Origin of the sequence: Limnohabitans sp. (genome assembly GCF_046052825.1) — a bacterium.
Taxonomy (GTDB): Bacteria; Pseudomonadota; Gammaproteobacteria; order Burkholderiales; family Burkholderiaceae_C; genus Limnohabitans.
Genome location: NZ_JAVLFP010000007.1, coordinates 1 through 55,323, shown reverse-complemented (window position 1 = coordinate 55,323; position 55,323 = coordinate 1). Strand labels below are relative to the sequence as shown.

The following is a 55,323-nucleotide window of genomic DNA, read 5'->3' as shown; positions in this document are numbered from 1 at the left end:
TGGACCGCCGACTACCGCAAGCTGGAGTCGCATTACGCGGACATCAAGTTCAAAGTGGGTCTGATGTACATCCCCTTGCCCGAGTTGTTGACCTTGTTGATTTCGGTCGCACTGGCGCTGGCTACGTGGGCGGTGCTGCGCTACACGTCTGTGGGCAAAGCCATGCGCGCCATGTCGGAGAACCCCAAGATGGCAGCGGCGTTTGGTGTCAACGAACCCATGCTCGCACTCTTGCTGTCTGGCGCTGCCTCGGCCTTTGCCGGCGTGGCAGGCGCTTGCTTGGCACTGAGCTTCACCTTGGCTCCCTCGCAAATTTATGCCTGGGTTGGCGTGGTGTTTTCTGCCGTGATGATTGGCGGCTTGGGCAACCCCTTGGGGCCCTTGGTAGCTGGCATTGTGATTGGCATGTCTGAGGCGGCCACCATGGCCATCACCGCGCCCGCCTGGGCGCCGTTGGTGTCCTTCTCTTTGTTGATCTTGGTGCTCTTGTTGCGTCCCGGAAAGATTTGAATGAACAAGCGGCTGATCTGGACTTTTGTGCTGGTGGGTTTGGGGTTGGCGGCCTTGCCGTTGCTCAAACTGCCGGCTTTTTATGAATCGTTTTTGTACCTGATTTTTCACTGGGTGATCTTGGCCACCTCGTGGAATATTTTGTCGGGCTACTCGGGCTATTTTTCGTTTGGCCACGGCGCCTTCTTTGGCTTGGGCATCTACACCACGGCGGTGTTGAGCGGCAAATTTGACTGGCCGTTCCTTTACACCTTGCCGTTTGCGGCGCTGGTGCCTGCACTGTTTGGTGTGGGCTTGGGCGCGGTGGTGTTTCGGTTGCGGCGCTTGCGCGGCGAGCTGTTTGGCTTGCTCACTCTGGCCGTGACTTTTGTGTTGGCGACCATCATCTTGAACACCCCCATCGACGGCGGTCCCGGTGTGTACTTGTCGGCTGTGCCAGTGCCAGAGATTGGCCCTTCGCCGTCTGCCACCTTCTACCTGCTGGCGTTGGCCTTGATGATGGCCACGCTGTGGATCGCTTGCTATGTGTACTACGCCCGGTTGGGCTCGGGCCTGTTTGCCATCCACGACGACGAAGACGTGGCGGAAGTGCAAGGCATTCCCACCCTGCGCTACAAGTTGTTGGCCCTCGGTCTGTCGTGCTCGTTGGCGGGTGTGGCTGGCGGCATCCACGCCATCTTCTTGTCTTACGTGACCGCGGGTGAAGTGTTCAACATCTTGGTGCCCCTCAACGTGGTGCTGATGAGCGTGTTGGGCGGTTCTCGCCACTGGTTTGGTCCGGCCGTGGGTGCTGCGGTGATCACGGCGCTGCTGTATGCCTTCACGGCGGGCGACTACGCCATCTTGGGTCGTGGTGCCATTGGTGTGATTTTGATCGCGGTGATTTTGTTCATGCCCGATGGCATCTTGGGCCAAATCTTGAAGCGTTTCAAACGTGACCGCAAACCTGAAGCTTTGCCTGTGCCCGTGGCCCCCTCCGTGATTGAGGTGCGCGGCGCGGCCGGCGATGACTTGTTGCGCATCGAAGGCGTGTGCAAATCGTTCAGCGGTGTGCACGCCCTGTCAGACGTCAGCTTGACCGTCAAGCGTGGTGAAATTCTGGGTCTGGTAGGCCCCAATGGTTCGGGCAAGTCCACCATGGTCAACGTGATCAGTGGCCTGTTCAAACCCGAGGCAGGCCGCGTGGTGTTTCAAGGCGAAGACCTGATCCCCCTGCCCTCTTACCGTGCCGCCCATGCCGGCATTGCACGCACCTACCAAATTCCGCGCCCCTTCGCCAACCTCACGGTGCTTGAGAACGCGACCTTGGCAGGCATGTTTGGCGGACCCCAGCTGCCACGCAAAGCGGCCGCCGCGCAAGCCATGTATTGGTTGGAGTTTGTCGGCCTGGCTGACCGTGCCAATGCCCTGCCATCTGCGCTCAATTTGCATCAACGCAAATTTTTGGAGCTGGCGCGTGCTTTGTCGTCATCGCCGCGCTTGGTGTTGCTTGACGAGGTGTTGGCGGGCTTGACACCCTCTGAAATCAACCACGCCATCAGCCTGGTGCGTGAAATTCGCGCGCGCGGCTCCACCATCATCTTCATTGAACACAACATGCGTGCGGTGGTCGAGCTGTGCGATCGGCTGATCGTGCTCAACCAAGGCCAGGTGATTGGCAGCGGCCTGCCGCGTGAAGTGATGGAGCAGCCTGCCGTGGTGAACGCTTACCTGGGAACCGCCCATGCTTGAGACACAACCCATCCTCCAAGCCGAGGCACTGCATGTGTCGTATGGCGATGCGCCCGCTCTGTGGGGCGTGGATTTTCATGTCAACGAGGGCGAGTTGGTCTCCATCGTCGGCCCCAACGGGGCGGGCAAAACCACGCTGATGAACACCGTCATGCGCCTGCAACCCGTGCGCTCGGGCAAGCTGGTGTTTCGCGGCGAAGACGTCACCGGTTTGACGGCCAGCCAAATGTGCAACCGCGATGTGTCGATCGTGCCCGAGGGCCGTTTGCTGTTTGGCGGCATGACAGTTGAAGAAAACCTCGACATGGGCTGCTACCGCGCGTTTGCCCGTCCCTTGCGCGCAGATACCTTGGCGCGGGTGTACGACATGTTCCCCATCCTCAAAGAACGTCGCACCCAACTGGCGGGCACTTTGTCGGGCGGACAACAACAGATGGTGGCCTTTGGCCGTGCGCTGATGGCGCATCCGAAGTTGCTGCTGATCGATGAGCCCTCGCTGGGCTTGTCGCCGCTGGTGGTGCAACAGGTGTTTGCAGCGATTGCAGAAATTCATCGCAGCGGTGTGTCGATTTTGTTGATCGAACAAAACGCGGTGCTGGCCTTGAACGTTGCGCAACGGGCCTATGTGCTTGAAGGCGGACGCATTGTCAGCACCGGAGATCCCAAGGTGCTGATGACCCAGCCCCACATTCGTCAAGCTTATTTGGGTGAGAGCGCATAAACCACGAAGGAGAGTTCTATGTCGTACGGCAAAGTGAGTGATCTGGCCTTTGGCCGATTGCAGTCCCCCAGCCTGGATGAGGCTGAAGAATTTTTGACCCGCTTTGGCATGCATCGCGCCGAGCGCACCAAAGACGCGTTGTACATGCGCGGGACAGACACCAACCACCATCTGCATGTGACGCACTTGGGGCCCTCCAAATTCATTGGCTTGTCGTTTTTGGTCGACAACCTCGATGAGCTGAAGCGGTTCACCAAGATTGAGGGCGCCACCGGCATTGAGCATGTGGACGAACCCGGTGGTGGCCAACGCGTGCGCTTGACCGATCCCTTGGGCTATCAGATCGAGCTGATTTGCGGCATGCAGCAACTCGATGCGCTGCCGGTGCGCAAAGCCATCCTCAACACGGGTGACAACAAATACAACCGGGCCGGCCAACTGATGCGCTTGCCAGCTGGCCCCTCGCATGTCAAACGTGCGGCCCACGCGGTGCTGATGACGCCGAACGCCAATTCAAAAATCCAGTGGTACCGCGACGTGCTGGGTTTGGTCTGCTCCGACGAGGTCTATGCAGGCAGCAAAGACAACATCATTGCCTCGTTCAACCGCATTGACAAAGGCGAAACCTATGTCGACCACCACATCTTTTTGTTGATCGATGGCCCCACCACCGGCCTCAACCATCTGTCGTTTGAAGCGCAAGACATCGACGACATCATGCTGGGCCACCAGCACCTGGTCAAAGCCGAGAAATACGAACACGTGTGGGGCATTGGCCGCCACGTGCTGGGCAGCCAGGTGTATGACTACTGGAAAGACCCCTGGGGTCGGGTCCACGAGCACTGGACCGACAGCGATGTGCTCAACAACAGCCACCCCACCCAAATCCATGCCGCCGAGGATGGTTTGAACTCGCAATGGGGCGAGGCCGTGCCACACGCCTTCATCACCCACGCGATTCCCTGAGTTTTTTGGATTTCCCTACGCAAAGGATTGCCCATGTTCAAGCCACAGACTTCTTGCACGCACGCCGCTTGGTCGTGCCTGAGCTGCCAGCCAACCCGCGCTGACGCGCCTGCGGCTGACCGTCGCCAACTGCTCAAAGGCCTGGGAGGCTTGGGGCTGTTTGGCTCCTTGGGCTTGTCCGGCGCGCCAGTGGCGGCGCAAAGTGGCGTGGGCTTGATCGACACCCACCACCACTTCTATCCACCGGCCTATCAAAAAGCTTGGTTTGACTGGGAAGACAAACGCAACATCCCCCATTTTTCGCAGCAAGAGAAGTGGACCCGCGAAGGTGCCGTAGCCGACATGGACAAAGCGGGCGTGAAAAAAGCCATGCTCTCCATGGCCTCTACACCCGGTGTGTGGTTTGACTTGCCCGTGCCTGAAATCAACCAGATGGTGCGCACCGTCAATGACTACGGCGCACAAATGGTGAAAGACTTCCCAGGTCGCTTTGGCTTGTTTGCCGCCCTCACCATGGTGGACGTGGAGAGCACGCTGAAAGAAATTGCCTATGTGTTTGACGTGCTCAAAGCCGATGGCGTGGGCATTCAAACCAACTACGGCGACAAATGGCCAGGCCACCCCGACTTTGCGCCCATCTTCCAAGAACTCAACCGCCGCAAAGCCTTGGTGTATTTCCACCCCTTGGCCGCCAATTGCTGCGCACGCTTGAACACCGGCACCTACCCCGCGGTGATTGAGGTGCCCCACGACACCACACGCGCCGTGGTCAACCTGCTGCTCAGCGGCAGCTTTGTGAAGTTCCGTGACATTCAGTGGTTGTTCTCGCACGGCGGCGGCACCATCCCGATGTTGGCGGGGCGCATCAACTTCTTCCACCGCAATGCCAAGAACATTGCCGATGTGGCCCCCAACGGCATCGAGGCCGAACTCAAGCGCTTGTACTACGACACGGCCAACGCCACCCACCCATCGTCGATGGCGAGTTTGCTCAAACTCGTGCCCTCGTCCCAAGTGGTGTACGGCAGCGACTACCCCTATGTGCCGATGGATACCCAGGCCACTGCGCTGACACAACTGGGCTTAGAGCCCAAAGTGCTGCAAGAGATTCAGCACCTCAACGCCGAGCGCTTGCTCAAGCGGCCTTGAAGCTGCTGTGAATCGGTTGGCGTGTCATCGGTCAGCTTCAAGCGTCAGGCCGGTGAACAGCGCCAACTAGAATGGGGGAACCCACACACAGCCCATCGGCTGTGACTGGCGAGCACCCACGCAAGCAGCACGCCTTGCGTGCCAGGTGTGGTCTATCAAGAAGTCCCCATGAAAAAAACATTCCAACTCCATGTGGAAGGCAAGCACCCTGAGCGCTTGCTGGAAGCCATCAAGCACGAGATTCGCAAATACATCAAACGCGAGCGTCGCCGTGACTTGCCCGAGGGTGTGGATTTTTGGGACTTTGATTGCAAATTTGGCACGGCCCTAGAAACGGCTGAAGTGGTGCACCTTAACGACATCACCGTGCGCATGGACGAAATGGCCCTGGCCCAAGGCGCGCAATGCTATGTGGAAATCTTGGCCAAACACGGGGTGCGCAAGCCGCGCGCAGTGGGCGATGAAGCGCCCCCCCACACGCCCCACGAAGAAGACAACGACTGAGGCTTGGTTGCAAGCCTTGGGGCTTGGCACGCGGCCCTGCTGTGAAGCTTGTGCCGTGCCCAACAGCTCAGCCGTTGTACTTACGCCTGCGAAGCACCGGCCTGCTTGGCTGCTGCTGCCCTGAGCTTGTCTTTCTTGCTCGGACGTTTGCCTTTGATGCCCCCGTTGCCATCGATCAACACAGGCACGGGCACAGGTGCATCGGTAGGTTCAAAGCCTTCGATGCGTTCGAGCGGCAATTGAATGCGCTCTCGTTTTTGAATCAGCTGCCAATGCGCCAACGATGACGCAGTGACAAAACTCACCGCCTCGCCACGGGCCCCGGCACGGCCGGTGCGGCCAATGCGGTGGGTGTAGTCGGTGGCGGAGCGCGGCAAGTCGTAGTTCAGCACCACAGGCATGTTGGCAATGTCGATCCCGCGAGATGCGAGGTCGGTGGTGACCAGCACCTCCCAACGTTCTTCTTTGAATTCAGCCAACACCTCTTGGCGTGCGCCTTGGCTCATCTCGCCATGCAAGGCCGTGGCAAACACGCTCGATTGGTAAAGCTTGTTGGCCACGTGCTCACACGCATAGCGTGTGGCCACAAACACCAGCACGCGTTTCCAGCTGTGCTGCTTGATGAGATGACGCAGCAAGGGCGTGCGTTTGTTGTCGTCCACCGCGATGGCACGTTGCGCGATGTCGGGCGCGTGTTCTTCGGTGCTGGCGATGGTGATGCGCGCAGGCTGCTGCAACAAAGCCTCCGCCAAGCGTTGCACCTCGGGCGCAAAGGTGGCCGAGAACAACAGGTTTTGTCGCTGGGAAGGCAGCAGTGCCAACACGCGGTTGAGTTCTTCTGCAAAGCCCAGATCGAGCAAGCGGTCGGCTTCGTCCAAAACCAGGTGCTGCACTTGCCCCAAGTGCAACGCGTTGTGGTCCACCAGGTCGAGCAAACGCCCGGGGGTGGCCACCACCACATCGGCACCGCTGCGCAAGCTCATCATTTGCGGATTGATCGAGACGCCCCCAAACACCGTGCCCACTTTGATGGACTGCGTGAGGGGCCGCGCCACATCACGCAGCACCTCGCTGACTTGCGTGGCCAACTCGCGTGTGGGCACCAGGACCAACACTTGGGTGATGCGTTTTTTGGGGGCTTCATCACGCGACGCAGCCGTGGACATCAACAGTTGCAAAACGGGCAGCACATAGGCCAATGTTTTGCCAGAGCCTGTTTGGGCTTGGGCCAACACATCGCGGCCTTGCAGCACCATTGGAATGGCTTCGGCTTGGATGGGGGTGGGCTGGTCAAAGCCCTGTGTCGCTGCGACTTGGCACAACGCAGCATTCAGACCGAGTGGTTCAAAGTTCACTTGCTGCGATCAATGGCGGAAGTGCCGCACGCCGCTGAACACCATGGTCACGCCACGTTCGTTGGCCGCGTCGATCACCTCTTGGTCGCGCATGGAGCCACCGGGCTGGATGACGCAGGTGGCACCTGCATCCACCACCACATCAAGGCCATCGCGGAACGGGAAGAAAGCGTCACTCGCCACGGCCGTGCCCTTGAGCGACAAGCCGGCATGCTCTGCCTTGATGCTGGCAATGCGGGCTGAATCGAGGCGGCTCATTTGGCCTGCACCCACGCCCATGGTCATGCCATTGGCACAGAACACGATGGCGTTGCTCTTGACGTATTTGCCCACCTTCCAGGCAAACAACAAGTCTTGCAGCTGCTGGGGGGTGGGCTGAAGTTTTGTCACCACTCTCAGGTCACTCAAGGCCAACTCGTGGTTGTCGGCGCTTTGGATCAGCAAGCCTGAGCCCACGCGTTTGATGTCTTGCGTGTTGCGGCCTGCATCGGTGCCTGTCAAGGCGATTTCCAACACGCGCACATTGGCCTTGGTTTTGAAAATCTCCAAGGCTTCCGGGCTGTAGCCCGGCGCCATCAGCACTTCAACAAACTGTTTACTCACGGCTTCAGCCGCTGCTTTGTCCACCGGACGGTTGAAGGCGATGATGCCGCCAAACGCAGACGTGGGGTCGGTTTGGAAGGCTTTGCTGTAAGCCTCCAAGGCATCTTTGCCCACAGCCACGCCGCAGGGATTGGCGTGCTTGACGATCACGCAGGCTGCGCTTTGTGAAGGGTCGGCGTGGGCGCCCGTGTCGAAGCTCTTCACACATTCCCAAGCCGCATCGGCATCGGCAATGTTGTTGTAGCTCAGCTCTTTGCCTTGCAGCTGTTTGGCTGTGACCAAGGAGCCCGCTGCAGGATGCAAGTCACGGTAGAAGGCTGCGGTTTGGTGTGGGTTCTCGCCGTAGCGCAGGTCTTGCAGTTTGACGAATTGGCTGTTGCTTTGAGCGGGGAACGCATTGCGCTCGGGGACGCTGGCACCCTCTTGGAAATTGATGCTGGAGAGGTAGTTGCTGATGGCCCCGTCGTAGTTGCTGATGCGGTTGAACGCGGCCACCGACAAGGCAAAGCGTGTGGCGTCTGACAACTTCTTCGAGGCTTTCAGCTCGGCCAACACCGCCGGGTATTGCGATGCGTCGGTCAACACCGCCACGTCTTTCCAGTTTTTGGCGGCAGAACGCACCATGGCGGGCCCACCGATGTCGATGTTTTCAATCGCATCTTCCAAGGTGCAACCGGGTTGGGCCACGGTGGCTTCAAACGGGTAGAGGTTGACCACCAACAAGTCGATGGTGTCGATGTGGTGTGCCTTCAAAGCCGCCATGTGCTCGGGCGTGTCGCGGCGCGCCAGCAAACCACCGTGTACTTTGGGGTGCAGGGTTTTGACACGACCGTCCAGCATCTCTGGAAAGCCGGTGACTTCGGCCACTTCGGTGACTGGCAAGCCTTGTTCAGCCAACAGCTTGGCGGTGCCCCCAGTGGAGATCAGGCCAATGCCCAAATCGTGCAAGGCACGTGCGAGGTCGACGATGCCGGTTTTGTCTGAAACGGAGATGAGTGCTTGCATGAAAGGGCTTATTTGAGAAGTTTGTGATCGAGGAGTTTTTTACGCAGCGTGTTGCGGTTCAGGCCCAGCCATTCGGCGGCACGCGATTGGTTGTGCTCGGCGTGGTGCATCACCACCTCTAGCAAGGGCTTTTCCATCACCCGCACCATCATGTCGTGCAGGTTGTCGGGCTCGGTGCCACGCAAGTCGGCGAAGTAGGTTTCGAGGCTGGTACGCACCACCTCTTCGATGTGTTTTTTGCTCATGCAATGCTTTCTAACAAGGGCAAAGTGTCAGCCTCGACTTGAGGCAAACGCTCATGTCGCTCGGCCAAATCATCCAAAAAATGGGCCACAGCGCGCTGCTGGGACGCGCTGTCTTCCAAGCTGTTCATGTGGTCGCGAAACGCCTCGCCACCGGGCAAGCTGCGCAGGTACCACGCGATGTGTTTGCGTGCGGTGCGCACGCCGGTGTACTCGCCATACAAGGCGTAATGTTCATCCAGATGCGCCAACAACAAGCGACGCACTTCGGCCACCAAGGGCGACGCCAAGTGCTCACCCGTCGCCAAGTAGTGCGCAATTTCGCGAAATATCCAAGGGCGCCCTTGGGCGGCGCGGCCCACCATCAAGGCATCCGCACCCGTGAGTCGCAGCACCTCTTGCGCCTTCTCGGGCGAGTCGATGTCACCATTGGCCACCACCGGCACTTTCACCGCTTGCTTGACTGCGGCAATGGTGTCGTACTCGGCCAACCCCTTGTAGCCTTGCTCGCGGGTGCGCCCGTGCACGGTGAGCATCTGCACGCCCGCACGTTCTGCGGCGCGCGCCAGGTTGACGGCGTTCTTGTGTTGTTGGCACCACCCGGTGCGCATCTTCAAGGTCACGGGCACGCCATGGGGAAGTGCCGCAGCCACCACCGCCTCGACGATGGACAGCGCCAACGGCTCGTCTTGCATCAAGGCCGAGCCCGCCCACTTGTTGCACACCTTCTTGGCCGGGCAACCCATGTTGATGTCAATGATTTGTGCCCCGCGCTCGATGTTATAGATGGCAGCCTCGGCCATCATGGCGGCATCGGTGCCTGCAATTTGCACGGCAATCGGACCGCTCTCTCCGGTGTGGTCAGCACGGCGAGAGGTTTTGAGGGTCTTCCACAGGTCTTTGCGCGAGGTGACCATCTCACTGACGGCATAACCCGCCCCCAACTGTTTGCACAACATGCGAAAAGGCCGATCGGTGACGCCCGCCATCGGCGCGACAAACAAATTGTTTGCCAAGTGGTATGGGCCGATGTGCATGTGAGGAGAGGGGGAAGAAAGGGGGGATTGCCGAAAAAGGAGGCACGATTGTAGCTGCCCGAAATTTCAGCAACTGAAAGCTTAGCGTCAATTTTCATCAGGGTTTATCAGGCTTGCAGGGCTCTATACACTCGAAGCGATGGAAGTTTGGATGCACTCTTTGTTGGCCGCCTTGGCCCTGCCCGAATTCGGCTTGAGCACCGTCTTTGTGGTTTGCTTGGTATCGGCCACCTTGTTGCCCTTGGGTTCAGAACCCGTGGTGTTTGGCTTGGTCAAGCTCAACCCCGATTTGTTTTGGCCCGCCGTGCTGGTGGCCACCGCAGGCAACACGATAGGTGGCTGCATCAGTTGGTGGATGGGGCATGGCGCGCACCAAGTACGCAACAAGCTCAAGCATGACAGCACTTCCAGCAACGACGCACGCGCCTTGCGTTGGCTACACAAGCTGGGCCCCAAAGCCTGCTTGCTGAGTTGGCTGCCCGGCGTGGGCGACCCGCTGTGTGCCGTGGCCGGCTGGTTGCGCCTGCCGTTTTGGCCATGCGTGGGCTACATGGCCATCGGCAAGTTTGTGCGTTACTTGGTGATGACCGGTGGGCTGCTGTGGGTGTTTCCGCAGCATTGGGCGCTAGGCTAAAAACACGCCTCCGGCATATACTTTGGTATCTACCATTTCCAATGGAGGTCCACCATGTCCCAAACCGCCAAACTTTTTGTCAATGGCCGCAGTCAAGCGGTGAGGCTGCCAGCCGCCTATAGGTTTGACACCCCCGAAGTCTTCATTCGCAAAGACCCAGTGACGGGGGATGTCATCCTCTCGCGCCGCCCTGAGAATTGGAGCGGCTTTTTGGCAGCCACAAAAAACGTCCAAGTGCCAAAGGATTTTCTAAGCAAAGCTGAGCGGCTGACACAAGGCCACAGCGGTACACCAGAGCGCGACCCATTTGAATCTATGTCAGAAAACCTAGGTCATTGAGCCAACGTATGACAGCGCTTTATTTGTTAGACACCAACACGGTCAGTCACCTCATCAAACGCCACCCGCAAGTCACGCAACGCTTGTTGGCCGTCCCCATGCACATGATTTGCATATCAGCCATCACGGCGGGTGAGCTGGCGTTTGGTCTGGCAAAACACCCTCAAGCTTTGGCACTGAAGGCGGCCGTGGACGAGTTTTTACTTCGTGTGGAAGTACTGCCATGGGACGAAGCCGTGTCACAAACCTACGGCACGCTGCGCGCGCAATTGCAAAGTCAAGGCAAGCCCCTGGCTGCGCTGGATATGCAAATTGCGGCGCATGCCTTGCATCTCAAAGCAACATTGGTGAGCAGTGACAGGGCTTTTGCTCAAGTCACTGATCTGTTGATGGAAGACTGGACGAGTCACAAATAACCTTTCCCTTATTTGCTCTTTAACAATCATTTGCACCTATCAGGGAGTCTTCTTGACCACGTCACCAACCAAACTATCGCGTGCCTTTTATGGGGCAAGCATTGCCGACTTCATTCATTCGGAACGCAACTCGGTGCTTGGTCGCATTGCTGAAAATAGTGGCTTCTCCATCGAAACAACGCAACGAGATGCGTGGCGCTCGCAAATCACCATTCTTCAACACGAGCTTTTGTCATTCACTGGCAGAGGTTGGGTGTTCTTTGAGTTTTCTGTTCCCCGACTTGGCAAACGCATTGACGTTTTAGCTTTGATCGATCACGTCATTTTTGTGATCGAGTTCAAAGTCGGTGAGAGTATTTTCAATCGCTCTGCAATTGATCAAGTGTGGGACTATGCACTCGATCTGAAGAACTTTCATGAAACGAGCCACCACTGCATGATCGCGCCGCTGTTGGTTGCGACAAATACCCTGAACGTGAATGGCGTTGTGTCTACAAGCCACCACAACGATGGCGTTCTTGAGCCAATCAACACATCGCCTGAGTTTTTAAAAGACACGATCAACACAGTTTTACAACTTAGCACAGGAGTTGGAATTGACGCATCGGTATGGGAGAGTGGACGCTACCGCCCTACACCCACAATCATCGAAGCCGCTTCAGCGCTCTACGGCAACCATTCGGTGGCCGAGCTGTCACGCAGCGAAGCTGGGGAAAAGAATTTGGCCAAAACGTCTGTGGCAATTGGTCATCTCATTACTGAAGCTCAAGCCAATCGTAAAAAAGCCATTTGTTTTGTAACAGGCGTTCCCGGCGCGGGAAAAACATTGGTTGGGTTAGATGTCGCTACCAAGCACATGGACGCTGAAAGTGATTTGCACAGTGTTTACCTGTCCGGCAATGGGCCACTGGTTTCTATTTTGAGAGAAGCTTTGACCCGAGACGAGGTGGCTCGCAAGAAAGTGATTGGTCAAAAGCTTCGCAAAGGGGAAGCGCGCAAAGCAGTAGATGCATTTATCCAAAACGTGCATCATTTTCGCGATGCCTACCTCTCCGATGAACAACCGCCAGTAGACCATGTGGTTATTTTTGACGAAGCACAACGCGCATGGACCTTGGAACAAACCACACAATTCATGGCTAGGAAAAAGGGACAACCGGACTTCAACCGTTCTGAGCCTGATTTTTTGATTTCATGCTTAGATCGTCACCCAGACTGGTCAGTCGTGGTGTGCCTTGTGGGCGGCGGTCAAGAAATCAACACGGGGGAGGCCGGCATAGGTGAATGGCTGCGCGCGATCAATGATCATTATCCCGACTGGGAAGTTCATATTTCTCCACATCTGCAAGACTCTGAATATGGCGCCGAGGACACACTTGAGATATTGAAAGACAGGGAGAACATCCACTTCAATGAAGATCTGCACCTTGCTGTTTCCATGCGCTCATTTCGGGCTGAGCATGTTTCAACTTTTGTGAAGCATCTCCTGGATCGTCAGCATGAAAATGCACGCGCTGTTTTCCAACAAGTGCAGCCGCGTTATCCAATCGTTATCACACGAGACTTAAACAAAGCAAAACGTTGGCTAAGAGAGAAAGCGCGAGGTACAGAGCGGTTTGGCATGGTGGTGTCTTCACAAGCGCAACGTTTGAAACCACATGCCATCGATGTCAGGTCTCCGATGGACCCCATTCATTGGTTCTTGGACGACAAAGACGATATCCGCTCGTCCTACTACCTTGAAGATGTTGCTACCGAATTTCACGTTCAAGGACTAGAACTTGACTGGGCTTGTGTTGTTTGGGATGCCGACTTGCGCTTTGGTGAAGAGGACTGGGAGTACCGCTCATTCGTCGGAAGCAAATGGCAAAAGATTCACCTCGCACACAGACAGATGTATTTAAAGAATGCTTATCGCGTATTGCTTACGCGTGCACGACAGGGAATGGTGATCGTCGTCCCTCATGGGGATCTAGACGATTCAACCCGTCATCCTTCTTATTACGATCCTATTTATTCGTATCTGGCAGATCTTGGCATCAAAGAAATTTAATACCTGTCATTCAATAGGTTGCTAAACCGCCGCCAAGCGTTCAACCATATCTGGATATTTTTCGACAAGGCGAATACGCAAAGCCGCATGCGGATTAGGTTTAGCCCGCCCCTGTTGCCAGTTTTCTAGTGCTCGCAGATTGATTCGCAAGTACCTCGCAACAACAAACTGGCTAGCCAGACCTAGCATCAGCCCGAAACTCCCAGCACCTCGATTTTGTAACTAAACGTAAGTTACAAAATCGACTTTTCGGACTAAGATGTATGTCACGGCACGAAAAACTGATTCTCAAGCTCAAAGCCAAGCCCACGCCATCGGATGTGAAGTGGGACGAACTCAAAGCGGTGCTGAAACACCTCGGATACGAGATGTTGAGCAACAAGGGTTCAAGACGAAAGTTTGTTCACTCAGAGACCCAAGAGATCATCAGCTTGCACGAGCCACATCCACAACCCGAGGTGAAAACCTACGTGATCAAACAAGTGGTGGAGCAACTGCAAATGAGCAACAGGATTTAAGGAGTCATCATGGAAATGCTTGCCCATAAGGGATACAACGGGTCAATCGAAACATCCGTGGATGACAACGTGCTGCACGGCAAGGTTCTGTGCATCAACGATTTGGTGACTTACGAAGCCACCACGTTGGCTGAATTGAAAAAAGAGTTCATCGCCGCAGTGGATGACTATTTAGAAACCTGCAAACTCGCAAAGAAAACTCCCGACAAACCATTCAGTGGTTTGTTCAATGTACGCACGGGCAGCGAGCTACACAGAAAAGCCTATTTGCGCGCCATGAAAGACGATGCAACGATCAATCGCGTGGTGGTGGCTGCACTTGACAAATACTTGGCTACTTAAACAAACCAACGCCAAACAAGAAAGCCGCTCACTGAGCGGCTTTCTCTTTGCTCCAACGCAGTGACTTATGACGAGAACAAGAAGTTCATCACGTCGCCATCTTTGACCACGTATTCCTTGCCTTCGGCGCGCATCTTGCCCGCGTCTTTGGCGCCTTGCTCGCCTTTGAAGGCGATGAAGTCATCAAACGCGATGGTCTGGGCACGGATGTAGCCCTTCTCGAAGTCGGTGTGAATCACGCCCGCCGCTTGCGGGCCGGTGTCGCCCACATGGATCGTCCAGGCGCGCACTTCTTTGACACCCGCCGTGAAGTAGGTTTGCAAGCCCAACAAGGTGTAGGCCGAGCGAATCAAGCGGTTCAAGCCGGGCTCATCCTGGCCCAGCTCTTCCAGAAACATTTGACGGTCTTCGTCACTCATCTCGCTCATCTCGGCTTCGAGCTTGGCGCAAATCGCCACCACTGGCGCGTTTTGCGCGGCCGCGTATTCTTTCAAGCGGTCGAGCAAGGGGTTGTTTTCAAAGCCGTCTTCGGACACGTTGGCCACAAACATGGCCGGCTTGGCAGTGATCAAGAAAAACTGTTTCAGCAAAGGCAGTTCTTCTTTGCTGAAGTCGATGGTGCGCACAGGCTTGGTGTCGTTGAGTGCAACTTGGCACTTCTCCAAAATCGCCACCAGCTTGATCGACTCTTTGTCACCCGAACGTGCGGTTTTGGTCACACGGTGCAGGGCTTTTTCAACGGCAGACAAGTCGGCCAAACACAGCTCGGTTTGGATGACTTCGATGTCTGAAATCGGGTCTACCTTGCCCGCCACGTGAATCACGTTGTCGTCTTCAAAGCAACGCACCACATTGATGGTGGCATCGGTCTCGCGGATGTGCGCCAAAAACTTGTTACCCAAGCCTTCGCCCGTGCTGGCACCGGCCACCAGGCCCGCGATGTCCACAAACTCCACGATGGCCGGCACGATGCGCTCGGGCGTGATGATCTGGGCCAACTGCTGCAAGCGGGGATCGGGCACTTCGACCACGCCCACATTGGGCTCGATGGTGCAAAACGGATAGTTCTCGGCTGCAATGCCCGCTTTGGTCAGGGCGTTGAACAGGGTGGATTTGCCAACGTTGGGCAAGCCCACGATGCCGCATTTCAAACTCATGGAAATTCCTCAAACGTGCCAGAGGGGCACGGGGTCAATGGATGTCAGGGGATGGCGGGCATTGTACTGAGCCACCCGAGCCGCCTTGGCGCTGAACTGCGCAATAGGTTCAGAACAACCAATCTGCACGCACCCGCTGCCCCACCCGCAGCACCTCGCCCAAACCACTCAGAGGAATGGCGTTCATGCCAAAGGTGACGGCTCCGTTGACCCGAGGGTCTTGGCGGTAGGCCTGCAAGGTGTCTCCCACAGCGGGGCTGACCTCGGCGGTGTCGGGGTTGACATTGGGCATGGGGCAACGCGGGCAGGGCTTGACGGGTTGGAGTTGCACCGCCTCACCGTCGGTGGTCACGGTCATCACACCCACACGGTCTTCGTCGTGAGCTTGCCAGGCATCGGGGGTCTCACCCTGCAACACCACGTTGGCGCGAAAGCGTCGCATGTCGACCGGGGCCTGCCCTTGTTGGACCAAGCGCGCATTGAGTTCATCCAAAGAGGCGGTGCTGGTCACCAAGATTGGAAAGCCATCGCTGAATTGGTTGAACGCATCCACGTCTTTGGTCCACTCGCGGCTGGCGAGCCGAAAGTGCTCTGGGTCAAAGCGCACCAAGCGCAACGGACCTTGCCCCAAGAAGTCGGTGAACCACTGCGCCGCCAAAGCGCCCATTTCGAACGCGGGCACCGTGTCTTTCCAGACCTGCACTTGGGTGGGTGCTTCGGCCCGCTCGATGGACAGGTGCAAGGCCAGCATGCCGGGGGCGCGCAACACCAACTCGGTGTGGCGCAACTCGGGTTGAACCAAGGCCATGCGCGGCACAGCACGTTGGGTCAGCATCTGGCCTTGGGCATCGACCACCATCCAGGCACGGTCCAAGTCCAGGCCGGTGTCGGTCAGGGTGGCGTGTTGCACCGAAATGCCAGCACACGACTTGATGGGAAAGACCCAGAGTTGGTCAATCAAAGCCAGGCGCTGCTCGCTGTGTGGGGTTGCTGGTGTCGAGGTCATGCGCCATTGTGCCGCCCTCCTACAATCCTCACATGGCTCAAAAACTGGATGTGTGTATTCGTGGTGACGGCATGGTCGGGCGCTCCTTGGCGCTGCTGCTGGCGCGCCAACGCTTGCATGTCGGACTGGTCACCTCGACCCCCAAAACCAACCAAGATGTGAGGGCCTACTCACTCAATAAAGCTTCTCGTGACTTGCTCACTGAGTTGCGTTGCTGGCCTGACGACCAACACGCCACCGCCGTGCAAGACATGCGCGTGTGGGGGGACGACGGCGGCTTTGTGCACTTTGGCAGCCCCACATCTGAGGGCCTGAGCTGGATCGTGGATGTGCCCGTGCTCGAAGACCAATTGGCCCAAGCCGTGCGCTACCAATCCGACATTGCCAGCTTGACGGCGCCTGAACCTGCGGCCCTGACGGTGGTGTGCGAAGGCCGCCACAGCAGCACCCGCGACGAGTTGGGTGTGCGCTTTGACACCCTGCCGTATCAGCAACACGCCGTGGCCGCTCGGGTGCGGTGCAGCGTGGCCCACCGCCAACAGGCCTTGCAGTGGTTCCACCAAGGCAGCCACGGTTTAGAAATTTTGGCGCTGCTGCCCTTGGGCGGCGCGCAAGGCGACAGCGCCGCGCTGGTGTGGTCGCTGCCACCCGAACGGGCCAGCGCCATGCTGGCTTTAGACACGCTGGCGTTTGCCAGCGCGCTGCAAAACGCCAGCCACGGCGTGCTGGGGCAGCTCGAACTCACCAGCGAGCGCGCCATGTGGCCGCTGCAACTGGCGCGCGCCGAGCACTGGATTGGCACTTTCGCAGACGGCAGCGCGTGGGCCTTGGCAGGCGACGCCGCACACAACATCCACCCGCTGGCCGGCCTGGGGCTCAATCTGGGACTGGCCGATGTGGCTGAGTTGGCCCAGGTGCTCAAGCGCCGGGAGGGAACAGACTATTGGCGCAGCGCGGGAGACCGCCACTTGCTGCGCCGCTACGAACGGGCCCGCAAAGCCAATATGCTGCCCACTTGGCTGGCGTGCGACAGCTTGCAACGTTTGTTCGCCCATCCAAACGCCAGCGTGCAGGCCTTGCGCAATTGGGGCATGTCTGGCTTTGACAGCCTGGCCCCTTTGAAGCGCTGGACCATGCAGCAAGCCATGCAATGACACCTTACCCCGGGACACCGATGACACGCACACGCCAACTCTTTGCCTATGCCTTTGCCTTCACCGCAGCCTTGTGCTGTGTGGCGAGCACCGCCTGGGCCCAAGGCCATGAGGCCAACATCCGCAAAAACTTGAGCGAGCGTATTCCGCAGTTGCCCAAGATCGAAGAAATCAGCCGCACGCCCATGGCCGGTTTGTATGAGGTGCGCTTGAACGGCAACGAGATTTACTACAGCGACGCCGACGGCAACTTCCTCATCCAGGGCAATCTGATCGACACCAAAAGTCGGCGCAACTTGACCGAAGAACGCGAGGCCAAACTGGGCGCGATCGACTTTGCCAGCCTGCCCATCAAAGACGCGATCCAAATCGTGCGTGGCAATGGCAAACGCAAACTGGCGGTGTTTGAAGACCCGAACTGCGGGTTTTGCAAACGCTTCGAACGCGATTTGGCCAAAGTGGAGAACGTGACCATCTACCTGTTCCTCTACCCGATCTTGGGACAAGACTCCTCTGACAAATCACGCAACGTCTGGTGCGCCAAAGACCCCGCCGCGGCCTGGGCCCAGGTCATGGGCGAAGGCCGCATCGCCAACGCTCCGGCCTGTGACACCTCGGCCATTGCCCGCAACGTCGAGTTTGGACGCAAGTTCAAGATCACGGGCACACCCACCTTGGTGGCACAAGACGGCGCACGCGTGCCCGGTGCCATCAACACCCAGCAAATTGAAAAACTCTTGGCCGACGCCAGCAAGTAAATCTTCATGGCACACACTCCCATCACCCCAGACAGCGCCGCGGGCGTCTTGATTCAACGTTTGGGCTACGCCGGATTGATTCCGTTTGCCACCCTCGCCTTGCTGATGTGGATCGTCACGCCAGAGGCACACCCTTTGGTGGCCATCGCTTTGACGTCTTACGCCGCCACCATCTGCGCCTTCTTGGGTGGCATCCATTGGGGCATTGGCCTGAGGCACAACGCCCCCTCACGCAAGCTGCACATGGTGTGGGGCGTGGTGCCTTCGCTGGTCGCCTGGATCGGCGTGATGATGCCCGCCTATGCTGGACTGCCCGTGCTGGCCGTGTTGCTGGTGGCCTGCTATTTGGTCGACCGCAAAACCTGGGCCGAGGCTGGCCTGCGCGACTGGATGACCTTGCGTTTTCGCTTGACCGTGGTGTCCACACTGGCCTGCCTGTTGGGCGCAGCGTCCACCTGAGCCCCCTGCGACCGCTATGACGCGCACCCCCACACACAAAGCGCTTCGCACTCAGGCGACCGCACGTGTGACCCACACCACCTCGCCTGTCAACACACCCCAAGTGCATCACCGGGTCGAGTTGGCCGATCTACATGCCCACCTGTATGGCGTGACCCTCACCCTCGGCCAACCTTCGGCCCAACAGCGTGTGTCACTGCCTGTGTGGATTGCAGGCAGCTACATGGTGCGCGAGTTTTCCAAACAGCTCATCTCCTTGACGGCACGCCAAGGCCACCGCGTGGTGGCGGTGCAGCAACTCGACAAATGCAGCTGGCAGGTCGACTGCACCGCAGACGCCCCCCTCACCTTGCACTACCAAGTGCATGCGCACGACAACTCGGTGCGCACCGCATGGCTGGACACACAACGCGGCTTCTTCAACGCCACCAGCCTGTGCCTGAGCGTGGCAGGCTGTGAAAACTGGCCCCATGACTTGGAGCTGGTGCCGCACGCCGAGGTGCCCACCTGGGCCGTGGCCACCGGCCTGACACCCCTGAAGGTCAACCCACGTGGCTTTGGCATTTACAGGGCCGCCAACTACGACGAGCTGGCCGACTGCCCGGTGGAGATGGGCAACTTTTGGTCTGGCCACTTCACGGCCTGCGGCGTCCCACACCGCTTTGTGGTGGCGGGTGCCGCCCCTGCGTTCGATGGCGAGCGGTTGCTGCGCGACACGCAAAAAATATGCGAAGCCGCCATGCGCTTTTGGCACGGCAACCAGCGCGCGCACATTCCGCACACGCACTATGTGTTCATGCTCAACGCCGTGGGCGAGGGCTATGGGGGCTTGGAGCACCGCAACTCCACCGCCTTGATTTGCCAACGCGCCGATCTGCCACGCCTGAGCGACACCCCTGTGCTCGCCGAAGCACTCAAAACCAAAGTCGACAAGCCCAGCGACGGTTACACCACCTTGCTGGGGCTGATCAGCCACGAGTACTTTCACACCTGGAACGTCAAGCGCTTGCGCCCGGCAGAGTTTGCACGCTACGACTACACCCAAGAAAACTACACCGAGCTGCTGTGGTTTTTTGAAGGCTTCACCAGCTATTACGACGACAAACTGCTGCGCCGCGCCGGCTTGATCGACGACGCGCACTACCTGCGCCTGCTCAACAAAACCATCAACCAAGTGCTGCAAACGCCGGGGCGTGCCGTGCACAGCGTGGCGCAGTCGAGCTTTGAAGCCTGGACCAAGTACTACCGTGCCGACGCCTACACACCCAACCTGACGGTGAGCTACTACACCAAGGGCGCGTTGATCGCCCTGTGCTTGGACTTGGCCCTGCGCCAGCACGGCGTGAGAAACCACAGCGTGTCATTGGACGATGTGATGCGTGGCCTGTGGGCACGCTGCCAGGGCGGCCCCATGCAAGAAGCCGATCTGTTGGCGGTGCTGCAACACCTCACGGGTCGCGCGTGGGCGCGCGAGATCAAAGCCTGGGTGCACGGCACCCGCGACTTGCCACTGCAAGACGCCCTCACCGCACACGGTGTGGCCGTTCACCATGACCCAGCGCAATTGGCGCAACGCTTGGGGTTGCGGGTGAGCGAAGACCACAGCATCCAGATCAAGCAAGTCCTCAGCGGCAGTGCGGCGCATGCCGCTGGTTTTGCACCGGGCGATGAGTGGTTGGGCGTAGAGCTGGGTGGCAAAACTGCCAGCGCCTGGCGCTTGAAAAAGCTCGACGAGCTGCCGCTGTATGCGGGCCGCGCCAAGAAGGTCACCGCGTTAGTCAGCCGTGACCGCCAATTGCTGCGCTTGGCCCTGAGCTTGCCATCGGCCAAAGCACAAAGCAGCTGGCGCTTGTCGGTACTCGACGCCGCCAAAGTGAAAGCCTGGTTGGACTGAGGCACACGGCCTCAGATCACCCCACGCAAATCCACCACGCGCTTGGCCTTGCCCTGGCTGCGCTCCACGCCGCCCTCGGCCTTCAAGTCCACCGCGATGCTGGTGCCCACAAAGGTCTTCACATCGTGCTGCAACTGCTGTGCAGCCGCACGGGCTGCATGGCCTTGTGGGTCTACGCCGGGGCGTGTTTCCACCACTACTTTCAGGCTGTCCATCGGACCCTCGCGGGTCAGCACGCACTGGTAATGCGGGGCCAACTCGGGACGCTTCAAAATGAATTCTTCGATTTGTGAGGGAAACACATTCACGCCACGCACGATCATCATGTCGTCACTGCGGCCGGTGATTTTTTCCATGCGGCGCATGCTGCGCGCAGTGCCTGGCAACAAGCGCGTCAGATCACGGGTGCGGTAACGGATGATGGGCAGCGCTTCTTTGGTCAGGCTGGTGAACACCAACTCGCCCATCTCGCCATCGGCCACCGGCTCACCGGTTTCAGGATGGATGATCTCGGGGTAGAAATGGTCTTCCCAAATCGTGGGGCCGTCTTTGGTCTCCACACACTCGCTGGCTACGCCTGGGCCCATCACTTCGGACAAGCCGTAGATGTCCACCGCGTCAATGCCCATGCGTTGCTCAATGGCGCGACGCATGTCGTTGGTCCAAGGCTCAGCACCAAAAATACCCAAGCGCAAACTCGACTCGGCAGCCGACAAACCCTGGCGTTCAAACTCATCGGCAATCGCCAGCATGTAGCTGGGCGTGACCATGATCAGGTCGGGCTTGAAGTCGCGAATCAGTTGTACCTGACGCTCGGTTTGACCGCCGCCAAACGGCACCACGGTCAACCCCAAGCGCTCAGCACCATAGTGCGCGCCGAGCCCTCCAGTGAACAAGCCGTAGCCATAGCTCACATGCACCATGTCACCAGGGCGCGCACCCGCCGCCCGGATGCTGCGCGCCACCACGTGGGACCACACGTCGATGTCGTTGTGCGTGTAAGCCACCACCGTGGGCTTGCCGGTGGTACCGCTTGAGGCATGAATGCGCACACACTGCTCACGTGGCACAGCCAACATGCCAAACGGGTAGTTGTCGCGCAGATCGGCTTTGGTGGTGAACGGAAACTTGGCCAAATCGGCCAAGGTTTTGCAGTCGCTCGGGTGCACACCCGCCGCGTCAAACTTGGCGCGGTAGGCCGGTGAGTTGGCGTACGCCTGATGCAGCGTGGCTTGCAAGCGCTTGAGTTGCAAAGCACGCAGTTCGTCGGTGCTGGCCTTTTCAATCGGCTCTAAGGGAAACGACTTGGCTGAAGAGGGTGCGGGTGTCATTCGGGGATCACCGTTCCTTGAATTTGAGCGCTCTTGCCACGGAACATGGCAATGGTGTCGCCGTGTTGGTTGGTCACGCGCATGTCGTAAATGCCGTGGCGGCCCGACAGCGTTTGCTCCACGCCTTCGCAGGTCAACACGTCGCCCAACTTGGCAGGTTTTAAAAACTCAATGGTGCAGCCTGCGGCCACCGCCACTTTGTTGTAACTGTTGCAGGCAAATGCAAAGGTGGAGTCGGCCAAAGTGAAGATGAACCCCCCGTGGCAAATTTGATGGCCATTCAAATGCAGCGCGCGCACCGGCATGCGCAACACAGCGCGTCCGGGCTCACAGCTCAGAATTTCGATGCCCATGGTGTCTTTGGTGGCGGTGTCGACAGCGAACATCGCGCTGGCGACTTGCTGCGCCAGGGTGTGTGGATCGGTGGCCATCATTCGCCCTTGAAGACCGCAGGTCGTTTTTCTAAAAAGGCCGTCACGCCCTCGATGTAGTCGTGCGTGCAACCCAATGCGGCTTGTGTGTCGCGTTCGGCATCCAGGTGCTCGCTGAAGGTGCGCGTGCCTGCGTCGCGCAGCAAATGGCGGGTGGCGACCAACGCTTTGGTGGGCATCACCGCCAGCTTCTCGGCCAGGGCGCACGCGGCGGCCAAGCTGTCATCGGCCACGTCCCAAATCAGCCCCCAGGCCTTGGCTTGTTCCGCACCCAGCTTGTCACCCGTCATGGCCAGCGCCATGGCGCGCGCCATGCCTAAGCGCTCGACCAACCACCAACTGCCGCCCGCATCGGGAATCAAACCAATCTTGCTGAAGGCTTGGATGAAGCTGGCATTGGGAGATGCAATCACGATGTCGCAACACAGCGCCAGCGATGCGCCAGCCCCTGCAGCCACACCGTTGATGGCGGCCACGGTGGGCATGCGCAAACTTTGCAACTTGCGTGCGGTGGGGTTGAAGGCTTGGTCAATCACCGGGCCGGGGTTGGCACGCGCCATCAAGTCAGGACCGGGCGCAAAGTCGAATTCAGACAAATCGGCGCCAGCACAAAAGCCTCGGCCCGAGCCCGTGATGACCATGGCACGTATCGTAGGGTTGGCCTCGGCACGGTCACACGCGGCCCACAAGTCGTGGTGCATTTGGCGGGTGAAACTGTTGAGGGCGGCGGGACGGTTCAAGGTCACCACGGCGACGCTTTGTCGCTCTTCGTACAACACGGTGGCGCTTTGCGCAGTTGGGGTCATGCTCTCTCTCCTTGAGAGAAATTTAGCATTAGCCGACCGATCGGTTGGCTAATGTTTACCCTTGGTCAACCCTGACCATCTAAGCGAAACTGGCGTTGCCCGAGTGCTTTTGCCAACAGCGTCAACGCGACAAAAGCCGTGGCCAACTGCGTGATGCCTTGACAGGCTGGGTCCGTGTAATGTCTGAACTGCAAGCCCACACCACAGGCAGCTAACACCCACAAAGTGACCCATGCAAATCGCGGCGACTCACAGGTTTCGGAAAATCTTCGCGTCAACCACACACCGTTCAATCCGGACAGCCAACCGATGCAGGCGCCAGCGATCACATCCGCAGGCCAATGGGCACCCACAGCCACACGAGACAAGCCCACGAAAGTCGCGAGCACCAAGGCCCCAGCAATCACACCAACCGCTTTTGAGTGGTTACGCTCCGACATGAAACAGGCATAGGCGACACCGGCTGCGGCAAACGCTGTGATGGTGTGACCCGAAGGGAAACTGTGCCCACTGAGGAGCTCGCCCAACACATGAAAACTGTCGTGTTGCAAAACATCGCCAGGACGAGGCGCTAAAAAAAGACGCTTGAACCCCAGAGAGGCCAAACCACCCATGGGAATAGCCGCCACCAATCCAAGAACCATGCGACTGCGAAAAAGCAGCAAGGGTGACAACCAGCACAACAAGATCAAGGTGTCGCCAAACAGGGTGATCGCAGGCCAGAACTTACTGGGCAGCACTTCAACGCTCGCGCCGTTGAGATTCAAAAATAAATCAACCTGGGAAACCTGCTGAACGTGCGCAATCAGAATCAACAGAAACACAACGATGGCAACCCAGATGGTGGGTCGCATCATGCCACTGTGGGTAGCGTCATTCAAAGTTGCCGCCGCATTGGCAGAGTAGGAGCGCGTCATGGCCGTCTCGTGGTTAGTTCTGTCCAACCCTGGCACAACCAAAAATCGAACAAGGCAATTGGACGCCCCCAGTGTGACAAAGGCATTTCATCCAGTCGCTCACAACTTTGAAACTGATGAGGTGCTGTGGGGGGCTCAAAGCGCATCAACGACCAATTGATCCACACCACCCGATCGCTTGGCTGCAGCCCCCCAAACCACAAATCAAACTGATCGGCATGGGTGTTGACCACCTTGACTGGGATCGGACGTGCATACCAAGCCACGCGACTGGCCAGTGACCAATTGGTCACCGCCAAGGCGTTGGCATGGTGACGCTCGGCGAGTTTGCTGGCCATTTCTGCAGCTTCTCGCCAGCCGTACAAATCTGCAAAGGGGTTGGCACGGGGTTTGTCCTGTGTGGCGTCCCCTGGAAGTCCTCCAGCCAACATCAACCCAAAAAAAACAACGCACGCCAACGCTTGGATCATCCACAGGACTTGGCGTATTTTTTCGCGCCCTGAGGCCCAATGGTGGCAACCCCAAGCGCCCAAGGGCAGCAAAGCCACCACGGCGGGCGTGGCCCAGTGTGGCAAGGTGCTGCCACGGCCCGATAGATAAATCCAAAGCAGCAAACTCGGAAGTCCGAAATACAAACCCAAACGATGCGCCGTCAGTCTTGCGGGGGGTTCACCTGCCACCGCAGAGGTGTGTCGCAGTCCCACCCACCATACAAAAGGCAAGATCAATCCATAGGCCAACCAAATCACCAGGGTGAACCTCAAGGCGTTCAACCACTGCCAATGCGACTGGCCTGCTGCATGGTTGAGCTGGTATCGAAATGAAGCCCAATCGTGCTCATGATTCCAATAGAACACGGGGACCACGCAGACCAGCGCCACGCCCAAGGACCACCACACACCGCTTTGCCTGAAGACTCGCAAGCCATGGGCTTGTAACAAGGACAGCAAAACACCCAGGGCCAAAAAAACCGCGGTGTATTTGGCCAGTCCTGACAAACCCAGCAACACGCCCAAAGCCAACCAGAGCTTGAGTTGTTGCGGAGGATTGGGACGGCACAAACGCCAAGTCAAGACCATCACCGCGCACGTCAAGGGCATCAACAAGGTGTCGGGAACCAAGGCAATACCCAACAAATGGGGCAACAAACTCAAACCCAACAACCACCACTCCCACCGCAAGCCCCACATCGATGCACGGTTCAAGGAGGGATACAAGCTCACGGTCAATGGCTTCAACAAAACAGCCGTCAGCAACCACGACATCATGGGCAAACACCGCATCAACACGTCGCTGCCACCCAACTGCAAAAAAGGCCATTGCAACCATGCCACCAAGGGCGGGTGATCAAAGTAACTCCAATCCAAATGGCTCGCATACAAGGCGTAGTGCGCTTCGTCAGGCGACAAATGAAAACTCACCGACAAGCCCAGATGGATGGCTGCCACACCCCAAAAGGCGAGCATGGTTGCCCAACCAGGACGCTGAAAAAGCTTCAAGCACGTCTCCGTTGAGGCCATACCAAAATGGCAGTGGCCGCGTAGTTCCACATCACACCCACCAAAATACCTGCCAGTGCTGACCACACCCAGTAGCCAATATCGCCGTAGATGTAGGAGGCCACCCCCACATTGGCAGCAGCACCCACCGCGCATGCCAGCATGAACTTGAGTAAGCCGCCCCACCAAGCCCAACCCTGGAGCCGCTGGTCACGGTAAGTGAGCGCGTTATTCAAGACGAAGTTAAAGACCATCGAGACAATGACCGCAACAGTTTGTGCAACCAGAAAAAAACCTGTGAACAAAGCCATGCCAATGGACAACACCACCAAATGAACCAAGACACCAGCGCTGCCAATCAAACCAAATGAGACCAATTGCACAGGCACATAGCGCCCCACCGTTTTGTCCATCAGCAACATCAAGAAGTCCCAAGCCACACGGTTGTCGAGTTTGCTTTCGCCCACTGTCCGCTGACCAAATTGAAACGGCAGTTCCAAAATTTTCAACGGCTGAGGAGACGAGACGATCAAGTCCACCAAAATTTTGAAACCGATGTTGGAGATCCGATGCACCGAGTTGTCCAATACTTCTCGGCGCAACATGAAAAACCCACTCATCGGATCACAAATCGACAAACCTAACAAACGTTGGCTCAAGACTGTGGCCACCCAACTGGTTTGCTGTCTGTTCGATTGCCAGTCGCCCACACCCCCACCGTCAATGTACCGACTGCCCACCACCATGTCGTAGTTTTCTAGCTGGAGGGCTTGCAGCATCTGAGGCAACAACTTTTCATCATGCTGTAAGTCGGCGTCCATCACAGCCAGAAATCGCGCATGGGTGGACAACATACCTTCCACACACGCGCTAGACAATCCGCGTCGCCCCACGCGTCTTAAGCACCTCACATTTGGATAGCGAGTAGCCAAATCGCGAACGCTCGTGCAGGTTCCGTCTGGCGAGTCATCATCCACAAAAATAGCCTCCCAACTCACACCGTATAACACCTGATGAAGCTTCTCCATCAAAGCGGCCACGTTGCCTTTTTCATTGAAAGTTGGAATCACCACCGCCAACACAAGCGCGTTGCTTGGGTTTGAATTTGAGATACTGTCCACTGGGTTTTATCGCTATCAAAGTATGAATATGTGGAAAGAAATTTTATGAGCCGAGCCCCATCTTCTTTGTGAAACAAATCAACCCAAACCGTCATCAAACCAACATCAAAATGAAACCCTTTTCTGCTAGCGATTACTCCCTGCGGCACATTGGCTCGCTCATCGTGGGTTACTGTTTGGTGTGGACATTGATCCAATGGCTGTCCGAGCCCAACCTCGACAGCTATCACGACATGCTGGAAAACTACGCCTGGTCCTACCAATGGGAGTGGGGAACCTTCAAACACCCCCCCTTCTTTTCGTGGACGGTTGGGGCGTGGTTTTTTTTGTTTGAGACGACCGATTTTTCTTACAAACTGTTTGCCTACGTCAATGTTGCCTTGGCCTTGATGGCTGTCGCCGTCTTAGCCAAACAATTGAAATTGACGCACTTGGCCTTGACGGCGGTCTTGCTGTTGCTTTGGTCGTTCCCTTACAGCACGCTCGCGGCCAAGTTCAACGCCAACTCGCAGTTGCTGCCCCTTTGGCCATGGACTGCGGTGGTGTTTCTGTATTGCACACAAGCAGTGGGTTGGCAACGCCTGCTCGCGTCAGTCTTGTTAGGGCTGATGGCTGCCGCGTGCATGTTGAGCAAATATTTCAGCGGCGTCTTTTTGCTTTCGTTTGTGGTGATCCTTTTGGCCCATTCACACACGAGTCTGTGGCTCAAATCAGCTTGGCCCTACGTGGCACTGATGACCTTTGTGTTGGCCATGTACCCCCACTATCAGTGGCTTGCGTCGCATGACTTCATCACCTGGGTCTATGCACAAGCACAAACAGAAGCTCGCATCGATTGGCCAAGGATTTTCAAATTTGCTGTCATGCCCTTGGTCTATTGGTTGCCCGCATGGTTGGTGTGCGCGGCCTTGTTTGCTGTGCTCAATCCACAAACACGGTCCATGCGGCAAAAGACACAGGCCTTCTTGCGCAATTCAGTGGTGTGTTGGCGCGCACAGGGCTGGCAGGACACTCTTTTTTGGTTGTGTGCCGTACCGTGGCTGTCTACGCTCCTCATTTGCGTCATCACACGCGTGTCGCCTGAAGCACCTTGGGCCATTCCCATGGGCTTTGCTTACACCTTGCTGTGGTTGCGTAACTTGTCACAACAGCATCCTGCACACACGCCCCGGGTCCTGAATCGGCTTGCGCAATGGCGTTGGCAAGCGTTGGCATGGATCGCATTGGTGGCTGCCGCCATCACTCTGTATTGGGCTTGGGTGCCTCGTGCCAACCTCAACTACTACCGTCCCACCCAAATTGCTGCACTTCACATCGCAAGCGAGTGGCACCGTGAGCACCCCACTGAACCTTTAGGCTGGTCCAGCGGCAGCTGGGGCGAAAACGCCATGGTGGGTTTTTACGCCAATCACCACGTCAAAGCCCTGCCTAATTTGCCAGACAGCGCTGAGTCCCTGATTGCACCACTCACAGATTGGCAAAAACAAGGCGGCGTCATCGTCTGCCCCTTAGGCACAGAGGATCAACCACAAGATCATGCACAAGCGTGTGTTCGCGACACCCAGCAATGGTTGGTCGCCTTGGGGCAATCTGAGCAGCCTCGCACCTATGCTTTGGCAAAAACTGGGACGCGTTATCCTCAGCAAGTCATCTTTCGATATGCGGTCTTTCACTACCTTCCAGCAATCCCTTCTCACACCAGCCAACCCACCCAACCCTGAGGAAACACCACATGGCCTACGAATTCATCAACGTCCACACCGAAGCCGACAAAGTGGGCGTCATCACCCTCAACCGTCCCAAGCAACTCAACGCCTTGAACGCTGGCTTGATGGTGGAGCTGGGCCAAGCCCTCAAAGCCTTTGACGCCGACCCCGCGATAGGTTGCATGGTCATCACCGGCAGCGAAAAAGCGTTTGCTGCGGGTGCCGACATTGGCGCCATGGCCACCTACACCTTTGCCGACGTGTACAAGGACGACTACATCACCCGCGACTGGGAAACCATCCGCAGCATCCGCAAGCCCGTCATCGCCGCCGTGAGTGGCTTTGCCTTGGGCGGCGGCTGCGAGCTGGCCATGATGTGCGACTTCATCATCGCCGCCGACAACGCCAAGTTTGGCCAACCCGAAATCAAGCTGGGCATCATCCCCGGTGCAGGCGGCACACAGCGCTTGCCACGCGCCATCGGCAAAGCCAAAGCCATGGACTTGGCCTTGACAGGCCGCATGATGGACGTGCACGAAGCCGAGAAAGCGGGCTTGATCAGCCGCATCGTGCCGCTGGATAAGCTGATGGAAGAAACCTTGGGCGCAGCCCTGATGATTTGCGACTACTCACAACTCGCCGTGATGGCCGCCAAAGAGTCGGTCAACCGCGCGTTTGAAAGTGGCCTGGCCGACGGCGTGATGTTTGAGCGCCGCTTGTTCCACGCCTTGTTTGCCACCCAAGACCAAAAAGAAGGCATGGATGCGTTTGTCAACAAGCGCAAAGCCAACTTCACCCACACCTGAACCACCCCGATCTGCGCCTGGGCTGTTTCTCGTTTTTAGGAAATTCAATGTCTTCTGTCTGGATTCGCCGCATCGCGGCGTTGCTCGTGTGTTGCTCTGGTTTGGTGATGGCGCAAAGTTTCCCGAACAAACCCATCAAAGTGCTGGTGCCCTTTCCTGCGGGTGGCACAGTCGACTTTTTTGCACGCACGCTGGCGCCCAAACTCTCTGAGGCCTTGGGCCAAGCCGTGCTGGTCGAAAACCGCCCAGGCGCGGGCGGCAACATTGCCACCGAAGCCGTGGCCAAAGCCGCACCCGACGGCTACACCTTGCTGATGGGCTCGGAGATTGTGGCCATCAACACCTCGCTCTACAGCAAGCTCAACTACGACCCACTCAAAGACCTCGCGCCCATCGTGCTGGTGGGTACCGTGCCCAACATCTTGATCGTCAACCCTGCCGTGCCTGTCAACAACGTCAAAGAGTTGATCGCGCTGGGCAAAACCAAATCCGCCAACTTGTCTTACGCCTCCACAGGGCAAGGCACATCGACACATCTGTCCACCGAGTTGTTCAAGAACATGACCGGCATGGAGGCCGTGCATGTGCCCTACAAGGGCGGGCCGCCAGCCATTGCCGACTTGCTGGGTGGGCAAGTCAACATGATGTTCATCAACATGCCCACTGGCATCGCACACGTGCGCTCTGGCAAGGTCAAGATCTTGGCGGTGTCCAGCAAAAAACGTGTGGCCCAACTGCCCGATGTGCCCACGGTCGAAGAAGCCGGCGTCAAAGGGTTTGTCACCTACGCCTGGTCAGGCTTGTTTGCCCCGGCAGGCACGCCACGCGAGGTCGTGACGCGCTTGAACCAAGAAGTGGTGAAGCTCTTGAAGTTGCCTAGCATCCGTGAACAACTGGCAGGTCAAGGTGCCGAAGCCGTGGGCGACACACCCGAGGAGTTTGGCCACTTCATGCGTGAAGAGGTGGCCCAATGGGCGCACATGGTGCGCACCTCGGGCGCCAAAGTCGACTGAGCGGTTTCAGACCAGCCGCACGGCCCTCGCGCAGCCCTCAGTGGCTGTGCGTCATCGGCATGGCTTGCTCGGTGCCCGCAGCACCTGACAACAACGAGGGGTCGAGCATGCCGGCAATCATGGCGATGTGCCCAAACACCAAAAACAAAGCCACGCAGGTGGCGTGCAGCTTCATCTTGTGCTCTTCATTCGCACCTCGGTTGACAAGCCCTAGCTCTTGCGCCGCGATGTAAATCAGGGGCAGCCCTCCGACCAAATAACTGCCCACAGCGATCACATCAATCACCGTGCGCCACTCACCGGCTTGTGTGATCGGCACCACAGCCGTGGTCATCAGGTAGCCAATCACGCCGATGAAATAAATCCCCACGATCAAACCCGCCGCCCGATTGAGCGCATGCACCCACCCGCTGCGTGAACGGGTGAACAACACATACAACTCGGTGATGGCCAGGGTCTCCGCCAACACCACGGGCACGCCCATGAAGATCAGCAAATTCCAAGGCTGGTTGGTGGCCAACAACTCCATGTAGTGGGTCATGTTCATACAGTTCTCCAATTCGTTGCTGTCGTGTCATGCAGCGCATGAACACGAGCCATTGTGACGTCTTGTGGCTTTGCAATGGCCACCACTCAGCTCTCTTTATGTTTTCTTTACGTTTAGTTTGCTTGTTCTGAAGACATTCATCACCAACTGAGGTGTATAAGGAATTTCTATGAAACACGCCTATCTGCGCTTCTTATCCATCGCCCATGGCCTCAAGCCGGTTCTGGTGGGCCAACGCCATTTGGACGAGTCAGCCAAGCGCTTGCTCGAAATCATCGCGGTTCGCTTTGGTCAGGGCATCCCCATGACCGTGACAGACGCCATGTCGCTGCTTGTGCTGGCAAGCCCTGCCACCTTGCACCGCAAACTCGACGATCTGCGCGAAGCAGGCATGATCGAACAAGTGTTTCATGGCCAAAACCGACGCACCAAATACCTGGTGCCCACCCAAACGGCCAACCACTACCTTGACAAACTCGGTCAAGCCATGTGTGACGCTGTGGCCAACGCATCGCCTGGAATTGCTGCGGTTTGTTGAGTCCGCCTCTCGTGGGTGAGCGTTCTGTCAGCGTTTTATTTTTTCAAATGATGATTAATTTCTATTTGATAAGATACTGGCATGACCACCAGTTCATCACCTCGACTCACCGCCTTGGCAGGCCTTGCTTTGCTCGCCGCGGCGCTATCCGCCTGCACCTTGCCTAAGGGTCTGGGTCTGCCCATTCAAAACGGCAACTACGCGCCCGATGTCAACCTCAAAGGCGATCAACGTCGCGCCTACGAACAAGACCTGGAGGCCTGTCAAAAGCAAATCATCGCGGCATACGGTGACCGACAAACCTCCAACAATGCCATCACCGATTTGAGGCAATGCCTTATCCATAAGGGCTACGTGCTTCTGAGTTAAGCTTGGCGCTTCGGCCAAGTGGGCACAGGGATGGTTTACAATGTCGCCCTGCATCAGGTGGTATAGCTCAGTTGGTTAGAGCGCAGCATTCATAATGCTGATGTCGCAGGTTCAAATCCCGCTACCACCACCAATCTAAAAACCCACAGTCGCAAGGCTGTGGGTTTTTTCTTTTCAGGGTTCGCTATTGCAAGGATTGGACGTAACTGTCCATGGCGTTCACGGCAGTCCACACGAAGCTCAGCAACACCATGAACAAAGCGAGGACATAAAAATTCAGACGCACCTCAGCCCGTTCCATCTGATGCAGTTGCTGCATCAGAGGCTCTGTGGTTCGATAGGCTTTGCCATTGAAAATAAAACACAGGTGACGCACAGAAAAAACCACTTGGTGTTTTTCATACAAGTACTGCCTGTAAGCTGGGTTGCTCAGCTGTCTCTCTTTTCTTGGGATCAGGGTCTGTGACATGTCGAGGTGGCACCTTAGAGCAAGATTAGTTTTAGCTGCTGCAGATGTAAAGATTTCAGATTTAATTTTAGGGGCGTTTGGGATCAGGCCTTGAGCCTGGGTGACTCATGGCCAAGCAACAGGCTTTTCCCGCACAGTGTTCAAGTTCTTTGTGCTGTGGTTAACCTCAACATCCAGGAGACATACATGGAACTTTTGACTGACCCGCAAGCTTGGATCGCCTTTGCCACCCTCACCCTGTTGGAGCTGGTGCTGGGCATCGACAACATCATCTTCATCTCGATCTTGGTCGACAAACTGCCGCCCACCCAGCAAGAAGTGGCCCGCCGCATTGGCCTGTTCATGGCCATGTTCATGCGCATTGGTTTGTTGCTGGTGCTGTCTTGGATCGTCGGTTTGGTCGAACCTTTGTTCACCGTCATGGGGCAATCTATCTCGGGGCGCGACATCATCTTGATCCTCGGTGGCTTGTTCCTGATCTGGAAAAGCACCGGCGAAATTCACCAGTCCTTAGAGGGCGAAGAAGACGCCTTGAACAGCAGCGTCAAAGCCACCCTGACCCGCGTGGTGCTGCAAATCATGGTGATCGACTTGGTGTTCTCGCTCGACTCCATCATCACCGCCGTGGGCATGGTCGATGAAGTGGCCATCATGATCGCCGCTGTCGTGGCATCGGTCGGCCTGATGATGCTGTTCGCCAACGCCATCGGCCAGTTTGTGTCGCGCCACCCCTCCATCAAAATGCTTGCCCTCACCTTCTTGGTCGTCGTCGGTGTGGTGTTGGTGGCCGAAGGCTTTGGTCACCACGTGCCCAAGGGCTACATCTACTTTGCCATGGCGTTCTCGCTGATGGTGGAGCTGCTCAACATCCGCTTTCGCAAACGCGCCTCCAACGTGGTGCGCCTGCACCCCAACCACATCCCGGGCAAATGAATGTCTCAAGCTCATCGCTTCAAAGGCAACAAACAGTCCTTACCCAGCAAGCCTTGCGCGGTGTGCCAACGGCCCATGACCTGGCGCAAGGCCTGGGCCAAAAACTGGGAACACGTGCTCTACTGCTCTGACGCCTGTCGCGCCCAAAAGAAAACCGCCCCATGAGCCCAACTCCGCTGCGCCATTTGGTGATCGTGTTGGGCGACCAGCTCAACCTCGACGCCACCGCCCTGCACGACTTCGACCCCCGCTGCGACGCAGTGTGGATGGCCGAGGTGATGCAAGAGTCCACCCACATCCCCTCGTCCAAACAACGCACCACCGTCTTCTTGAGCGCCATGCGCCACTTCGCGCAGACCGTGCGCGCCCAAGACTGGCCGCTGCACTACACCGCGCTGGATGCGCCTGACGCGCCCAGCAGCTTGGCCGATGCTTTGAGCCGCGCCATTGAACAACTGCGCCCCCAAGCCCTGGTGCTCACCGCCCCCGGCGACTGGCGTGTGCTGCAAGACTTGCGCGCCGTGGCACGCGCGCACGCGCTGCCCTTGCAACTGCGCGACGACCTGCACTTCTTCAGCACCGTGCGTGAATTTGCCGAACACGCCAAAGGCCGCAAACAACTGCGGCTTGAATACTGGTACCGCGCCCTGCGCCAAAAAACCGGCATCTTGATGGCCGACGGCAAACCCGTCGGCGGGCAGTGGAACTTCGATGCCGACAACCGCGCCTCCTTTGGCAAACAAGGCCCGCCGCCCATCCCCGCCCCCCAGCGCTTTGCACCCGACGCCATCACCCAAGACGTGATGGCCGTGGTCAACACCCAACTCGCACACCACCCCGGCCACCTGACCAGCTTTGGCTGGCCCGTCACCCGCGACGATGCGCTGCTGGCCCTGCAAGGCTTCATCACACAGCGCCTGCCACTCTTTGGGCAATACCAAGACGCCATGTGGGAGGGCGAGCTGTGGCTCTACCACTCACACCTGGCGTGCGCACTCAACCTCAAGCTGCTCAACCCACGCGAAGTGGTGCAAGCGGCCGTTGACGCCTACACACAAGGCCTGGCCCCTCTGCCTGCGGTGGAAGGGTTTGTTCGGCAAATCTTGGGATGGCGTGAATACGTGCGCGGCATTTACTGGACACACATGCCCGAGTACCTGGAGCGCAACACGCTCAACGCACAGGCCGAGCTGCCCTCGTTTTATTGGACGGGCGACACCGACATGGCGTGCCTGCGCGACGCCATTGGCCAAACCTTGCAACACGGCTACGCCCACCACATCCAGCGCCTCATGGTGACCGGCCTGTACGCCTTGCTGCTGGGCGTGAAACCGCAAGCCGTGCACGCCTGGTACTTGGGTGTGTATGTGGACGCCGTGGAGTGGGTGGAGCTGCCCAACACCTTGGGCATGAGCCAGTTTGCCGACGATGGCCTCATGGCCAGCAAACCCTACGCCGCCAGTGGCAAATACATTCAGCGCATGAGCAACCACTGCCAAGGTTGCCGCTACGACCCCGCACAGTCCACCGGCGAACGTGCCTGCCCCATCACCACTCTGTACTGGGACTTCTTAATACGCCATGCCGACACCTTGGCTAAGAACCCACGCATGGTGATGCAAGTCAACAACCTCAAACGCCTGACACCCGAGCAGCGCGAGGCCATTGCGGCGCAGGCGTTGGCGCACAGAGAGCAACACGAAGACGCTGAGTTGATCGAAATTGTGAAAGCACGCGCTGGCGGGAAAACGGTCAAGGTGAAACTTGAAAACATATAGCTTGGGTTGTAGACGACTGCTTTGATGCGCGACAACTCACGAGTCTGAAAAGTCAGACAAGGTTCTCAAAATAAATTGTGGACGCTCATGTAGATCCAGCCAGAAATCACAAGCCACATGGCAATGACAAAAGCCACGCCGGCTCGGCTGATAGGTTTTTTCTCCTTTTTTTGCATCCACTCTTCAGCCTGGCGACGGCAGTCTTGCAAAACCTCCGCGGGCAGTAATTTCACCGCCAGCCAAATCAACACGGGCAACAAAAGTACGTCATCAAGGTAGCCAAGAACAGGAATGAAATCCGGAATCAAATCGATGGGACTGAGCGCATAAGCCACAACAAGCGCGCCTAAAGCCTTGGCATACCAAGGTGTCATGGGGTTCTTACCTGCGAACCAAAGGGTGACGCCATCTCGCTTGACACACCGCGCCCAGGTTCTTAGCTTTTCACCGATCGGCATGTCGACTCCCATCAAGCCTGTGATTTTTCACGGACACATTGTCCGCGAATCACCATGAGCGACCGATAGATCAGGCACACCCCCCTTTCCCCCACACGTAAACTCCCCGCCAACAAAAAACAGGAGCCCCCGTGAACACCACATCAACAAAAGCGGCCAACGAACTGCTCGTGCAACACTGGAAAGAAGGCACCACCTTGGCAGCCTTGCCAATTGCCCTTCGCCCCACCGAACGCGCGCAAGGCTATGCCATACAGGCCCATCTCGAAGCCCTCAGCCCACAACCCTTGTTTGGCTGGAAGATCGCCGCCACCAGCACAGCCGGTCAACAACACATTGGCATCGACGGGCCTATTGCAGGCCGCCTATTGGCCGAGATGGTTTACGCAAATGGCGACACACTGCCTTTCGGCGCCAACCGCATGCGCGTGGCAGAGGCCGAGTTTGCGTTTCGCATGGGGCGCGATCTGCCGCCGGGTGCAACGCCCTATGCCCTCAGCGAAGTGCTCGATGCCGTGTCAGCCTTGTACCTTGCCATCGAGGTGCCCGACTCGCGCTATGCAGACTTCGCCACGGTGGGCGCTGCACAACTGATTGCCGACAACGCCTGCGGCCACAAATTTGTGCTCGGCCCCCAAGCGCCAGACTTGTGGCGACAACTCGACTTGACGTCACACCGCGTGGTCGGCAAGGTGGGGCAACGGCTTGAGCGCGAGGGCATCGGTGCCAACGTGCTGGGCGACCCGCGCATCGCACTCACCTGGCTCGCCAACGAACTGTCCACATTGGGTATCACCTTGGCAGCAGGCCAAACCGTGACCACCGGCACATGCCTGGTGCCCCTCGAGTTCGAACCGCAAGACACGGTGTCAATGGATTTTGGTGTGCTGGGCCAGGTGAGTTGCAGCTTCAGCGCGGCGTGAAGCACCCAGGCAAATGGACCTGCGCCAGCGCTTGATTTGCTTATGGCAAGGCCACCCTGCTCTGAGCAATTCCACCAACAGCTTCGAGCTCACGTGGACTGTCAAGTTAGTAGCACAGACGACCACTGCTTAGCCAGTTTTGAACCGCGCACCCATGACGTCCAGTCTCTTTTGCAGGGGACTTCCCGTATCGATCGTCGAATCGATATTGCATCCATATGTTTAGTTGACTAACATTTTTACATGCGGTGGTCGGCGAGTTGTCGTCTGCTGCCCAACTACTGCCAGGAGAGCCCCCATGTTGACCAAGGAAGAGAACGAACTGCTGTGCCGCGTGGAGGGCGATGCGCCGATGGGTCAGCTGATGCGTCGGCATTGGACCCCGGTGTGCCTGATCGAAGAAGTGGCCGAGCCTGACGGCGCACCCGTGAAAGCGCGTGTGTTCGGGGAAGACCTTGTGGTGTTTCGCGACAGCAGTGGCCGTGTGGGCGTGATGGGTGAATACTGTCCACACCGAGGCGCATCGTTGGTCTATGGCCGGAACGAAGAAGGCGGCCTGCGCTGCCTTTACCACGGCTGGAAAATGAACACGCAGGGCGACCTGTTGGAAATGGCGTCAGAGCCAAGCTCCAGCGGCATGTGCCAAAAGGTCAAACACAAAGCCTATCCGGTGCAAGAGTGGGGCGGGCTGGTGTGGGCCTACATGGGTCCGCAAGACGCAGTGCCGCCCTTCGTCGCGCCACGCTGGGCGCCCACAGCCGATACACGGGTGTCGATCGGCAAAGCCATCTTGCCTTGCAATTGGGCGCAAATTCTTGAAGGGGCCATCGACAGCGCGCACAGCTCAAGCCTGCACAGCTCCGACATCGTTCCGGCCCGCGTGGACACCGCGCAAGCCCTGCCCAACCAGTTTTTACGGCCATCCACCGACAAGGCGCCGCGCATGCAAGTCGAACGCACGCCGTGGGGCTTTCGGTACGCTGCAATCCGTCGTCCTATCCACGATGCAGCCACCCACGACTACGTGCGCTCCACCGTGTTTGTGGCCCCAGCCACCGCCATCATCCCGCCCAACAACCAGTACAACTTGGCCAACATCAACGTGCCCTGCGACGACACCAGCACGGCCTTTTATTTCATCGCGTGGGGTCACCCAGCACAGACCCCCGAAACCGACTCTTGGCGCAAGTTCTTACGCCAGACGGTGGGCATCGACTTGGATGCGTTCTACCGCCCGCTGCGCAACCAAAACAACCACTTCTGGCAAGACCGACAAGCCATGAAAGCCGGAAACTTCACTGGCATCCAAGGGTTCCCCAACCAAGACATCGCCATGTGGACCACGATGGGAGCCATCGCTGACCGCACCCACGACCGACTTGGCGCGAGCGACCTGGCCATTGTCGAATTTCGCCGCCGAATGCTGGATGCGTTGAAAGATTTTCAAAATGGCGAAGCCGCCATCGGCACAGGTGACAAAGCCATCCCCCCTGAGGTGTGCGCTTTTCAAGCCATCGTGCCCAAGACCACCGACTGGCGCACCTATGAAGCCAGTTATGTCTGGGCCGACAAACCTTAAGGGTCCCGTCGACTGCGGCCACGGGCCAAAGAGGTCAGCACCACCGCAGTGTGGCGTCGATCAAGCCGTCCTAAATTGACCGCGTGGACGCAACGCAACGCCAGCCTGCCTTTGTTCCAGCACATGGGCAATCCAGCCTGCGGTGCGCCCCATGCCCCACAAGGCGTTGGCCGAACGCGGTGGCAGGCCCCAAGCCAAACCCAGCACCACCAAGCCAATTTCAATGTTGGGGTGCAGGCCCAGCTCCTGCTTCAAGGTCTCGACGAAACGGCAAGCAAGCTCCGCTTGCGCCGAACCCGGCCCCGTGCTGCGCGCCAACTCGATGAGCGCCGCAGCGCGCGGATCTCCCTGGGGATACAGCGGATGCAAGAAACCCGGCAAGCTTTGGCGATGACGCTCGGCCTCGGCGACACGCTGATTCAACTGCGCCATCGACGTCATCCCACGCATCAGGTCCTCCGCCACATCACCCCCACCAGCCAGCGCAACGCCTCGCTGTGTGGCAAGCGCTGCCACGATGCAGGCATGCAAACCAGAGCCCACCGAAGCCGCAATGCGTGCAGAGAAAGTGGGCGAAGAGAGTTCGTGATCGGCCCCCAGAATCAGCGCTGCGTTGACCGCATGCAATGCCGCTGACGTGGGCTGAGCACCAAGCGCTTCAAGCACATGCTGCGCCAAGGGAGCTTGCCCCTGCGGCGCGATAAAGCGCCCCAACGGCCCGAGCACACCACAACAGCCCGCAAAGGCGAACAGCAATTGACGTGCAAGGTGAATCGTCGCGTCGCTTTGCTGTTCTTGCAGCACAGAGAAGCTGTCCAACATGGTGGCGGTGATGGAGAACAAACGCATCACACGCGGCGTGGCGTCGTCCACCGTGGCCATGACCTCCAGCGCGCGCTGCACATCGGCGGTCAGCGGCTGCGCTGGCCACACACGCACCGCGTCGGGCAGCGCACCGGTCCACAACAACTCGGCCACGTTTTCAAAGGCTCCTGGCGCGTTCACCAAACCTGTCGCCAAGTGCCCGCGATAGCAAGGGCCGGCGGGCGTGATCTCGGTGATGCTGCTGGTGAGCACGGGATGCCCAAAATACATGGCCTGTGCGGCCATCGCACCTTGACCCGCTCGTGCCATGCTGCGCAGTTGTAAGGTCTCCAACTCCTTGCGGCTGTAGAGGTTGCCTTTACTTCGGGCATGTCGAAGAGGCTGCAGCAGCCCGCGGCTGACGTAGGTGTAGAGCGTGGCGGCTTTGATGTCCAACAACGCACAGGCTTGCCGTGCATCGAGCAAATCCTCGTGATCGGTGACTGGCGATGCGTCGCGACTCAGGATGCTCTTAGGGTTTTCGTTCATCGATTGATCGATCGAGATTGATCAGGGCCTGAATGATATCTAGACTGCGCGCACCTTTTGGAAATCAGCAACACGTCCACCCTATGTCATCACACCCCGACGCTCTGACGCTCAGCATCGCGCTCTCTGACAACGAGCGCACGCGCCCCATCTTGGAAGGACGTTTTCACCCACAAGGCGTGCGCTTCATTTCAACCGCGATTCATCCCTCCGAAATGTTTTGGCGCCAACTCAAATACGGTGACTTCGATGTGTCTGAAATGTCGCTGTCCTCGCTGTGCATTGCGGTGTCACGAGGGGACAAGCGTTGGGTTGCGCTGCCCATCTTCACCGCCCGCAAGCACTTTCACACCAGCATCTTGGTGCGCGAAGACAGCGCCATTCGAGAGCCGCGCGATCTGCATGGCAAGCGTGTGGGCGTGCCCGAATACCAGCAAACCTGGGCCGTATGGTCGCGCGGCATCCTGCAAGACGACTTTGGCGTGGACGCCCGCGAGATCCATTGGTTCATGGAGCGAGGGCCAGAGCGCAGCCACGGCGCGAACACCGGTTTTCAACCCCCTTCAGGCGTTCGACTCACGCACATTCCGGGCACAACCAACATCGGCGAGATGATGGCCCAAGGTGAACTTGACGCCACACTGCTTTACTTGCGCAGCGGCAACTTGGTGGACCGCAGCCGTGTCGACTTGGAAAATCTGCCAGGTATCCGCACGCTGTTCGACGACCCCACTGCCGAGGGACGGCGTTTCCATGCACACAGTGGGATCTACCCCATCAACCACACAGTGGTGATTCGGCGCGAGTTGCTCGCGCAACATCCTTGGCTCGCGCTCAACATTTACCACGCGTTCGTCCAAGCCCAACGTCACTTGCAAACCCAGACCGACGAGATGCTGCAAGACCATGTGGCAACCGGTCTGCTGTCCGTCGAGGCCTCCCAACAGGTGCGGCAAGACCCCAAGCCCTACGGCGTCAATGCCTCGCGCGCGGTGCTGTCCAGACTCACGCGGTATGTGCATGAACAGGGGCTGACCGACCGGTGCGTTGGCATCGAAGAACTGTTCGCACCTTCCACACTCGACGTTTGAGTGTTTCCACGCTCAGCACTTTCACCTCTCACACAACCAGGTCTTGCAGACCCAACACCGGAGACAAGCACCATGACGCGTTTTCAACTGTGCATCGCATTCGCTTGGAGTCTGATGTCGACTTCTGCCGTCTGGGCCCAGACCCCTGCCGACAATTACCCGCAGCGCCCGATCAAACTCATCGTGGGCTACGTGCCAGGAGGTTCACCAGACACCGTGGCACGCATCGTGAGCCAACGCATGGGCCAAATCTTGGGGCAGTCGGTGGTGGTGGAAAACCGCGTGGGTGCTGGCGGCACCTTGGCCACCGCACAAGTGGCCAAGGCCCCTGCCGATGGCTACACCTTGCTGTTGGGCGAAACAGGTCAACTCGTGATTGCCCCATGGCTCACCAAGCAACTGTCTTACGACGTGATGCGCGACTTCGCGCCTGTGGGCATGGTCGGCACTACACCGCTGGTGCTGGTGGCCAATGCCAAGACGGGCATCCGCACCCTGCAAGACTTGGTTCAAGAAGCCCGCGCCAAACCCGGCCAGCTCAACTACGGCTCTTCGGGCAACGGCACCATTCACCACATTGCCGCAGAAGTGTTCAAAGCCGACAGTGGCATCGACCTCATGCATGTGCCCTACAAGGGCAGTGGCCAGTCGGTGCCCGCCGTGATCTCGGGCGATGTGCCGATCCTCATGACCTCGCTGACGGTGGTGTTGCCTTTTGTTCAAGCCGGCACGGTGAACGTGCTGGGCGTGAGCTCTGCGGCCCGCTACGCGGATTTGCCCAATGCGCCCGCCATTGGCGAGGTGGTCAAAGACTACGACTACGCGTCAGAAATGGGCATCTTGGCCCCTGTGGGCACACCGGCTGCTGTGATCAACAAGTTGTCGAATGCGCTGCGTGAGACCTTGAACAACGCCGAGGTGCAAAAGCAATTCAAGTCGGGCAGCATCATTCCGCGATACACCACGCCAGCGGGCTACACCGACAACTTGCAGCGCAACCTGCGCAAGTACGAACAAGCCGTGAAGATCGCCAAACCCGACGTCACCAACTGATCCACGCGGGTACCCCCGCCATCACGCCGATGGACGGATCTACCCGCCGCTCACTCGTAGCGCTTGCCCTGCGCCAGCAACTCCGGCGTGCCAATCACCGCGTTCAGGCCGTCAAAATCGAGCATCTGGTGTTGCCACGGCAAGGTGGTTTGGTGTTGGTGCAAGCTGGCGTAATAGCCTTGCAGGGTGTGTGCCACCGCGCGTGCGGTGCCACCCGGAAAAATCACCATCTTGTAGCCGCGTTGTCCCAACACGTCGGCGCTTTGCACCGGGGTTTTACCCCCCTCCACCATGTTGGCCAGCATGGGCACGCGCTGTGCAAACTGCTGGCAGGCGGCGTTCATTTGCTCGGGGCTGCGCACGGCTTCGATGAACAAGGCATCCACGCCGCACGCCAGGTAGCGCTCGGCGCGTTCCAGCGCGGCGTCAAAGCCTTCCACGGCCACCGCATCGGTGCGCGCCAAGATCAAGGTGTCTGACGAATGCCGCGCATCCAGCGCAGCGCGCAGCTTGCCTTCCATCTCGGCCACAGGCACCACGCCTTTGCCATCCAAATGGCCGCAGCGCTTGGGGAAGGTTTGGTCTTCCAGTTGAATCATGGCCGCGCCTGCACGCTCCAACTCGCGCACGGTGCGCTGCGTGTTCAAGGCGTTGCCAAAGCCGGTGTCGGCATCCACGATCACGGGCACGCGCACGCGGTCGGTGATGTGCGCCAAGGTGTGCGCCACCTCACTGGCCGTGGTCAAGCCAATGTCGGAGCGACCGAGCAAGGTGTACGCCACCGATGCGCCCGACAGGTACAGCGCTTCAAAGCCTGCCTGCTCGGCAATCAAGGCGCTGAAGGCGTCGTACACACCGGGGGCCAGCAACACCTCGGGCTGGTTCAAACGTTGTTTCAAATTCATGGAGCGTCTCCCTCTCAAGCTTGGGTGTGTGTGGCGGTCTGTGCCGCCATGTTGGCAGCGGTGTGTGCCGCAATGAAACCGCCCGCGATGGCGCTGAGCAGCCCATTGCCCGACAAATAGCCCCAAACCGCATCGCCCGACACACCGCGCGCCGCGCCGCCTGCGGCCAGCAGGTTGGGCAAGGCGCTGCCGTCGGTGCGCAGCACTTGGCATTGGGCGTTGATGTCGAGCCCGCCTTGCGTATGGAACAAAGCCCCCGTCACGCGAATGGCATGAAACGGCGCTTCCAAGCTGCGCTTGAAGTGGCGGCCTGTGACGGGGTCTTGGCCCTCATGCACGGCGTCCAAGGTGTGGCGCAAGGTGTCTGCCGAGCAACCAATGTGTTGCGCCAGCGCCGCCACATCGGCAAAGCTGTGCACAGCACCGGCCGCTTGTGCGTCACAAAAATCAGGAAAGTCTTGGGCAAAAGCGAGCAAGCGGTCGTCGAACACATTCCACGCCGTGCCACCCGGCTGCGCCAGCACATGCACCGCCGCTTCGGAGTAGCCCTGGGTCTCGTCATGAAAACGTGCCCCAAGCGCATTGACCTGCACACCGCCTTCCATCATCAAGGCCCACGAGATCAACGCGCCTTGCGGCACAGCCCATGAGCCGTGGCCCTGGTAGCCACCCAGGTCGGCCAATTGCGCACCCAGTTGTTGGCCCCAAGCGATGGCACTGCCGTCGTTGCCGGTGTGGCCGGCGTACAGCGCGTCGCGCATCTCTGGCAACAAGCGGCTCACCCACTCGGCGTTGCCCCCAAAGCCGTTGCACGCCAGCAGCACGCTGTCGCAGCTGAGTTGCTCCAGTTGACCATCGGGGCGCACAAAGCCCAGACCCAGCAGGTGGTCGGCGTGGTTCACATACAGCGTGCTCACCTGGGCTTCGGTCAGCACCACCACGCCCGCCGCTTCAGCGGCATTGTGCAAACGCATCATCAAACCGGCGCCGGTTTTTTCGGGCACGGCATGCATGCGGTGCACGCTGTGGCCGGGGTACAAAAACGTGTCGAGCACCTGCCACGGCACACCGTGGTGGTGTGCCAGCGCGTCCATAGCAGGACCAATGGCGCGGCTGTAGGCGTCCACCAACACCGGCGACGCACGGCCATGGGCTTTGGCTTGAATGTCTTGTGCAAACAGCGCCGGCGAATCGCTGATGCCTTGCGCCTGCTGCGCTTGGGTGGCGGCTGCGGGCACAAAGCCCGACGACAGCGCGGTCGACCCGGTGGGCAAGGCATCACGCTCCAGCACCACGCAGTCCACGCCCAGTTGGCTCAGGGTGAGCGCAGCGGTGAGGCCGCAAGCACCGCCGCCCACAATGGCCACCGCCGTGTGCACCGGCGCGGTGAAGCTGGCCACGCGTTCAACCGTGGGGCTCATAGCGTGGCCAAGAATTGGGCGCAGGTCATCACCTCGGCGACCGACGCCATGTCGGTCAGCGCGGCTTGGTGGGCCGTGTCAGAAAAAGTGGCGCAGCCGTCGCTCAGCACCACGGTGCGGTAGTCACGCATGTGGGCATCGCGCACCGTGCTGGCCACGCCGCCGTTGGTGACAATGCCGCACACCACCACCGTGTCCACGCCTGCACGGCGCAGCACCCAATCGAGTTGGGTGTTGAAGAACGCCGAATACGCCACCTTGCACACCGACACATCCACCCACGGTGCAATGGCCGCCACATGGGCTTGGCCCCAGCTGCCGGGCGCAAAGTCGCCCGCACGCAAAAACGGGCGGCGCTCCAGCAGGTGTGGCGAGACCATGGGCTGCCCCTCAGCATCGGGCCACAAGGTGAACAAGCTGGCCACCACCATGCCGTGGTGGTGCTTGACCGCCTCGGCCACGGGTGCCACCCGTGCTGGCAGCAACAAGGCCTCAGGGCTCACGGTGTTGCCGCGAGCGTAGGCGCCCTCGGGTGCCAGAAAGTCGTTTTGCAAATCCACCACCACCAACGCGATGCGGCGTGGTGTGGCGGGGGAGTGGCTCAGGCTCATGCGGCGTTCCTTTCGACCAACAAGTTGCCCAAGGTGTCCACACGGGCGCTGAAGCCGGGCTCCAGCCACACCGTGGTGTCGGCCTGTTCCAAAATGGCCGGGCCGGCCACTTGGGCACCCACGGGCAAGTCCAAACGCGCATAGCGCTGGGCGTCCCACCATTGACCGGCGTGGTACACGCGCTGCACGCCCAGCGACGCGGTGCTGCCCGCGCCCTTGGGGGCCAGCACGGCCAGGTCGAACTTGGGACGCACGCCAATGCGGGCGTAGCGCAGGTTCATCACACGAATGGCCATGCCGGTGAGCACACGGCCAAACGACGCGGCATAGGCTTTTTCAAACGCAGCTTGGATGCTCTCGCGGCTGATGTCTTGTGCGTTCAAGGGCACTTGCAAGGTGTGGGTCTGGCCCATGTAGAGCATGTCCAAGGCCACCACTTCTTGCACACGCTCAAAGCGCACGCCCGCAGAGTCGAGGCGTTTTTGGCAAGCCTCGGCCAAGTCGGCCAAACGCGATTTGAGTTGCGCCAAGTCCAAGTCGAGCAGCGCCTTGTTCAAGGTTTGCACCGCGTCATGGCGCATGTCGGCCATCACGCAGCCCAAGGCCGAGGTGACGCCGGGGTAACGCGGCACGATGCCGGTGGTCACACCCACCTCACGCATCATGGCGCACACATGCAAGGCACCGCCACCACCAAACGGCATGTAGGCAAACTGGCGTGGGTCGTGACCGCGCTCGATCGACACCACGCGAATGGCACCCGCCATCTTGGCGTTGGCGACCGTGAGCATGGCTTCAGCAGCGGCCAACACCTCCAGCCCCAAGGGCGTGGCCACGTGGGTTTGAATGGCCAGCTCAGCGGCTTGGGCGTCGAGCGCTTGCAACAAGCCACCGCCCAAAGGACGGTCGGCGGCAATGCGCCCCAACACCACGTTGGCGTCGGTCACGGTGGGTCGGGTGTTGCCACGTCCGTAGCACACCGGCCCCGGAATGCTGCCGGCCGACTCGGGGCCGACTTGCAACATGCCACTGGCATCCACCGACGCGATCGAGCCGCCACCGGCACCGATGGTTTCAATTTGAATCATGGGCGAGCGCACCACCAGACCAAACTCGATCGAGGTTTGTGCCGCCAGCGAGGCTTCGCCCTCGGCCACCAGCGACACGTCAAACGAGGTGCCGCCCATGTCGCCCGTGATCACGTTGGGGTAGCCCGAGGCACGCGCCACCGCCGCACAGGCAATCACGCCTGCGGCCGGGCCCGAGAGCGCCGTGCGCACAGGCACATCGCACGCGGTCTCGCGTGACATCACGCCGCCGTTGCTTTGCACAATCAACAGCTCGCCGCTGAAGCCCTGGGTGCGCAAGTCGTCTTCGAGCTTGGCCAAGTAGCTGCCCACCACGGGCTGCAAGGCGGCGTTCAAGGTGGCGGTGGAGCAACGCTCGAACTCACGAATTTCGGGCAGCACTTCGCTGGCCGAGGTCACATAGGGGTTGGGCCACATGGCGCGCACAGCGGCCACGGCTTGTTGTTCGTTGACGGGGTTGGCATAGGCGTTGATGAAAAACACGCACACCGCTTCGCAGCCCGCGTCCAACAGCGCCTGGGTTTGGGAGCGCACTTGGGCCAAGTCCACGGCCGTGTGCAAGCTGCCATCGGCCAGCACGCGCTCGTCCACTTCCAGGCGCAGGTCACGCGGCACCACGGGGGTGAAGCTGCCGCGCAGTCCCCAGGTTTGGGGCCGGTCGCGGCGGCGCATTTCCAACACATCACGAAAGCCGCGTGTGGTGATGATGCCGGTGCGGGCCACCTTGCGCTCCAACAGCGCGTTGGTGCCCACGGTGGTGCCGTGCACGATGGTGGCCAAGGTCGAGGCCACACCGGCTGCTGAACCACTGGCGGTGGCCGTGGGCGCATTGCCTTCGCTCACGCGCACCACGCCGTTCATGAAGCCACGGGCTTCTTCGCCACGGGTCGAGGGGACTTTGACAATGCGGGCCGAGCCATCGCGCTCGTCGAGCACAAACAAGTCGGTGAAGGTACCGCCCACATCGACACCCACCACCAGGTGTGGCGTGACAGGCTGTTGCGTACTCATGGTTTGACCTTTGAAGAAGTGGATGTCGAATCGCTGACGAAGCCTTGGGCCACGTCGTGTGCACGCGCGGCGGGGTCGCGGCCTGCGGCGGGTCCCCAGCCACCGCCACCGGGGGTTTCCAGACGCACGCGCTCGCCTTTTTTGAGTTGGATGCCCAGCATCTTGGAGACCATGGGGGGTTGGCACCACTGGCCGTTGTGCTGGTACGAAAACACGTTGGGCAAGGCGTTGCCGCCGCCTGCAATGCCTTTGGGTGGCGCTTTGCCACGCTCGCCAAAAATGAAGGCCTCGGCGCTTTCTTCGAGCAGCTCAATTTCATACACCGCACCCAAGCCACCGCGGTGTGTGCCGTCGCCGCCTGAGTTGGCACGCAATGACCATTCGGTGAAACGCACCGGGTAAGCGGCTTCCAAAATTTCCAGGGGCGGAATGGTGGCGGTCGAGATGGGCGCGTTGCTGTGGCTCAAGCCGTCGCCCGTGCTGTGGCCACCGTGGCCCCCACCAAAGAAGCTGAACATCACCCAGCGCTGGCCTTTGCGCGCGGCATCGGTGCGGTGCCCGGCGATGGACAAGGCGTTGATGGTGCCGTAGGCGTGGGCCACGGCGCGGTTGGGGTCAGCCAAGGCGGTGGCGCTGAAGATCACATCGATCATGCGCAAAATGGTTTCGGTGTAGCCCCCCACGGGGCGTGGGCGCTCGGCGGTGATCACCAAGCCATCGGGCAGCACAAAGTCCACCGCATCCAACACGCCCGCGTTGGCGGGCACGTCGGGGAACACGTGCTTGAGGGCCACATAGCAAGCCGCCACAGCGGTGGCGCGCGAGATGTTCACGGGGCCTGCGCACTGCGGCGAGGTGCGCGAAAAATCCAGCGTCATGCGGTCACCCTGGACCGTCATGTCCAAGGCGATGGTGAGCAACTCGTCTTTCACGCCGTCGTTGTCGAGCACGTCTTCAAAGCTGTAGCGGCCATCGGGCAGGTTTTGAATGTGCGCGCGCATCAGCACCAAGGCACGTTTGCGCAACTCGCCCATGGCTTGCAACACCACGGCGTCGCCGTATTCGTCGAGCAGCCCATCCAGCCGTTTGACGCCCAGCTCCAGGGCTGAGAGCTGGCCGTTCAAGTCGCCCCACAAGCTGTCGGGCAAGCGCGTGTTGGCGCGCAAGATGGCCAGCACATCGCCATCCAACTGGCCTTGGCGCACGATGCGCACCGGTGGAATTTGCACCGCCTCTTGCCAGCACTCGGTGGCCGCTGGGTTGTAGTTGCCAGGCACGGCACCGCCCACGTCATGCCAGTGCGCCGCAGACGCCAAGTAGCAAAACAGCTGGCCGTTGCGAAAGAAGGGGCGCACCAGCTTGAAGTCGTTGGCGTGGGTGCCGCCTTCGTAGGGGTCGTTGAACAACCAGGTGTCACCGTCGACCATGCCGCCGCGCTCTTGCGCCACGCGCGCCGCAGCACGCACGGCAAACGCCATGGCGCCCACAAACACGGGCAAGCCCGATTTGCCTTGCACCAAGGTGTCGCCACTTTGGGCGTCGTACAAGCCATGGCAGGCGTCGTGTGCCTCGGCAATGATGGGGTTGAACGCGCTGCGGTACAGCGTGGCGTCCATCTCATCGGCGATTTGTTCCAAACGCCCCTTGAGCACGGCGAGCGTGACGGGGTCGAGGGTGACAGCAGCGGTGTGCTCACGCATGGTGTGTTCCTTGGCTGCGTTGTTTCAATACGTTCATCAAACCTCCGGCATGGACCATGTCCATTAAAAAATCAGGAATCGGCTGGCAAGGCAACACGCTGCCGTCGGCACGTTGCACGCCTGCGCTCACCAGGGTGACCGCATCGCCCTCTTGCAACTGCTCGGCCTCGGCACAGGTCAGCAAGAGCAGCCCGAGGTTGAACGCGTTGCGAAAAAACAAACCACTGAACGACGGGGCCACCACCGCACGCACACCCAGGTGCACCAGCGCACCGGCCGCTTGCTCGCGCGAGGAGCCAATGCCAAAGTTGGGGCCGGCCACCAGCACATCGCCGGGGCGCACGCCTGCGGCAAAGTCGGGGCGCAGCGATTCGAGGCAGTGCTGGGCAATGACGTCGATGCCGTTTTTCATGTAAATGCCCGGGGCCAGCACATCGGTGTCCACATCGGCACCGAGCTTCCACACACGTGAGGTTGTCGTCATAGCAGCTCCCGCACATCGCTGATGCGCCCACGCAAGGCCGAGGCCGCCACCGTCCAGGGCGACGCCAGGTACACCTGCACGCTGGCTGGGCCCATGCGTCCTTTGAAATTACGTGCCGTGCTGGAGATGACGGTGGCCCCTTCTTCAAAGGTCGCGCCATAGCCCGCACACGCACCACAGCTGTTGGGCAGCACCTGGGCTCCCGCATCGCGCAGCACTTGCATGACGCCTTCGCGCTCGGCCTGGGCTTGGTCGCGGGCGCTGGCGGGGGCTACCAACAGGCGCACGCCCGAGGCCACCTGGTGGCCGCGCAGTACCTGGGCGGCGGCACGCAAGTCTTCCAGCTTGGCCCCGGTGCAAGCACCGATGTAGGCCACGTTCAACGCCACGTCGGCATAGTCGCCCACGGCGCGCGTGTTGGCCGGGCTGTGGGGGGCCGCCACTTGGGGGCTCAAGCTGCTGGCGTCAAAGGCAAAGTCTTCGCAGTCGGCACCGGCATCGGTGTGCCAGCTGTGCGCGTGTTGCAACGCGTCTTCGGCCACACCCACGCTGCGCAGGTAGTCGCAGGTGGTGTCGTCCGCCGCAATCAGGCCGGCTTGCGCGCCCATCTCGGCACTCATGTTGGAGAGGGTCATGCGCTCTTGCATGCCCAAGCGCATCACGGCATCACCGGCAAACTCCACCGCTTGGTATTGGCCGCCGTTCATGCCAAAGCGGGCAATCATGTGCAGCATCATGTCTTTGGCGCACACGCCCGCCGCCAGTTGGCCGCTCCACCCCATGCGCAAGGTGCGGGGCACTTGCACCCAAATTTCACCCGTCACCACCACGCCCAACATTTCGGTGGCGCCAATGCCAAACATGTAGGTGCCAAAAGCGCCTCCGGTGGGCGAATGCGAGTCGCCGCCCACGCACAACATGCCGGGGCGCAAATGGCCGCGCTCGGGCAACACCACGTGGCAAATGCCCTCTGAATCAATCACGTTCGGCAAGCGCCACTCGCGGGCGGTGTCGCGCGCGATTTGCACAATGCGCTGGGCATCGGCGTCTTGCGCCGGCACGTAGTGGTCCATCACCAGCACCACTTTGGCAGGGTCCCAAATCTTGGCACCCAAGTCGTCGAGCATGGGCTTCAAGCGCCGTGGGCCCGAGGAGTCGTGGAACATGGCCAGGTCGACCTGGCAGGTCACCACCTCGCCCACCGCCACCTGCGCTTGGCCCGCCGCACGGGCGATGAGTTTTTGCGCCAGCGTTTGGGGTGCTTGGGCAGAAGAAGAAATGCGGGTCATTCGGGTTTGGCTCCAGAAAACTTCACCACCTCGCGCCAGCGCGCGATATCGGCCACCACAAAGCGGGCAAATTCTTGCGGGCTGTTGCCCACGGCGCTGGCACCTTCGGCTTCGATGCGACGGCGCACGTCTGGGCTTTGCACCGCCGCACGTGCCGCGTCGCTCCAGGTGCGCAACAGCTCGGGTGCCATCTTGGCGGGCCCGAATAAACCAAACCAAGCGCTGGACTCAAAGCCCGGCAAGGTGTCGGCAATGGCGGGCACATCGGGCAGCACAGGCAAGCGGTGCGGACTGGTGACCCCCAAGGCTTTGAGCTTGCCCGCGCGAATGTGTTGCTGCACATTGCCCACCGCGGCAAACATCAACTCCACCTGACCGGCCAACACGTCTTGCACCGCAGGTGCGGTGCCACGGTACGGAATGTTGACGATGAAAACACCCGCTTTGAGTTTGAAAGCCTCGCCCGCCAAATGCAGCGACGAGCCCAAGGCGCCAATCGCGAAATTGAGTTGGCCCGGCTTGGCTTTGGCCAAGGCCACCAACTCAGCCACGTTGTTCGCCGCCAAAGACGGGTGCGCCACCAACACCGAGGGCGAGGTGGACACCATGGTGAGCGGCGTGAAGTCTTTCACCGGGTCGAACGGCAAGCGCGGGTACAGCGATGCATTGATGGCGTGGCTGGTGAAACTCATCAGCAAGGTTTGACCATCGGGCGCGGCACGGGCCACGGCTTCGGCAGCCAAGTTGCCACCGGCACCGGGCCGGTTTTCGACCACCACGGTGCGGCCGAGTTGCTGGCCCATGGCCTGCGCCACGGCACGGGCCATGGTGTCGGTGCTGCCACCCGCAGGCGCACCCACCAAGATGCGCACAGGCGCCGAGGGGCTGACACTTTGGGACCACGCGCCAGTGGCAGCCAAGCCAGCCAGCAGACACCCCACACGCAACAAGCGAACACACGACATGGGCAAACTCACACGCCCAAATAGGCTTGGCGCAGCGTGTCGCTGGCCAAGAGCTCAGCCGACGTGCCCGAGAAACGAATGAGGCCGTTCTCCATCACATAGGCGCGGTCGGCAATCTCCAGCGACTGGCCCACGTTTTGTTCGACCAACAACACGGCCAAGCCCCCCGCACGCAGCTGCGAGATCAGGGCAAACATTTCTTCCACCAACAGCGGCGACAGGCCAAGCGACGGCTCGTCCAAGATCAACAGCTTGGGCTCGGCCATCAGGCCACGCCCGATGGCCAGCATTTGTTGCTCGCCGCCGCTCATGGTGCCCGCGAGTTGCGTCTGGCGTTCGCGCAGGCGAGGGAAGGTGTCAAACACACGCAGCAAGTTCTCAGCACGGCGGGCGCGGGCGCGGGTGAAGGCACCCAGCTCTAAGTTCTCCAACACGCTGAGATTGGGGAACACCTTGCGGCCTTCGGGCACCTGAATCAAGCCGGCTTGCACCACGCTTCGGTAATGCGCCCCGGTGAGGTCTTGGCCATCAAACACCACCCGCCCAGCCCAGGTGGGCACCAGGCCCGAGACCACGGAGTTGAGCGTGGTTTTGCCTGCGCCATTGCTGCCGAGCAAAGCCACCAATTCGCCGGGGGCCATGTGCAGGTCCACCCCGCGCAACACCTCAACGGCACCATAGCCTGCGCGCAGACCTTGGATCGTGAGCAAATCGCTCATACCGCCTCCTGCTGTGTTTTGCGCAAACGCGCCGCCGTGCCGTGGCCCAGATAGGCCTCGATCACCTGCGGGTTTTGCGTCACCTCGGTGGGTGCGCCCTGGGCAATGAGTTGGCCTTGGGCCAGCACCCACACATGCTCGGCCAGGTTCATCACGGCTTGCATGACATGCTCAATCATGAGCACCGTCACGCCACCAGCCACCAGGCCACGCACCACGGGGAGCATGTCTTGAATTTCTTGCGGGTTCAGGCCCGCCAACACCTCGTCAAGCAGCAAGAGCTTGGGCTGGGTGGCCAAGGCACGGGCCAGCTCCAAGCGTTTGCGCCCCGCCACCGTGAGGTCACCGGCAGGTTTGTCGAGTTGGGCGTACAAGCCCACGCGCTCGGCCACGGCTTCGGCGGCGTGCAAGGCATCGCTGCGTTTGGCGTGTTGCAAGTGGGCACCCACGGCGATGTTTTCGCGCACGGTTTGCGAGGCAAACGGTTGCACGATTTGAAACGTGCGCGTCAAGCCCAAGGCCGCATTGAGGTGCGGCGCGCGGCCGGTGATGTCCACGCCGTCAAAGGTGACGCGGCCCGTGTCGGGCACCAAAAAGCCAGACATCAACGCAAACAGCGTGGTCTTGCCCGCGCCATTGGGGCCAATCAAAGCGGTCAAACTGCCTGCCGGCACTTGCAGGCTCACCTCTTGCACAGCGCGCAAGCCCCCAAAGGCGCGCGACACGTGGCTGACTTCCAACAAGCTCATGCGCCCTCCCTCTTCTGCGACGCGCTGTCTTGGCGCTTGAACCAACGCTGGCCAATGCCGCCCACACCGCGTGGCAAGAACATGACGATCAACACCAACACACAGCCGTAGACCACCATGTTGATGCCAGGCAACTGACCCAACAAATTGCGCGTCACATCGGCCAACACATGCAAGGCCAAGGCGCCCACCACCGGGCCCCACAGCGTGCCCATGCCGCCCACGATGGCACCCACCAGGGCCTCGACCGAGGTGTGCGGACCAAAGGCCAAGCCGGGGTCGATGTACTGAAACACCTGCACATAAAACGCGCCGCCTGCGCCCATCAACGCACCCGACAACACGGTGGCCCAGAGCTTGACCAAGAAGGGGTTGACGCCAATGGCGCGGGCGGCGTCTTCGTTGTCGCGCACGGCTTGCAGGTAAGCGCCAAAACGTGAGTGGCGCAACCACGCCGTCAAGCACAAGGCCACCGTCACCAAGCCCAGAATCAGCCACACATAGCCAGCGCGCGAGGCAAACTGCATATTGCCCACCGACTCACGCAGGGGCAGCATCAAGCCCACGCCTGCGCCGGTGAAGGGCACCGACAGCGCGACGATGCGAAACACCTCGGCAAAGGCCAGCGTGACCAACGCAAAGTACGAGCCCTTGAGGCCATAGCGAAACGACAAAGCCCCCACAAATAAGCCCACCGCAGCGCTGGTGCCCATGGCCAGCACCAGGGTGAGCCAGGGGTTCCACCCCGCATGCACCTGAGCCATGGCTTGCACATAGGCCCCGGTGCCAAAAAACAGCGCATGGCCAAACGAGAACTGGCCACCAAAACCACCCAGCACGTTCCAGGCCTGCGCGAGCAAGCAGGCGTACAAGGCCATCATCACAAAGTTGAGCACCACCCCTGAATCGGTCAGAAACGGAATGCTGCCCACCAACACCACAAACACCGCAATGGCGCGGACATCTTTCATGCGCGTGCTCCAAACAAACCTTGTGGACGGAACAACAGCACCGCGATGAAGATGGCAAAAATACCAACCTGCCCGAGCGACTCGCCCAGGTACAAGCCCCCGATGGACTCGACCACGCCAATCAGCAAGCCGCCCACCAAGGCACCGACAAAACTGCCCATGCCGCCCAACACCACGATGGTGAAAGCCACCAGCACAAAGCCGCTGCCCACCAAGGGGTTGACGTAATAAGCGGGCAACAAGAAACAAGCCGCCGCACCCAAGCAAGCCAAGCCAATGCCAAAGCACATGGCGTACACATGGTCCACATCGATGCCCATCAGACGGGCACCGTGTTTTTCTTTGGCCACGGCGCGGATGGCGCGGCCCAAGTCGGTGTAGCGCATCACCGCCAGCAACACCGCCGACACCACCAAGGCACCGACAAACGAGACCAACTTCGGCAAGGCAATCATGGCCGGACCGATGTTGACCGTGGTCAGCGTGTAGGCGGTTTCAATGTTGCGGGTGTCTGACTTGAAAAACAACAGGGCCAGGTTTTCCAAAATGATGGACAGGCCCAGGGTGACCAACAAAATGTTTTCGTCTTTGCCATGGCTGGCACGGTTGATGACCCCGCGTTGCAACACATAGCCCAAGACAAACATGGCGGGCACCATGATGGGCAGGGCCAAGTAGGGGTCGATGCCGAGTTTTTCTTTCAAAAAATACACGCCATACAAAGCCACCATCAACGACGCCCCATGGGCGAAGTTGATGATGTGCAGCACGCCATAGATCAAGGTCAGCCCCAACGCGATCAACGCGTAGACAGCACCCGTGGTGATGCCGTTGAGCACCGAGGCAAACAAAATGGACAGATCAAACATGGCGTGGCTTTGGCAGAAGGCTTAAGCTTTCAAGGGGAAGATCGGTTCGACTTCGCGGTAGTCGCGAGGAATGATCACCTTGATGTCGCCCTTGACCACCTGGGTCATCAAAGGCTGAGCGCCCATGTTTTGACCGTTGACAAACTGGGTGGTGCCGTAGGGCATGATGTGGTCAGAGAAGGTGCTCTTGTTCAAGGCGTCGATGATGGCGGCGCGGTCGGTGGACTTGGCGTGCTCAATCGCATCGGCCAGCAAACGCATCGCCGTGTAGGCCATGAACACCTCGTAACTGAAGAACAAGCCCTTGGCTTCGACGCGTTTTTTGAGTTCCAACGAACGCTTGTCGCGTGGGTTGAACCAATGGTTGCAGTCGATGATGCCGTTGGCGGCTTCGGGGAATTCTTTGACGAATTTGTAGCTCGATGCCGCGCCACCCAAGACCGAATAAATCGCTTTGGGCGTGACTTTTTGTTGCTGCATGGTGCGCACCAACAAGGCGTATTCGTTGTAGTAGTTGGCAGGAATCACGATGTCGGGGTTGACCTGCTTCATGCGCAACACGATGTTGTTGAAGTCGCGTGTGGGGTTGGCGTGCTTGACGACTTCTTTCACGTCGTAGCCATAGCCGGGCAGCTCACGTGCCAACAAGTTGGCGGTGCCGGTGCCAAACAAAGACTCTTCGTGGATGATCATCACGGTGCGTGCAGGCTTGCCCGCAGCGGTGTTGAGCACGTGCAAGTTGGCCACGGCCACTTCGGCGCACTTTTTGTAGCCTGGGCCAAAGCGGAAGGTGTTTTTCAAACCACGCTCGACAATTTGGTCGGCCACGCCGACGTCCACCACGTGGGGCAGGTTGTACTTGGCGGCGGCTTGTGTGGTGGCCAGGCAAATGGCCGAGGCAAACGCACCGACGATGGCGCTCACGCCCGCTTCGTTCATTTTTTCAACTTCCGCCGCACCCGCTTGTGGGGTGGACTGTGCGTCACCCAACAGGGCTTCGATCTTGGCGCCGCCGAGCGACTTGATGCCACCGGCTTTGTTGATGTCGTCAATGGCCATCATCACGCCTTCGCGGCATTGCTGACCCGAATAGGCCAGCGCACCGGTGACGGGGTGCAACACACCCACTTTCACGGTCTTGGGCTGCGCGCCACCCACCAATGGAAATGCCATAGCCGAAGCTGCGGCTGCCGACTGACCCATAAACTGACGACGTGAAGTCATGCTGTGCTCCTTTGAAAAATCAATGAAAGTTGGCCGATAACTC

57 protein-coding genes and 1 tRNA gene (1 of these 58 only partly in view) are annotated in these 55,323 nt (G+C 59.3%); 29 read left to right on the top strand and 29 right to left on the bottom strand.

All coding sequences use genetic code 11. The features are described 5' to 3' along the window. The 6 genes from ACKWJN_RS01410 to ACKWJN_RS01385 form a co-directional block, all read left to right on the top strand. A protein-coding gene (locus ACKWJN_RS01410; protein ID WP_408593825.1) for a branched-chain amino acid ABC transporter permease crosses the window boundary here: on the top strand, positions 1-510 show its 3' portion. It extends 348 nt beyond the left edge of the window; 510 of the gene's 858 nt are visible here — the last part of the coding sequence; its start codon lies off the left edge, out of view; the stop codon is at positions 508-510. Next, a complete protein-coding gene (locus tag ACKWJN_RS01405) occupies positions 511-2,241 on the top strand; it encodes an ABC transporter permease subunit (protein WP_408593823.1) in 1,731 nt (576 codons plus the stop codon). Further along, positions 2,234-2,962, top strand: coding sequence for an ABC transporter ATP-binding protein (locus ACKWJN_RS01400; RefSeq protein ID WP_408593821.1), 729 nt, complete (start codon positions 2,234-2,236; stop codon positions 2,960-2,962). Before ACKWJN_RS01405 ends, ACKWJN_RS01400 begins: the two co-directional genes overlap by 8 nt. 18 nt (positions 2,963-2,980) lie before the next feature. Next, positions 2,981-3,928: a VOC family protein gene (locus ACKWJN_RS01395; protein WP_408593819.1), complete on the top strand. Its 948-nt coding sequence runs from the start codon at positions 2,981-2,983 to the stop codon at positions 3,926-3,928. A gap of 33 nt (positions 3,929-3,961) precedes the next feature. Then, positions 3,962-5,077 carry an amidohydrolase family protein gene (locus ACKWJN_RS01390; protein ID WP_408593817.1) on the top strand — a complete coding sequence of 372 codons (1,116 nt, stop codon included), beginning with the start codon at positions 3,962-3,964 and terminating at the stop codon, positions 5,075-5,077. A gap of 168 nt (positions 5,078-5,245) precedes the next feature. Then, a complete protein-coding gene (locus ACKWJN_RS01385) occupies positions 5,246-5,581 on the top strand; it encodes a DUF6172 family protein (protein ID WP_408593815.1) in 336 nt (111 codons plus the stop codon). Positions 5,582-5,661: 80 nt separating this feature from the next. Here ACKWJN_RS01385 and ACKWJN_RS01380 read toward each other — a convergent pair whose 3' ends face one another. The 4 genes from ACKWJN_RS01380 to dusB are packed head-to-tail and all read right to left on the bottom strand — an operon-like array spanning position 5,662 to position 9,823. After that, the gene (locus tag ACKWJN_RS01380) at positions 5,662-6,936 is read right to left on the bottom strand and encodes a DEAD/DEAH box helicase (RefSeq protein ID WP_408593813.1); all 1,275 of its coding nucleotides are present in this window, start codon (positions 6,934-6,936) and stop codon (positions 5,662-5,664) included. 9 nt (positions 6,937-6,945) lie between these two features. Further along, positions 6,946-8,544 carry a bifunctional phosphoribosylaminoimidazolecarboxamide formyltransferase/IMP cyclohydrolase gene (gene purH / locus ACKWJN_RS01375; RefSeq protein ID WP_408593811.1) on the bottom strand — a complete coding sequence of 533 codons (1,599 nt, stop codon included), beginning with the start codon at positions 8,542-8,544 and terminating at the stop codon, positions 6,946-6,948. 8 nt (positions 8,545-8,552) lie between these two features. Beyond that, positions 8,553-8,789, bottom strand: coding sequence for a helix-turn-helix domain-containing protein (locus ACKWJN_RS01370; protein ID WP_408593809.1), 237 nt, complete (start codon positions 8,787-8,789; stop codon positions 8,553-8,555). Next, positions 8,786-9,823, bottom strand: coding sequence for a tRNA dihydrouridine synthase DusB (gene dusB / locus ACKWJN_RS01365; protein ID WP_408593808.1), 1,038 nt, complete (start codon positions 9,821-9,823; stop codon positions 8,786-8,788). Before dusB ends, ACKWJN_RS01370 begins: the two co-directional genes overlap by 4 nt. A 139-nt stretch (positions 9,824-9,962) precedes the next feature. Between dusB and ACKWJN_RS01360 the strand changes: the two genes are divergently transcribed. The 6 genes from ACKWJN_RS01360 (at position 9,963) to ACKWJN_RS01335 (ending at position 14,125) form a co-directional block, all read left to right on the top strand. Continuing rightward, the gene (locus tag ACKWJN_RS01360) at positions 9,963-10,457 is read left to right on the top strand and encodes a YqaA family protein (RefSeq protein WP_408593807.1); all 495 of its coding nucleotides are present in this window, start codon (positions 9,963-9,965) and stop codon (positions 10,455-10,457) included. A 54-nt stretch (positions 10,458-10,511) separates the two neighbouring features. Further along, positions 10,512-10,796 carry an antitoxin gene (locus ACKWJN_RS01355; RefSeq protein ID WP_408593805.1) on the top strand — a complete coding sequence of 95 codons (285 nt, stop codon included), beginning with the start codon at positions 10,512-10,514 and terminating at the stop codon, positions 10,794-10,796. A gap of 8 nt (positions 10,797-10,804) precedes the next feature. After that, positions 10,805-11,212, top strand: coding sequence for a type II toxin-antitoxin system VapC family toxin (locus tag ACKWJN_RS01350; protein ID WP_408593803.1), 408 nt, complete (start codon positions 10,805-10,807; stop codon positions 11,210-11,212). A 52-nt stretch (positions 11,213-11,264) separates the two neighbouring features. After that, a complete protein-coding gene (locus ACKWJN_RS01345; RefSeq protein ID WP_408593801.1) occupies positions 11,265-13,265 on the top strand; it encodes a DUF2075 domain-containing protein in 2,001 nt (666 codons plus the stop codon). A 263-nt stretch (positions 13,266-13,528) separates the two neighbouring features. After that, positions 13,529-13,783, top strand: coding sequence for a type II toxin-antitoxin system HicA family toxin (locus tag ACKWJN_RS01340; protein ID WP_408593800.1), 255 nt, complete (start codon positions 13,529-13,531; stop codon positions 13,781-13,783). Positions 13,784-13,792: 9 nt separating this feature from the next. Then, on the top strand, positions 13,793-14,125 hold the full coding sequence (locus ACKWJN_RS01335; protein WP_408593799.1) for a type II toxin-antitoxin system HicB family antitoxin: 333 nt from the start codon (positions 13,793-13,795) through the stop codon (positions 14,123-14,125). Between the two features lie 65 nt (positions 14,126-14,190). Here the strand turns inward: ACKWJN_RS01335 and ychF are convergent, their stop codons facing one another. Further along, positions 14,191-15,282 (bottom strand): redox-regulated ATPase YchF, encoded by a 1,092-nt coding sequence (gene ychF, locus ACKWJN_RS01330; protein WP_408593798.1) that lies wholly within the window; start codon positions 15,280-15,282, stop codon positions 14,191-14,193. 109 nt (positions 15,283-15,391) lie between these two features. Continuing rightward, complete coding sequence (locus ACKWJN_RS01325) at positions 15,392-16,288, bottom strand: MOSC domain-containing protein (RefSeq protein ID WP_408593796.1); 897 nt, start codon at positions 16,286-16,288, stop codon at positions 15,392-15,394. Between the two features lie 32 nt (positions 16,289-16,320). Between ACKWJN_RS01325 and ACKWJN_RS01320 the strand changes: the two genes are divergently transcribed. The 4 genes from ACKWJN_RS01320 to ACKWJN_RS01305 are packed head-to-tail and all read left to right on the top strand — an operon-like array spanning position 16,321 to position 20,553. Continuing rightward, on the top strand, positions 16,321-17,442 hold the full coding sequence (locus tag ACKWJN_RS01320; RefSeq protein WP_408593794.1) for an FAD-dependent monooxygenase: 1,122 nt from the start codon (positions 16,321-16,323) through the stop codon (positions 17,440-17,442). A gap of 20 nt (positions 17,443-17,462) precedes the next feature. Beyond that, positions 17,463-18,200, top strand: a complete 738-nt coding sequence (locus tag ACKWJN_RS01315; RefSeq protein WP_408593791.1) for a DsbC family protein — start codon at positions 17,463-17,465, stop codon at positions 18,198-18,200. 6 nt (positions 18,201-18,206) lie between these two features. Then, on the top strand, positions 18,207-18,659 hold the full coding sequence (locus ACKWJN_RS01310) for a DUF3429 domain-containing protein (protein WP_408593790.1): 453 nt from the start codon (positions 18,207-18,209) through the stop codon (positions 18,657-18,659). Between the two features lie 16 nt (positions 18,660-18,675). After that, positions 18,676-20,553 carry a M61 family metallopeptidase gene (locus ACKWJN_RS01305; RefSeq protein WP_408593789.1) on the top strand — a complete coding sequence of 626 codons (1,878 nt, stop codon included), beginning with the start codon at positions 18,676-18,678 and terminating at the stop codon, positions 20,551-20,553. Between the two features lie 11 nt (positions 20,554-20,564). Here ACKWJN_RS01305 and paaK read toward each other — a convergent pair whose 3' ends face one another. The 6 genes from paaK to ACKWJN_RS01275 all read right to left on the bottom strand — a co-directional run bounded on the left by paaK (position 20,565) and on the right by ACKWJN_RS01275 (position 26,607). Beyond that, positions 20,565-21,884 (bottom strand): phenylacetate--CoA ligase PaaK, encoded by a 1,320-nt coding sequence (gene paaK / locus ACKWJN_RS01300; RefSeq protein WP_408593788.1) that lies wholly within the window; start codon positions 21,882-21,884, stop codon positions 20,565-20,567. Next, positions 21,881-22,270, bottom strand: a complete 390-nt coding sequence (gene paaI / locus ACKWJN_RS01295; protein WP_408593875.1) for a hydroxyphenylacetyl-CoA thioesterase PaaI — start codon at positions 22,268-22,270, stop codon at positions 21,881-21,883. The genes paaK and paaI overlap by 4 nt, the downstream gene beginning before the upstream one ends. A gap of 44 nt (positions 22,271-22,314) precedes the next feature. Then, complete coding sequence (locus ACKWJN_RS01290; RefSeq protein WP_408593786.1) at positions 22,315-23,121, bottom strand: enoyl-CoA hydratase-related protein; 807 nt, start codon at positions 23,119-23,121, stop codon at positions 22,315-22,317. 65 nt (positions 23,122-23,186) lie between these two features. Beyond that, on the bottom strand, positions 23,187-24,038 hold the full coding sequence (locus ACKWJN_RS01285; RefSeq protein WP_408593785.1) for a phosphatase PAP2 family protein: 852 nt from the start codon (positions 24,036-24,038) through the stop codon (positions 23,187-23,189). Then, on the bottom strand, positions 24,035-25,504 hold the full coding sequence (locus ACKWJN_RS01280) for a glycosyltransferase family 39 protein (RefSeq protein WP_408593783.1): 1,470 nt from the start codon (positions 25,502-25,504) through the stop codon (positions 24,035-24,037). Before ACKWJN_RS01280 ends, ACKWJN_RS01285 begins: the two co-directional genes overlap by 4 nt. Before the next feature lie 29 nt (positions 25,505-25,533). After that, the gene (locus ACKWJN_RS01275; protein WP_408593873.1) at positions 25,534-26,607 is read right to left on the bottom strand and encodes a glycosyltransferase; all 1,074 of its coding nucleotides are present in this window, start codon (positions 26,605-26,607) and stop codon (positions 25,534-25,536) included. Positions 26,608-26,768: 161 nt separating this feature from the next. On the opposite strand from ACKWJN_RS01275, the gene ACKWJN_RS01270 reads away from it, so the two are divergent. Genes ACKWJN_RS01270 through ACKWJN_RS01260 form a run of 3 tightly spaced genes read left to right on the top strand, consistent with a single transcriptional unit; the run spans position 26,769 to position 30,183 of the window. Beyond that, entirely contained in the window at positions 26,769-28,379 is a 1,611-nt protein-coding gene (locus tag ACKWJN_RS01270; protein WP_408593781.1) for a glycosyltransferase family 39 protein, read from the top strand. An 11-nt stretch (positions 28,380-28,390) separates the two neighbouring features. After that, the gene (locus tag ACKWJN_RS01265; RefSeq protein ID WP_408593779.1) at positions 28,391-29,170 is read left to right on the top strand and encodes an enoyl-CoA hydratase; all 780 of its coding nucleotides are present in this window, start codon (positions 28,391-28,393) and stop codon (positions 29,168-29,170) included. A gap of 47 nt (positions 29,171-29,217) precedes the next feature. Then, positions 29,218-30,183: a tripartite tricarboxylate transporter substrate binding protein gene (locus ACKWJN_RS01260; protein WP_408593778.1), complete on the top strand. Its 966-nt coding sequence runs from the start codon at positions 29,218-29,220 to the stop codon at positions 30,181-30,183. 37 nt (positions 30,184-30,220) lie between these two features. On the opposite strand, the gene ACKWJN_RS01255 is transcribed toward ACKWJN_RS01260, so the two are convergent. Next, complete coding sequence (locus ACKWJN_RS01255) at positions 30,221-30,730, bottom strand: DUF6803 family protein (RefSeq protein ID WP_408593776.1); 510 nt, start codon at positions 30,728-30,730, stop codon at positions 30,221-30,223. A gap of 169 nt (positions 30,731-30,899) precedes the next feature. On the opposite strand from ACKWJN_RS01255, the gene ACKWJN_RS01250 reads away from it, so the two are divergent. The 3 genes from ACKWJN_RS01250 to ACKWJN_RS01240 all read left to right on the top strand — a co-directional run bounded on the left by ACKWJN_RS01250 (position 30,900) and on the right by ACKWJN_RS01240 (position 31,770). After that, on the top strand, positions 30,900-31,268 hold the full coding sequence (locus ACKWJN_RS01250; protein ID WP_408593774.1) for a hypothetical protein: 369 nt from the start codon (positions 30,900-30,902) through the stop codon (positions 31,266-31,268). An 81-nt stretch (positions 31,269-31,349) separates the two neighbouring features. After that, positions 31,350-31,637, top strand: a complete 288-nt coding sequence (locus tag ACKWJN_RS01245) for a hypothetical protein (RefSeq protein WP_408593772.1) — start codon at positions 31,350-31,352, stop codon at positions 31,635-31,637. 56 nt (positions 31,638-31,693) lie between these two features. Further along, a tRNA-Met gene (locus ACKWJN_RS01240) sits at positions 31,694-31,770 on the top strand. Positions 31,771-31,821: 51 nt separating this feature from the next. On the opposite strand, the gene ACKWJN_RS01235 is transcribed toward ACKWJN_RS01240, so the two are convergent. Beyond that, a complete protein-coding gene (locus ACKWJN_RS01235; protein WP_408593770.1) occupies positions 31,822-31,956 on the bottom strand; it encodes a hypothetical protein in 135 nt (44 codons plus the stop codon). 336 nt (positions 31,957-32,292) lie between these two features. Here ACKWJN_RS01235 and ACKWJN_RS01230 point away from each other — a divergent pair, with 336 nt between their 5' ends. The 3 genes from ACKWJN_RS01230 to ACKWJN_RS01220 are packed head-to-tail and all read left to right on the top strand — an operon-like array spanning position 32,293 to position 34,817. Further along, complete coding sequence (locus ACKWJN_RS01230) at positions 32,293-33,039, top strand: TerC family protein (protein WP_408593768.1); 747 nt, start codon at positions 32,293-32,295, stop codon at positions 33,037-33,039. Further along, the gene (locus tag ACKWJN_RS01225) at positions 33,040-33,204 is read left to right on the top strand and encodes a DUF2256 domain-containing protein (RefSeq protein WP_408593766.1); all 165 of its coding nucleotides are present in this window, start codon (positions 33,040-33,042) and stop codon (positions 33,202-33,204) included. Continuing rightward, complete coding sequence (locus tag ACKWJN_RS01220) at positions 33,201-34,817, top strand: cryptochrome/photolyase family protein (RefSeq protein ID WP_408593764.1); 1,617 nt, start codon at positions 33,201-33,203, stop codon at positions 34,815-34,817. The genes ACKWJN_RS01225 and ACKWJN_RS01220 overlap by 4 nt, the downstream gene beginning before the upstream one ends. A 65-nt stretch (positions 34,818-34,882) precedes the next feature. Here ACKWJN_RS01220 and ACKWJN_RS01215 read toward each other — a convergent pair whose 3' ends face one another. After that, positions 34,883-35,275, bottom strand: a complete 393-nt coding sequence (locus tag ACKWJN_RS01215) for a YkvA family protein (protein ID WP_408593763.1) — start codon at positions 35,273-35,275, stop codon at positions 34,883-34,885. A gap of 131 nt (positions 35,276-35,406) precedes the next feature. Here ACKWJN_RS01215 and ACKWJN_RS01210 point away from each other — a divergent pair, with 131 nt between their 5' ends. Continuing rightward, complete coding sequence (locus ACKWJN_RS01210) at positions 35,407-36,198, top strand: 2-keto-4-pentenoate hydratase (protein ID WP_408593761.1); 792 nt, start codon at positions 35,407-35,409, stop codon at positions 36,196-36,198. A 298-nt stretch (positions 36,199-36,496) separates the two neighbouring features. Then, a complete protein-coding gene (locus tag ACKWJN_RS01205; protein ID WP_408593759.1) occupies positions 36,497-37,777 on the top strand; it encodes a Rieske 2Fe-2S domain-containing protein in 1,281 nt (426 codons plus the stop codon). A gap of 60 nt (positions 37,778-37,837) precedes the next feature. On the opposite strand, the gene ACKWJN_RS01200 is transcribed toward ACKWJN_RS01205, so the two are convergent. Continuing rightward, a complete protein-coding gene (locus ACKWJN_RS01200) occupies positions 37,838-39,130 on the bottom strand; it encodes a citrate synthase (protein ID WP_408593757.1) in 1,293 nt (430 codons plus the stop codon). 83 nt (positions 39,131-39,213) lie between these two features. Here ACKWJN_RS01200 and ACKWJN_RS01195 point away from each other — a divergent pair, with 83 nt between their 5' ends. Further along, the gene (locus ACKWJN_RS01195; protein WP_408593755.1) at positions 39,214-40,221 is read left to right on the top strand and encodes a hypothetical protein; all 1,008 of its coding nucleotides are present in this window, start codon (positions 39,214-39,216) and stop codon (positions 40,219-40,221) included. Positions 40,222-40,293: 72 nt separating this feature from the next. Then, positions 40,294-41,274: a Bug family tripartite tricarboxylate transporter substrate binding protein gene (locus tag ACKWJN_RS01190; RefSeq protein ID WP_408593753.1), complete on the top strand. Its 981-nt coding sequence runs from the start codon at positions 40,294-40,296 to the stop codon at positions 41,272-41,274. A gap of 50 nt (positions 41,275-41,324) precedes the next feature. On the opposite strand, the gene ACKWJN_RS01185 is transcribed toward ACKWJN_RS01190, so the two are convergent. The 13 genes from ACKWJN_RS01185 to ACKWJN_RS01125 are packed head-to-tail and all read right to left on the bottom strand — an operon-like array spanning position 41,325 to position 55,280. Then, positions 41,325-42,179, bottom strand: coding sequence for an oxaloacetate decarboxylase (locus tag ACKWJN_RS01185; protein ID WP_408593751.1), 855 nt, complete (start codon positions 42,177-42,179; stop codon positions 41,325-41,327). Positions 42,180-42,193: 14 nt separating this feature from the next. Further along, on the bottom strand, positions 42,194-43,600 hold the full coding sequence (locus ACKWJN_RS01180; RefSeq protein ID WP_408593749.1) for an FAD-dependent oxidoreductase: 1,407 nt from the start codon (positions 43,598-43,600) through the stop codon (positions 42,194-42,196). Beyond that, positions 43,597-44,211 (bottom strand): cysteine hydrolase family protein, encoded by a 615-nt coding sequence (locus tag ACKWJN_RS01175; protein WP_408593747.1) that lies wholly within the window; start codon positions 44,209-44,211, stop codon positions 43,597-43,599. The genes ACKWJN_RS01180 and ACKWJN_RS01175 overlap by 4 nt, the downstream gene beginning before the upstream one ends. After that, positions 44,208-46,310, bottom strand: a complete 2,103-nt coding sequence (locus ACKWJN_RS01170) for a hydantoinase/oxoprolinase family protein (RefSeq protein WP_408593745.1) — start codon at positions 46,308-46,310, stop codon at positions 44,208-44,210. Before ACKWJN_RS01170 ends, ACKWJN_RS01175 begins: the two co-directional genes overlap by 4 nt. Then, entirely contained in the window at positions 46,307-48,010 is a 1,704-nt protein-coding gene (locus ACKWJN_RS01165; RefSeq protein ID WP_408593743.1) for a hydantoinase B/oxoprolinase family protein, read from the bottom strand. The genes ACKWJN_RS01170 and ACKWJN_RS01165 overlap by 4 nt, the downstream gene beginning before the upstream one ends. Further along, the gene (locus ACKWJN_RS01160; protein ID WP_408593741.1) at positions 48,003-48,494 is read right to left on the bottom strand and encodes a 3-isopropylmalate dehydratase; all 492 of its coding nucleotides are present in this window, start codon (positions 48,492-48,494) and stop codon (positions 48,003-48,005) included. Before ACKWJN_RS01160 ends, ACKWJN_RS01165 begins: the two co-directional genes overlap by 8 nt. After that, positions 48,491-49,783 carry a 3-isopropylmalate dehydratase large subunit gene (locus ACKWJN_RS01155; protein ID WP_408593739.1) on the bottom strand — a complete coding sequence of 431 codons (1,293 nt, stop codon included), beginning with the start codon at positions 49,781-49,783 and terminating at the stop codon, positions 48,491-48,493. The genes ACKWJN_RS01160 and ACKWJN_RS01155 overlap by 4 nt, the downstream gene beginning before the upstream one ends. Beyond that, positions 49,780-50,733, bottom strand: a complete 954-nt coding sequence (locus ACKWJN_RS01150; RefSeq protein WP_408593871.1) for a tripartite tricarboxylate transporter substrate binding protein — start codon at positions 50,731-50,733, stop codon at positions 49,780-49,782. Before ACKWJN_RS01150 ends, ACKWJN_RS01155 begins: the two co-directional genes overlap by 4 nt. Before the next feature lie 23 nt (positions 50,734-50,756). Further along, positions 50,757-51,467, bottom strand: a complete 711-nt coding sequence (locus ACKWJN_RS01145; RefSeq protein ID WP_408593737.1) for an ABC transporter ATP-binding protein — start codon at positions 51,465-51,467, stop codon at positions 50,757-50,759. Beyond that, positions 51,464-52,216 (bottom strand): ABC transporter ATP-binding protein, encoded by a 753-nt coding sequence (locus tag ACKWJN_RS01140; RefSeq protein WP_408593735.1) that lies wholly within the window; start codon positions 52,214-52,216, stop codon positions 51,464-51,466. The genes ACKWJN_RS01145 and ACKWJN_RS01140 overlap by 4 nt, the downstream gene beginning before the upstream one ends. Then, the gene (locus ACKWJN_RS01135) at positions 52,213-53,187 is read right to left on the bottom strand and encodes a branched-chain amino acid ABC transporter permease (protein ID WP_408593733.1); all 975 of its coding nucleotides are present in this window, start codon (positions 53,185-53,187) and stop codon (positions 52,213-52,215) included. Before ACKWJN_RS01135 ends, ACKWJN_RS01140 begins: the two co-directional genes overlap by 4 nt. Beyond that, entirely contained in the window at positions 53,184-54,056 is an 873-nt protein-coding gene (locus ACKWJN_RS01130; protein WP_408593731.1) for a branched-chain amino acid ABC transporter permease, read from the bottom strand. The genes ACKWJN_RS01135 and ACKWJN_RS01130 overlap by 4 nt, the downstream gene beginning before the upstream one ends. 21 nt (positions 54,057-54,077) lie before the next feature. Next, positions 54,078-55,280 carry an ABC transporter substrate-binding protein gene (locus ACKWJN_RS01125; RefSeq protein ID WP_408593729.1) on the bottom strand — a complete coding sequence of 401 codons (1,203 nt, stop codon included), beginning with the start codon at positions 55,278-55,280 and terminating at the stop codon, positions 54,078-54,080. Positions 55,281-55,323 lie beyond the last annotated feature (43 nt).

What these genes read in the sequence shown, in the direction of transcription:
- ACKWJN_RS01405 (WP_408593823.1), top strand. Translation starts at nt 511, where the DNA reads ATGAACAAGCGGCTGATCTGGACTTTTGTGCTGGTGGGTTTGGGGTTG.
- ACKWJN_RS01400 (WP_408593821.1), top strand. Translation starts at nt 2,234, where the DNA reads ATGCTTGAGACACAACCCATCCTCCAAGCCGAGGCACTGCATGTGTCG.
- ACKWJN_RS01395 (WP_408593819.1), top strand. Translation starts at nt 2,981, where the DNA reads ATGTCGTACGGCAAAGTGAGTGATCTGGCCTTTGGCCGATTGCAGTCC.
- ACKWJN_RS01390 (WP_408593817.1), top strand. Translation starts at nt 3,962, where the DNA reads ATGTTCAAGCCACAGACTTCTTGCACGCACGCCGCTTGGTCGTGCCTG.
- ACKWJN_RS01385 (WP_408593815.1), top strand. Translation starts at nt 5,246, where the DNA reads ATGAAAAAAACATTCCAACTCCATGTGGAAGGCAAGCACCCTGAGCGC.
- purH (WP_408593811.1), bottom strand. Translation starts at nt 8,544, where the DNA reads ATGCAAGCACTCATCTCCGTTTCAGACAAAACCGGCATCGTCGACCTC.
- ACKWJN_RS01370 (WP_408593809.1), bottom strand. Translation starts at nt 8,789, where the DNA reads ATGAGCAAAAAACACATCGAAGAGGTGGTGCGTACCAGCCTCGAAACC.
- dusB (WP_408593808.1), bottom strand. Translation starts at nt 9,823, where the DNA reads ATGCACATCGGCCCATACCACTTGGCAAACAATTTGTTTGTCGCGCCG.
- ACKWJN_RS01360 (WP_408593807.1), top strand. Translation starts at nt 9,963, where the DNA reads ATGGAAGTTTGGATGCACTCTTTGTTGGCCGCCTTGGCCCTGCCCGAA.
- ACKWJN_RS01355 (WP_408593805.1), top strand. Translation starts at nt 10,512, where the DNA reads ATGTCCCAAACCGCCAAACTTTTTGTCAATGGCCGCAGTCAAGCGGTG.
- ACKWJN_RS01350 (WP_408593803.1), top strand. Translation starts at nt 10,805, where the DNA reads ATGACAGCGCTTTATTTGTTAGACACCAACACGGTCAGTCACCTCATC.
- ACKWJN_RS01340 (WP_408593800.1), top strand. Translation starts at nt 13,529, where the DNA reads ATGTCACGGCACGAAAAACTGATTCTCAAGCTCAAAGCCAAGCCCACG.
- ACKWJN_RS01335 (WP_408593799.1), top strand. Translation starts at nt 13,793, where the DNA reads ATGGAAATGCTTGCCCATAAGGGATACAACGGGTCAATCGAAACATCC.
- ychF (WP_408593798.1), bottom strand. Translation starts at nt 15,282, where the DNA reads ATGAGTTTGAAATGCGGCATCGTGGGCTTGCCCAACGTTGGCAAATCC.
- ACKWJN_RS01325 (WP_408593796.1), bottom strand. Translation starts at nt 16,288, where the DNA reads ATGACCTCGACACCAGCAACCCCACACAGCGAGCAGCGCCTGGCTTTG.
- ACKWJN_RS01320 (WP_408593794.1), top strand. Translation starts at nt 16,321, where the DNA reads ATGGCTCAAAAACTGGATGTGTGTATTCGTGGTGACGGCATGGTCGGG.
- ACKWJN_RS01315 (WP_408593791.1), top strand. Translation starts at nt 17,463, where the DNA reads ATGACACGCACACGCCAACTCTTTGCCTATGCCTTTGCCTTCACCGCA.
- ACKWJN_RS01310 (WP_408593790.1), top strand. Translation starts at nt 18,207, where the DNA reads ATGGCACACACTCCCATCACCCCAGACAGCGCCGCGGGCGTCTTGATT.
- ACKWJN_RS01305 (WP_408593789.1), top strand. Translation starts at nt 18,676, where the DNA reads ATGACGCGCACCCCCACACACAAAGCGCTTCGCACTCAGGCGACCGCA.
- paaK (WP_408593788.1), bottom strand. Translation starts at nt 21,884, where the DNA reads ATGACACCCGCACCCTCTTCAGCCAAGTCGTTTCCCTTAGAGCCGATT.
- paaI (WP_408593875.1), bottom strand. Translation starts at nt 22,270, where the DNA reads ATGTTCGCTGTCGACACCGCCACCAAAGACACCATGGGCATCGAAATT.
- ACKWJN_RS01290 (WP_408593786.1), bottom strand. Translation starts at nt 23,121, where the DNA reads ATGACCCCAACTGCGCAAAGCGCCACCGTGTTGTACGAAGAGCGACAA.
- ACKWJN_RS01285 (WP_408593785.1), bottom strand. Translation starts at nt 24,038, where the DNA reads ATGACGCGCTCCTACTCTGCCAATGCGGCGGCAACTTTGAATGACGCT.
- ACKWJN_RS01280 (WP_408593783.1), bottom strand. Translation starts at nt 25,504, where the DNA reads ATGCTCGCCTTTTGGGGTGTGGCAGCCATCCATCTGGGCTTGTCGGTG.
- ACKWJN_RS01270 (WP_408593781.1), top strand. Translation starts at nt 26,769, where the DNA reads ATGAAACCCTTTTCTGCTAGCGATTACTCCCTGCGGCACATTGGCTCG.
- ACKWJN_RS01265 (WP_408593779.1), top strand. Translation starts at nt 28,391, where the DNA reads ATGGCCTACGAATTCATCAACGTCCACACCGAAGCCGACAAAGTGGGC.
- ACKWJN_RS01260 (WP_408593778.1), top strand. Translation starts at nt 29,218, where the DNA reads ATGTCTTCTGTCTGGATTCGCCGCATCGCGGCGTTGCTCGTGTGTTGC.
- ACKWJN_RS01255 (WP_408593776.1), bottom strand. Translation starts at nt 30,730, where the DNA reads ATGAACATGACCCACTACATGGAGTTGTTGGCCACCAACCAGCCTTGG.
- ACKWJN_RS01250 (WP_408593774.1), top strand. Translation starts at nt 30,900, where the DNA reads ATGAAACACGCCTATCTGCGCTTCTTATCCATCGCCCATGGCCTCAAG.
- ACKWJN_RS01245 (WP_408593772.1), top strand. Translation starts at nt 31,350, where the DNA reads ATGACCACCAGTTCATCACCTCGACTCACCGCCTTGGCAGGCCTTGCT.
- ACKWJN_RS01235 (WP_408593770.1), bottom strand. Translation starts at nt 31,956, where the DNA reads ATGCAGCAACTGCATCAGATGGAACGGGCTGAGGTGCGTCTGAATTTT.
- ACKWJN_RS01230 (WP_408593768.1), top strand. Translation starts at nt 32,293, where the DNA reads ATGGAACTTTTGACTGACCCGCAAGCTTGGATCGCCTTTGCCACCCTC.
- ACKWJN_RS01225 (WP_408593766.1), top strand. Translation starts at nt 33,040, where the DNA reads ATGTCTCAAGCTCATCGCTTCAAAGGCAACAAACAGTCCTTACCCAGC.
- ACKWJN_RS01220 (WP_408593764.1), top strand. Translation starts at nt 33,201, where the DNA reads ATGAGCCCAACTCCGCTGCGCCATTTGGTGATCGTGTTGGGCGACCAG.
- ACKWJN_RS01215 (WP_408593763.1), bottom strand. Translation starts at nt 35,275, where the DNA reads ATGCCGATCGGTGAAAAGCTAAGAACCTGGGCGCGGTGTGTCAAGCGA.
- ACKWJN_RS01205 (WP_408593759.1), top strand. Translation starts at nt 36,497, where the DNA reads ATGTTGACCAAGGAAGAGAACGAACTGCTGTGCCGCGTGGAGGGCGAT.
- ACKWJN_RS01200 (WP_408593757.1), bottom strand. Translation starts at nt 39,130, where the DNA reads ATGAACGAAAACCCTAAGAGCATCCTGAGTCGCGACGCATCGCCAGTC.
- ACKWJN_RS01195 (WP_408593755.1), top strand. Translation starts at nt 39,214, where the DNA reads ATGTCATCACACCCCGACGCTCTGACGCTCAGCATCGCGCTCTCTGAC.
- ACKWJN_RS01190 (WP_408593753.1), top strand. Translation starts at nt 40,294, where the DNA reads ATGACGCGTTTTCAACTGTGCATCGCATTCGCTTGGAGTCTGATGTCG.
- ACKWJN_RS01185 (WP_408593751.1), bottom strand. Translation starts at nt 42,179, where the DNA reads ATGAATTTGAAACAACGTTTGAACCAGCCCGAGGTGTTGCTGGCCCCC.
- ACKWJN_RS01180 (WP_408593749.1), bottom strand. Translation starts at nt 43,600, where the DNA reads ATGAGCCCCACGGTTGAACGCGTGGCCAGCTTCACCGCGCCGGTGCAC.
- ACKWJN_RS01175 (WP_408593747.1), bottom strand. Translation starts at nt 44,211, where the DNA reads ATGAGCCTGAGCCACTCCCCCGCCACACCACGCCGCATCGCGTTGGTG.
- ACKWJN_RS01170 (WP_408593745.1), bottom strand. Translation starts at nt 46,310, where the DNA reads ATGAGTACGCAACAGCCTGTCACGCCACACCTGGTGGTGGGTGTCGAT.
- ACKWJN_RS01165 (WP_408593743.1), bottom strand. Translation starts at nt 48,010, where the DNA reads ATGCGTGAGCACACCGCTGCTGTCACCCTCGACCCCGTCACGCTCGCC.
- ACKWJN_RS01160 (WP_408593741.1), bottom strand. Translation starts at nt 48,494, where the DNA reads ATGACGACAACCTCACGTGTGTGGAAGCTCGGTGCCGATGTGGACACC.
- ACKWJN_RS01155 (WP_408593739.1), bottom strand. Translation starts at nt 49,783, where the DNA reads ATGACCCGCATTTCTTCTTCTGCCCAAGCACCCCAAACGCTGGCGCAA.
- ACKWJN_RS01145 (WP_408593737.1), bottom strand. Translation starts at nt 51,467, where the DNA reads ATGAGCGATTTGCTCACGATCCAAGGTCTGCGCGCAGGCTATGGTGCC.
- ACKWJN_RS01140 (WP_408593735.1), bottom strand. Translation starts at nt 52,216, where the DNA reads ATGAGCTTGTTGGAAGTCAGCCACGTGTCGCGCGCCTTTGGGGGCTTG.
- ACKWJN_RS01135 (WP_408593733.1), bottom strand. Translation starts at nt 53,187, where the DNA reads ATGAAAGATGTCCGCGCCATTGCGGTGTTTGTGGTGTTGGTGGGCAGC.
- ACKWJN_RS01130 (WP_408593731.1), bottom strand. Translation starts at nt 54,056, where the DNA reads ATGTTTGATCTGTCCATTTTGTTTGCCTCGGTGCTCAACGGCATCACC.
- ACKWJN_RS01125 (WP_408593729.1), bottom strand. Translation starts at nt 55,280, where the DNA reads ATGACTTCACGTCGTCAGTTTATGGGTCAGTCGGCAGCCGCAGCTTCG.